Below are 56,546 nucleotides of genomic sequence, written 5' to 3'. Positions count from 1 at the left end.
CCCCGCAAGCCCCGGCAACGGCCACAAAAACCCCGGATGCAGCCCCAGCCCGAACGGCATCGTCTCGGTGCCGGTGTTCTCGACGCAGACCGTCAGGCTCAGCCGCGCCTCCTGCACGCGATGCTCGACACTGAGCCGGAAATCGCGCGGGTAAATCGCCCGCGTCGCCGCCGAGGCGCACAAGTCATGCCGACAAAAGGTGGCCCCCTGTGCCACGGGCACGAAATCGGCCGCCATGGCAAAGCCGTGGATCGTCATCCGCGCCGCGTGGCCCGCCACGGCGATCAGGTCATGCTCTGCCCGCCCCGCAATCGGAAACAGGAGCGGCGCCCGCCCGCTCCAGATCGCCGGATCGCCCTGCCAGAGAATTTCTGCGCCGCGATAACGGATCGAGCGCGTCTCGGCGCCCCGCGCCGCCACCTCGACCGTGAGTTGGTCAGTGCCGATCCGCATCGAGCCGCTCCAGAACCGCCGCCGCCGCCCGCTCCACGCCGGGCTCGGCCTGCATCCTCGCCGAAATCGCTGCCAGCCGCGCGCGCATTGCGTCATCTTCGAGCAGATCGAGGATGGTCTGGCGCAGCTCATCGGGCGTCCAGTCCGAGCGGTGCAGATGCGTGCCGACGCCGGTGTCGGCGGTGCGGCGGGCGTTGTCATGCCCGTCCCAGCAATAGGGCATCACGAGCGAGGGAACGCCGTGGAACAAGGCCTCGCAAAAGGAATTGTTGCCGCCGTGATGGATGAAGAGATCCGCGCGCGCCACCACCGAGGGCTGCGGAAACCAGCTCCCCAAGAACACATTGTCGGGCACGCGCCGATAGGCATCGAGATAGCCGCCGACATTGACAAAGAACCGCGCCGGCATGGTGTCAAACACCTCCAGCATGCGCTTGATCTGCGCGGTATCGACGGCGCCAAGGCTGCCGAAGCTGAGATAGACCAGCGGCCCGGCGTTGCGCGGCAGCACCGGCGGCTCAAACCGCCCCTCCTCCCGCACGCAGCCCTCCAGAAAGACGAAGCGCTCTTCCGGCAGCGGCGCCTCGCGCTTGTAGCGCACGGCAGAGGGCGCGAGCAGCAGGTTCAGGCAATCGGAGTTTTCCAAAAACTGCCCGGCGGGCAGCGGCTTGAGGCCACGGGCCTTGCGAAAGGCATTGTAGCGGTTGTGGGCGGGGCGCAGCAGCGGCGCACAAAGCCGCTCCCAGCGCGCCCGGCCCGCGCTGTCGGCGGGAGAGAGCCCGGACAGATAGGGCGGCACGCAGGGATCGGGGATCTCGGTCTCGGCGCAGGACACGACCCGCACCCAGGGCCGCCCCGAACGCAAGATCGCGGGAAACATGATGACATTGTCGAGCAAGATCGCCTCGGGCCGGATCTGCGCAATCAGCGCCTCAAGCGAGTCCTCGACCGCAATCACGGTGTCGACAATCGCCTCCCATGTGGGCGCGACATAGGTTTCAAGCTGCGCTTCGGGCGAGAGGTCGAAATGCGGCAGATGGGTGTTGACGAAATCCTGCCAGCGCCCCTGCCCCGTCTCCGGGCCGGTCTGCAAATGGTATTCCCGAAACCCGTATTCGGCAAAAACACCGGTAAAGCCCGGATGGCACAAAAACACCGGCTCGGCGCCGCGCGCCTGCAGCGCGCGCGCAATGCCCACGCAGTTGAGCGCGGCCCCAAAGCTCGCCTCGGGAAAAAGCGCTATCACGGGCGAAGGGCTCACCGGGCGGTTCCTTTGGACAACGGGCCGGAGGGCTGCCTCCCCTGCAGCAGGGACACCATTCCGCGCCCTGCCGTTTCAGGCCGCCGGATCCCCGAGCGCCGCAGATGCAACACCATCTGATCGGCGGCAAGTTCCAATTGATTGCGCTCAAGGCTGTCGAGGATGTCGAGATGCTCCTCCATCGCCTGACGCAACCGGAACGGCGGCGGCGCGGCCTCCTTTTGCGCGGCGGCCCGCAGCCGGTGATGCGCGAGCAGCGCCCCTTGCGCGAACCGGTTCGCACTCGCCTCGGCGATCATCACATGAAAGTCGATGTCGATGCGCCGAAACGCCGAAGCGCTCAGCCGCGCATCGGGCAGCGCCAGAAACTCCCGCATCCGGCTGCGCATCACCCCCGCACGCGGCGGATCGAGCGCAAAACCCGCCGCAAGGATCGCCTGCGGCTCCAGCGTCAGCCGAAAGGCGAAGCTCTCCGAAATCGCCCTTGGCGTATCAAGAAGCGGCTGAAACGCCCAGGCGCGGCCCGGAAGTTGGGATACGATCCCGTCGCGTGACAGTATTTTTAGCGCATTTAATACCGTGATGCGAGAAACAGCATACCGACGCGCCAAAGCGCTTACAGATTGCACATCCGGGATTCGTCGCGCCGCGCGATCTGCCAGAATTCGCTCGAACAGGCTTTGCTCCAGATCCGCCACAACAAGGGAGTCCTCCGAAAGACCATCGCGGGCGCTCAGCTTCACCTGATAGCCCTCCTCCTCTCGCCACGAAAGAATCCCATTTTCCTCCAATATTTTGAAGGCAGCGCGAATGGGTGTGCGCGAAACCCCGCACGCCTCGGCGATGGCCTGCTCCGGCAAATGCTCCGCGGCCCTCATGCCGCGCTCCAAAATCAGCGTAATTATGCGGCGCGCCAGCTCCAGATGATTGTGGCGCGAAGACCGACGCAGTTCAGCCATGAGCCCTCCCAAGCCGTTACGGCTAAGATGTAACGCAAAACCAACAATACCGTTTGACGTATTTTTCCAATCAAACGTACGCTCTGTTTCAGTGGTCAGCAAGAACCGCATTTTCCAACAGGCCACCGGCGACGGTGGATCATCAACAGGAGGTCGCAATGACAACCTTTTCGTGCCGGGCGGGGTCTCTCGCCGGCATAATGCTTGGGCTTGGAACGCTTTCCGCGGCGGCGGAACCGCTGGTGATCTCGAACTGGGATGGCTATCTCGCGCCCGATGCGATCGAGACGTTCAACGCCGCCACCGGCAACAGCGCCGAGCTGGTGCTGCATGCGACAAACGAAGAGATCATGGGCAAGCTGATCGCCGCGAAGGGCAAAGGCTATGACGTCGTCTTTGTCTCGTCGCCCTTTGCCGAGGTGCTGCACAATCTCGGCCTTGCGGAAGATCTCGACCACGCAAAGCTCCCCAACCTTGCAAACCTTTACCCCGAGGCGACGGAGCTCGCGCATGACAAGGGCAACGCCTTCTCGGTGCCCTATACCTGGGGCACCACGGGGCTGTGCTACCGCGCCGATCTGACGGCAGCGCCCGCCTCCTGGTCGGATCTGCTTGCGCCCAGCGCCGAGGTGAGCGGCAAGACAACGATGCTCGCCACCGAGCGCTGGCTGCTCGCCGCGGGTTTTCTGGCCGAGGGCTATTCGGTCAACGAAACCGATCTGGCCAAGCTTGAACAGACCCGCGATCGGCTGATTGCCGCCAAAAAGACCCTGCTCGCCTATGACGACACCACCTTCTATTCCAAGCTCGTCTCCGGCGAGGCAGTGCTGGTGCAGGCCTGGGACGGCTGGTGCAACTACGGCATCACCGAAAATAACCAGATTAAATACGTGATCCCGAAGGAAGGCTCGGATCTCTGGGTCGACACGATGGTGATCCTGAAAAGCTCCGAGCACAAGGATGCCGCCTACGCTTTCGTCAATGCCATGCTCGACGGCGCAACCCATCGCTGGGCGGCGGAAAACATCCTCTACAAGGTGCCCAACAAGGTGGCGATGGAAGGGCTCGATCCGAGCCTGATCGCGACCTATCCCAATATGGGAATGCCCCCGTCCGAACTGCTTGCCTTCGAGCAGTTGCGCGATGTCGGCCCGGCGCAGCGGCTCTATTCGCGCACCGTCTCGGAGATCATGGCCTCGAACTGACGGGCCACGCCTCTTTCTCTTTCCTGCCAAGCCGGCGGCCCTCGGGCGCCGCTGCCTTCCCGGATGGGGCCTCAGCGCCCCGTCTGCCTCCGCACGGGCCATGCGCCCGGACAGGATCGGACCCCGCCCATGCAAGACAACAGATCCCTTGCCCTGATTGCCCCGGCCTTCGTCTGGCTGACCGCCTTCATGGTGGTGCCCTGCCTTCTGATCCTTGCGCTCGCCTTTTTCCGGCGCGGCATCTATGGCGGCATCGACTACACGTTCACGCTGGAAAACTTCGCCCTCGTCTTCGATCCGCTCTATGCGCGGATCTTCCTGAAATCGGCCTGGATTGCGGGGCTTGCGGCGACCATTGCCGCGGTGCTCGGCTATGCCGCCGCCCATGCGATCGCGCAGATGCCGCGCCGCGATCAACCCCGGCTTCTGTTCTTCGCGATCCTGCCGTTCTGGTCCAACTATCTGGTGCGGACCTATGCCTGGATCGTGCTGCTCAACCGCGAGGGGCTGATCGTCAACCTTGCCCGCGCGCTCGGCTATCAGGGCGAGTTGCCGCAAATGCTCTACACAGAGGGCGCCGTGATCACCGGGCTCGTCTACAACTACCTGCCCTTCGTGATTTTGGCCGCCTATGCGCCGCTCTCACGCCTCAACCCCGAAATTGCCGAGGCCTCGCGCGATCTCGGCGCGAGCGGCTGGACCACGTTCCGACGGGTCACCCTGCCGATGACGCTGCCGGGCGTTGCCACCGGGTTCGTGTTTGTGTTCGTGCTCTCGATCGGCAATTTCGTCACCCCCGCGCTGCTGGGGGGCGGGCAGTTCCAGATGGTCGGCAACCTCGTCTATGCGCAATTCCTGACCTCGAACGACTGGCCCTTCGGCTCGGCGCTCTCGATGGTGCTGATTGCGGTGATGCTCGTGCTTTTGACGCTGCAGACCTTCGCCAATGAGCGCGCCTCCTCCGGGCGTCAAACCGAGGATCAGGCCCATGGATAGGCCTTCGAACACGCCCCTTATGGTGGCGATCCTGATCCTCGTTTTCGGTTTTCTCTATATCCCGATCTCGGTGTTGATCGGCTTGTCCTTCAACGCGGGCGGCATGCCGACAGCCTGGACCGGGTTTTCGCTCAAATGGTATGGGGCGCTGTTTGCCAATGGCGATATTCTGCGCGCCGCCGCCAATACGCTGATCGTCGGGCTGGTCTCGACCGTCTTTGCCACGCTGCTCGGCACGCTTCTGGCGCTTGGCGTGGAAATTCGCCGCCGCAAGGGGCGGCTCCTTGAGACGCTGATTTTCGCGCCGATGGTGATCCCCGATATCGTGCTTGCCATCGCGCTGCTGAGCATCTTTTCGCTGCTCGACGTGCGGCTTGGCCTGCACACGGTGATCATGTCTCACGTAGTCTTCAACCTGGCCTTCGTCTGTGCGGTGGTGCGCGCGCGGCTCAAGACCTTTGACTGGTCGATTGTCGAAGCCTCCGCCGATCTGGGCGCCTCGACCTTGACCACCCTGCGCCGCGTGGTGGTGCCGGTGCTTGCGCCCGCCATCATCGCGGGGGCGCTCCTCGCCTTCACCCTCTCGGTCGATGAATTCATCATCGCGTTTTTCACCGCCGGGGCCGAGCGCGCCTCGATCACCCTGCCAATGCAGATCTACGCGATGATCCGCTTTGGCGTGACCCCTGAAATCAATGTGCTTGCCACGCTCGTCATCGGCTTTTCGGTGCTGACGCTGACGCTTGCGCAACGGTTCAACCGCGGAGGCCTGCCGGGCCAATGAAACCCCTTCTGTCTCTCTGGAATGTCGAAAAACGCTTTGGCACGGTGCGCGCGGTGAATGGCGTCTCGCTCGATATCCGCGAAAACGAGTTTTTCGCGCTGCTGGGCGCGTCCGGCTCGGGCAAGACAACGCTGTTGCGCATGCTCGCCGGGTTCGAAACCCCCACCTCGGGAGCGATCCTGCTCGATGGCAAGGACATTTCCCACACCCCGCCAAACCTGCGCCCGCTGAACCTGATGTTTCAAAGCTATGCGCTCTTTCCGCATATGACGGTGGCGCAAAACATTGCCTATGGGCTCGAGATGGAGCGCCTGCCCAAGGCCGAGATCCGGGACCGGGTCGCGGAGATGCTCGCAACGATCCAGCTTGCCCCCCTTGCCGCGCGCAAGCCCGATCAGCTTTCGGGCGGGCAGCGCCAGCGCGTGGCTTTGGCGCGCGCACTGGTAAAGCGGCCACGGCTCTTGCTGCTCGACGAGCCGCTTGGTGCGCTCGACAAAAAGCTGCGCGGCGAGATGCAACTGGAGCTGAAGCGGATCCAGCATGATTTTGGCATCACCTTCATCATCGTCACCCATGATCAGGAAGAAGCGCTGGTGATGGCCGACCGCATCGCGATCTTGCAAAACGGGGCCCTGCTGCAATGCGCCCCCCCGCGTGAGGTGTATGAATACCCCGCCAGCCGGTTTGCCGCCGAGTTCATCGGCGTGATGAACATCATTCCCGTGCACCATGACGGGCAAAGCCTGCGCGCGGGCGACGGCAGCGTGATCCATGCCGAGCGCCCCGAGGGGCTGGGCCCGCAGGCCGTGGCTGCGATCCGCCCGGAACGGCTGCGCCTCGATGCGCAGCTGCATGAAAACCATCTGAGCGGGCGCATCACCGCGATGGCCTATCACGGGCTCGACCTGCAAATCCATGTCGATACGCCGATCTCGGCGCGCCCGCTGATGTGCCGGCTCACCGCCGATCAGGCGGAGGCGCGCCCGCTGAGCATCGGCGACACCGTCACTTTGGGCTGGGATGCCCGCGACACCCGCGTTTTCCCCGCCTGAGCCCCTCTCCCTCCCGCCTTCCGAGGCCGCATCAACGAGGTTCTCCATGACCAGCAAAACCTTCGCGTTCTTCCCCGAAGCCGCCTTTGGCCCCGCGCTGAACTCGGTTGGCATTGCGCAAGCGATCACCCGGCTCGGCCACAAGGCCGTGTTCCTCTCTGACCCCGGTTTCGTCTCGGTATACCAGGGCTACGGGTTCGAGGCGCATCCGGTGGCGCTTTCCGCACCGATGCCGCCCGAACAGATGGCGAAATTCTGGGAAGATTTCATCAATGGTCATATCCCGAACTTCGCGAAAAAGCCGATCGACCAGCTCGACAACTATGTGCGGGAATGCTGGGAGGCGATCGTGGACAGCGCAAAATGGGCGCAAAAGGATCTGCCCGCCGTGCTCGACCGCATCCGCCCCGATGTGATCGCCGTGGACAATGTGATCCTGTTCCCGGCGATCAAGCACCATGGCGTGCCGTGGGTGCGGGTGATCTCCTGTTCGGAAAACGAGATCGAGGACGAGGCGATCCCGCCGCATCTTTCGGGCCTGAGCGAGACCGATACCGAAGGGCATGCCGCCTTCCGCGCCAGGTTCCATGAGGTGATCACGCCGATCCACGACGATTTCAACGCCTTCCTCGCCGCCCAGGGCGAGGCCGCCTATCCGCTCGGGCAGTTTTTCGAGGCCTCGCCTTACCTCAACCTGCTGCTCTACCCCGAGCAGGCGAAATACCACCGCAAGGAGCCGCTCGATCCGGTGCGGTTCCAGTATCTTGAGGGCTGCGTGCGCAAGGAGGCCCCCTATACCGTCCCCACCTTCGGCAAGAACAACGATGGCCCGCTGCTCTATATCTCCTTCGGCTCGCTCGGGGCGGGCGATACCGAGCTCTTGAAACGGCTGATCGCGCTGATCGGCACGACCCGCTACCGCGCGCTCGTCAATGTCGGCGATTACAAGGACAGCTATCACGACATCCCCGAGAATGTGGTGATCGAGAGCTGGTTCCCGCAGCCCTCGGTGATCCCGCAGGTCGATGCGGTGATCCATCACGGCGGCAACAACTCTTTCACCGAATGCCTCTATTTCGCCAAGCCCGCGATCATCATGCCCTATGTCTGGGACGGCCATGACAATGCGATGCGGGTGCAGGAAACCGGGCACGGCTTCCGCTCGGAGCGCTACGACTGGACCGATGCGGAGCTGATCGCCAAGATCGAGACCTGTCTGACCGATCCGGCGATGCAGGCCCGGCTTGCCGCAACCGCAGCGCATATGCAGGCCTGTGAAGGCCCCGACAAGGCGGCCCGGCTTCTCGTGGCGCTGACGGAGGCGGGGCAATGACCGATCTGGCCAGTTCGGCCCCGCATATCCATGCGGCAAGCCACTATGAGGATCTGCGCGACTGGGGCGCGCAGCCCGAGCCGCTGGCGGGCGCCTCCCATTCCACGGGGCGGCTGCTGTTCAAGGGGCCGGGCAATGTGCCCGAAACCGGGATCTGGGTCTGCACCCCGGGGCGCTGGCGCATCTGCGTGCCACGCGACGAGTTTTGCCACTTTGTCGCCGGGCGTGCCCGCTACACCGCCACGACGGGAGAGGTGACCGAAGTGCGTGCCGGAACCTGTGTGCTGTTTCCGGCGGGCTACGCGGGCGAGGCCGAGGTGATCGAGACGATCCGCAACATCTACATGCTTGCCTGACAGGGAGAGACCATGAAAACGCCAGTGATGCAAAACCCGCTCGAAATCACCGATGTCGTCGATTGGGGCGTGATCCCGACGATGATCGAGGGCACATCGCATGTTTCGGGCCGGGTGCTTTACAAGGGGCCGAACGGCGACTCCGAATGCGGGCTCTGGATCTGCACCCCGGGAAAATGGGCCTGCCATGTCACCTCGGACGAGTTCTGCCACTTCCTCGAAGGGCGCTGCACCTATGTGCATGAAAGCGGCGAGGTGATCGAGATCACCCCGGATACCGCTGCCTTCTTTCCCAAGGACTGGAAGGGTATATGCACGGTTCATGACACCATCAAAAAGGTCTATATGATCCGATGACGCAGGTTCCGAGCCAGCCCCTTTCCCCCAAGTCTGCAAGCCTTGAGCCGCCTGCGGTGACCTTCATGGCCCGCCACGGGATCGTCGGCATCGCGCCGGTCGCCCTGCCGGGAGATGCCTCCGCGCGCCGCTACTGGCGGCTGCCGGGGGCGGGGCTGCTGCTGATGCACGACCCCTCCGATCCGGTCGGGTTTTCCTCCTATATCCGGGTGGCGCGGCATCTGAACGGGCTTGGCCTCTCGGCGCCGCGCGTGGAGGGGGCAGACCCGGCGATGTGCCTTGCGCTGATCGAGGATTGGGGCGAGGCCACCTATACAAACTGCCTGCAAGCGGGCGCCGACGAGGCGGAGCTTTATACACTCGCCATTGATGCGCTGCTCGCGCTCCATCATGCGCCTGCGGCCGCGCAGATTGCCCAGCCCGCCTATGATCGCGCCACATGGTTGCGCGAATTGCAGGTGTTTTGCGACTGGTTCGTGGCCGCGCTGGACCCGAGCTGCGACCGGGTGGCCTTTGACGCGGCCTTCCGCGCGCTTTGGGAGACCGCGCTTTCCGACCTCATGGACCGGCGCGAAACCCTTGTTTTGCGGGATTTTCACGTCGACAACCTGATGCTTCTCGCGGGCCGCGCGGGCGTTGCGCGCTGCGGCTTGCTGGATTTTCAGGACGCGGTTCTGGGCCCGTGCGAATACGATCTCGTCTCCTTGCTGCAAGATGCAAGGCGCGATCTGCCCGCCGGGCTGGAACCGGCGCTGCTCGCCCGGTATTGCGCCGCCGCCCCCGAGAGCCTCGGCGGGCCGGAGCAGATCCGCGCCCGCTATCACCTGATGGGGGCGCAGCGCCATGCCCGCATCTGCGGCGTCTTCGTGCGGCTCTGCCTGCGCGATGGCAAACCGCAGTATCTGCGCTGGCTGCCCCGCGTGCTGGGGCAGCTGGAAACGGCGCTCGCGGCAGCCGGTCTGGACCAGATCCGGGCCCTGCTCGACGATGCGCTCCCCGATTGGCGTGCCCGTGGCGTGGCACTGGCGCAAACCCTGCCCTCGGGCGCGGCGCCGCAACAAAGGACCAGACCATGACCGAGCCGTGCCCGCCGCGCTATTACATCAGCCCCGGCTTTCTTCCCTCTGCCGGCCCGAGCCATCCGGTGATCGACCCGGCAACGCTCGACATCGTCGGGCTGCGCGCCGAGGTGACCGAGGCGGAACGCACCGCGGTTCTCACCCGCGTCAATGCCGCGCAAGCGCTCTGGAAGCGCACCGATGCCAAGACCCGCGCGCTGCTTTTGCATGCGCTTGCCAACCGCATCGAGGCCGCCGATTTCACCGAAACCGCGATCCTGATGAGCCGGGAGATGGGCAAGCCCTACCCCGAAGCCATCGGCGAAATCGCCAATGTCGCGCCGATCTTTCGCTATTATGCCGAGATGGCGCGCGACGAGGCGGGCAAGATCGCGGGCACCACCCAGACCGGCTCGACGCAATATGCCCGTTATGAGGCGCTTGGCGTCTCGGTCCATATCATGCCCTTCAACTTCCCGATCCTGCTGATGTGCTGGACGGTGGCGGCCTCGCTCGCCGCGGGCAATGGCTGCATCATCAAGCCGGCAGAGGCGACAACGCTCTCAACGCTCGACTTCATGCGCGTCTTTGACGGGCTGCCCGCCGATCTGGTGGCCTGCCTGCCCGGCGGCGCCGCCACCGGCAAGGCGCTGGTCGAGAGCCCGATGACGCATGCGGTGGCCTTTACCGGCTCGGTCGCGGGCGGGCGGGCGGTGGCGGTGGCCGCTGCCGCGCAGATGAAACCCGCCGTGATCGAGGCGGGCGGATCGGACCCGATGATCATTGCCGCCTCTGCCCCGATTGATGTGGCCGCGGCGGGCGCGGTGACGGCGGCGTTCCATCTGTCGGGGCAGGTCTGCACCTCGACCGAGCGGATCTATGTGGTCGATGCCGTGCATGATGCCTTTGTCGCCGCCTTTGTCGCGCGCACCCGCGCCTTGCGCATCGGCAACGGGCTCGGGCCGCACGAGATCGGCCCGCTCGTCTCCAAGGCCGCGCGCGACAAGGTCGAACGCCTCGTGGCAGATGCGCTGGCGAAAGGGGCAACGCTCGAATGCGGCGGGCGCATTCCGCCCGGGCTCGACACCGGCTGGTTTTACGAGCCGACGATCCTGTCCAACTGCACCCCCGAGATGGAGATCCTGCACGAAGAGATCTTTGGCCCGGTGGTGGCGCTGTGCCGTGTTGCCGATTTCGAGACCGCGCTCGAGGCCGCCAATGACAGCCCCTTCGGCCTTGGCGCCTCGATCTTCACCACCGCGCTTGACGAGGCGATCGAAGCCTCGGAGCGGCTCGAGGCGGGCATGGTCTGGGTCAACAATCCGATGATCGACAATGACGCCCTGCCCTTTGGCGGCTGGAAAGCCTCCGGCATCGGGCGCGAACTGGGGCGGCAGGGGCTTGACGCGTTCCGACGCAGCAAAATGGTGGTGATCGACCACAAACCCCGGATTCACGACTGGTGGTATCCCTATCCGTCGGAGTGGTTTCTGGATCGCACCGGCGAGGGGGGGCGCAAACATGTCTGAGGCAGGAGCACCGCCGATGCACAAGACCCGGCTTTACATCGCAGGCGCCTTTGTCGCGCCACAAGAGGGCGGCTCTTTCCCCGCCATCGACCCCGCAACCGAGACCGCCTTTGCCGAGGTGGCCGCGGGCACGGCGGCCGATGTCGATCTGGCCGTGCGCGCCGCGCGACAGGCCTTTGACAGCGGGATCTGGTCAGAGCTGAGCGGCGCCACCCGTGCCGCAATGCTGCGCCTCGTGGCCAAGGGGCTGCGCGCCCGGCTGGCCGAGATTGCCGCCCTTGAGGTGCGCGACAATGGCAAACCCCTGCCCGAGGCGGAATGGGATGTGGGCGACGCGGCCTTCACCTTTGAGTATTACGCCGATCTGGCCGAGGCCCGCGACGGCGCCGCGGAGGAAGCGGTGGATGTGGGCGATGCGCGGTTCACGGCCTCGATCCGGCGTGAGCCGCTTGGCGTGGTCGCCGCGATCACGCCGTGGAACTTCCCGCTTCTGATGGCGGTCTGGAAAGTGGCGCCCGCGCTTGCCGCGGGCTGCACCATCGTGCTCAAACCCTCCGAACTCTGCGCCATGTCTTGCGAGATTCTGGCAGAGATCATCCATGCCGCGGGCATCCCGCCGGGCGTGTTCAACCTTGTGACCGGCACCGGCCCCGCGGCGGGCCAACCGCTTGCAGAGCATCCGGGCGTCGACAAGGTGGCCTTCACCGGCTCGGTCGCCACCGGGCGCAAGGTGATGACGGCGGCGGCGGCAGGGATCCGCACCGTCGCGCTGGAACTCGGCGGCAAATCTCCCTTCGTCATCTTTGCCGATTGCGACATCGACAAGGCGGTCGAATGGATCCTGTTCGGGATCTTCTGGAACAAGGGCGAGGTCTGCTCGGCCACCTCGCGGGTGCTGGTCGAACGCAGCCTCTATCCGGCCTTGCTCGCGCGCCTCACCGAGGCGACCGAGGCGATCCCCATCGGCCCGGGCAATGCCCCCGGCATCAAGCTCGGCCCGATCGTGTCGCAGGGGCAATATGACAAGATCCGTGCCGCCATCGCCGCAGGCAAGAAAACCGGCGCCCGGCTTGTCACCGGCGGTGACCGCCCCGAGGGCCTGCCGCGCGGCTATTTTTTGCGCCCGACGATCTTTGCCGAGGTGCCCACCGGCTCGGCACTCTGGCGCGAGGAGATCTTTGGCCCGGTGGTCTGCATCAACCCGTTTGACAGCGAGGCGGAGGCCATCGCTTTTGCCAATGACAGCGCCTTTGGCCTTGCGGGCGCGGTGATGTCGGATGATCTGGCGCGGTGCGAGCGCGTTGCGCGCAAGCTGCGCGCCGGGATCATCTGGGTGAACTGCTCGCAACCCACCTTCACCCAGCTGCCCTGGGGCGGCGTCAAGAGCTCCGGCATCGGGCGCGAATTGGGGCGCGCCGGGTTCGAGGCCTATTTCGAAACCAAGCAGATCACCCGCTTCGATCCCGCGCAGCATTGGGGATGGTATCTGGACACCGCCCCATGACCGCGGTTGCGTCGGGGGGGGCACGCAAACAAAAGGGGCGCGTGCTCTTTGAGCCACGGCATCGCCCTTGCCCGTGCCGAAGGCCGCCGCGGCGGCTGTGTCAAAACCAATCCACGCGCGGGGGCCGGCATCCCGGCGCGCACCGCGCTGGCCCGGCGCGAACAGCGCCTGTCCGAACAGGTCCGGGGGGAGCATGATCCAGTTCGATAACCGCCTCAACGGGGCCGCGCTGCGCCCTTACTGGTTCGAAACCGTGCCGGTGGGGCCGCCTTGCCCGCCCCCCGGCGCCGATCTGCGCGCCGATCTGGCGATTGTGGGGGGCGGGTTCACCGGGCTTTGGGCCGCCGTTCACGCCCGGCTCCGGGCGCCCGAGGCAAGGATCGTGCTGCTTGAGGCCGGGCGCTCGGGAGAGGCCGCCTCGGGGCGCAACGGCGGCTTTTGTGCTCCCTCGATCTCGCATGGCGTAGCCACGGCGCTGATGCGCTGGCCTGCCGAGGCCGAAACGCTGATCCGCCTCGGGCGCGAAAATCTGGATGGCTACGCCCGCGACGTCGACACGCTGGGGCTCGACATCGGGTTTCGCCGGGAGGGCAAGCTCACCATCGCGCGCACCCCGTGGCAGGAGGCTTCGGTCGCGGCAATGGCGCGCGACTATCGCCGGTTCGGGATCGACTGCACCGTGCTGACCGGCGCCGCCCTGCGCACCCGCCTGGACAGCCCGATCCATGCGATGGGCCTGTTTGAGCCCAATTATGCCCTCGTCAATCCGGCGCAAACCGTGGCGGAGTTGCGCCGTGTTGCGCTCAAGATGGGGGTGGAGATCCATGAAGAGACGCCCGTCACGGCGCTGCGCGAGGGCGCGCAGGAGATCACCCTTCGCACCCCCGGCGCCGTGGTGCAGGCGGATCGGGTGATCCTTGCCACCAATGCCGCGGTGCCGCTTTTGAAGCGGTTGCGGCCCGCGATCATCCCGATCTTCGACTACACGATCCTGACGCGCCCGTTGAGCGATAACGAGCTTGCCGCGATCGGCTGGACGGAGGGCCATTCCGTCGCCGATATGGGCAACCAGTTCCATTACCTGCGCAAAACAGACGACAACCGGATCCTCTGCGGCGGCTATGATGCGATCTATCATTTCGGCGCGCGGCGGGATGCGGAATTGCTCGACCGGGTCGAAACCTATGACCGGCTGGCGAAGAATTTTGCCCGCGCCCTGCCGCAACTGGCGCATGTGCCCTTTACCCATGCCTGGGGTGGCATCATCGACACATCGGCCCGCACCACTCTTTTTGCCGGTCAGGCCTGCAAGGGCCGCCTTGCCTATGCGATGGGCTTTACCGGGCAAGGGGTCTCGGCGAGCCGCTTTGCCGCGCTTGCCATGCTCGACATGCTCGAAGGCCGCGACACCGAGCGCACGCGCCTGCAGATGCTGCGGCGCCCCCCCTTCCCCTTCCCGCCCGAACCTCTGCGCTGGCTGGGGGTCCGCTGGGCACAGGCCGGTCTTGCCGCCGAAGACCGCACCGGGCGCCGCTCCGTGCTCAACCGCATGCTCGACAAGATGGGCATCGGCTTCAACTCCTGAGGCTGAGCCTGAGGCGGGCGCGCGGCGCCGCGCTGCCCGCGATCAGCGCCCCGTCAGCCAGTTGGCAAAGCGCGCATAGCCGGAGGTTTGCGCCCGCATGCTGTGCGCCTCATGCCGGTCTGCCATCGCGTAAAGCTGATACATCCCGTGGATGCCCAGCCAGCGCAGCGGCTCAGGCTCCCATTTGCGCGGCAACCGGTTTACCCAGGGCAGCGCGCTGCGCTCGGTGTCGTGCCCCAGCACCAGATCGGCGAGCGTCTGCCCCGCGAGATTCGAGGTAGAAACACCCAGCCCCACATAGCCCCCCGCCCAACCGATGCCGGTTTGCGGATCAAGCCCGACCGTCGCGCACCAGTCGCGCGGCACGCCCAGCACCCCGCACCAGGCATGATCAAGGCGCAGCCCCCGCGTTTGCGGCAGCATCCGGTAGAGAATGGCCTTGAGCGCGGCAATCGTCGCCGCCTGCGTCTTTCCGGTCTCATCAAGGCCCGAGCCAAAGCGATAGGGCACGCCGCGCCCGCCCATGGCGATGCGCCCCTCACGGGTGCGCTGCGCGTAACAATAGGCATGCGAGGCATCGCCCAAGAGTTCCGCCCCTTGCCAACCGATCTCGTCCCAAAGCGCCGCGGGCACGGGCTCGGTCACCACAAGCGCACTGTTGAGCGGGATCCAGTCGCGCGCATGCCCCGGAAGGCTGGGGGTAAACCCCTCGGTCGCGCGCAAGATCCGGTCCGCCGCAATGGTGCCGCGCGCGGTCGTCACCCGGTGCGGGGCGATGCCGATGACCTCTGTGTCTTCATAGATCGGCACGCCGAGGCGCTCCACCACGGCGGCGAGCCCGCGCACCAGCTTGGCAGGCTGCACCCGCGCCACACCATGCGTTACCAGCGCGCCCAGCGCCCCCGGCACCGTGATCCGCGCCGCCGCCGCCGCGCCCTCAAGCAGCTCCACCCGTTCCGGGCCAATTCCCCAATCGCGCTCCTCGGCGAGGCTCTCGCGCAGCCGCTGCATCTGCGCGGGGCTGCGGGCGTAGGTCAGGCAATCGGTTTGCAACAGATCCGCCTCGATCCCCTCGGCGGCACAGATGCGCGAGATCTCCGCCACCGTGCCGCGCAGATGCCGCTCAAAGGCGATCACCCCCGCGCGGCTGCCGGTCTGGAGGTATTTCTCGCGGCTCCAGCCGAACTCGCCCGAGCACCAGCCGCCGTTGCGCCCCGAGGCGCCAAAACCGGCAAAGTGCTTTTCCACCACCGCGATCGAGAGCGCGGGATCGGCCCGCTTGAGATAGTAAGCCGCCCAGAGCCCGGTAAAGCCCGCGCCGATGATGCAGACATCGACCGCGATGTCACCGGGCAAGGCCGGGCGGGGCTTCGGCAAGCCGCCCATATCGGCAAACCAGAACGACACCTGCCCATTCGTCATATCGGTCATCATGGCCCCTCCCCTTCAGCCCCTCCCCTTCGGCCCCAGCGTCTCGCCTGTCGGGGGCGGAGGCAAGCCCGATCTGCAGCGCATCGCAGCGCCACGGCCTTGCGGGCGTAACGACCGCGCCCCCGGTGCGGAAACAAGGCCAAAGGCGCGCCTTTGCGCATAATTTGATCATCTTTCGCACCCCGGAAAAACCGGGTATTCTTGGCGCTTCGATCAGCCCGAAAGGACGACGGTGGACAGCTTCGCCCCAAGAGAGCCCGCGCATCTGAGCGTCTATCGCGGCATCCGCGATCTGATCCTGTCGGGCGATCTGGCACCGGGGCATCCGGTCACGATTCAGGGGCTTGTGGCGCGGCTCGATGCCGGGGTCACGCCGGTGCGCGAGGCGATCCGGCGGCTGACATCAGAGGGCGCGCTGCAGTTTCACGACAACCGCCGCGTCACCGTGCCGATCCTCAGCGTGGCGCAGGTGGATGAGCTGATCTTTGCGCGCAACGCGCTCGAACCCGAGCTGGCGCGGCGTGGTGCCCTGCGGGCCGGGGCGCGCGAGATCGACCGGCTCGCCGGCATCGACGCGGCCCATACCGCCGCCATCGCAGAGGGCAACACGCGCCAATACATGGTGCAAAACCACCGCTTTCACATGACGCTTTATGCGCTGGCGGGAACGGAGGTCATTTTGCCGGTGGTCGAGGCCTTGTGGCTGCGTTCGGCCCCGGCGTTGCGGGTGATGTGCGGGCGGTTTGGCACCTCGAACCTGCCCGACATGCATCAAGCCGCGCTCAAGGCGATGCGGGCGGGCGACCCGGCGGGCGTGGCCGAGGCGATCCGGCTCGACATCCTGCAGGGGATGGAAAATGTCCGCGAGCTTCTTGCCGCGGCGCAGCCCGGCTGAGGCGCCGGGCTGCCGCCCTTGCCTCAGGCGCTTTTGTTCAGCCCTTCCGCGGTGATGCGCTCAAGCGTTTCATCAAGCGATTTCAACGCTCTCTCGATCAGAATGTCGATCTCGGCGGGGGTGATGACGAGCGGCGGCGAGATGATCATGCGGTCCCCCACATGGCGCATAACGAGGTTGTTGGCAAAGCAGCGCTCGCGGCAGATATAGCCCACCGTCCCCGCTTTGGAGGCAAATTTGGCGCGCGCCTCCTTGTTCGGCGTCAGCGCGATCGAGCCCATCATGCCGATGATCCTGGCCTCGCCCACCAGCGGATGCGCGGCAAGGCTTTCCCATTTCGCCTTGAGATACGGCGCGGTCTCGGCGCCGACGCGGGCGACAATGCCCTCCTCGTCGAGAAGCCGCAGGTTCTCGAGCGCGACAGCCGCCGCGACCGGATGGCCCGAATAGGTGTAGCCATGCGCGAATTCATCCGAGCCGTTGATGACGGCGGCGACCTTGTCCGAAACGATCGAGGCGCCCATCGGGATATAGCCCGAGGTCAGCCCCTTCGCGACGGTCATGATGTCGGGGGTGATGCCAAAGGTCTGGCAACCAAACCAGTTGCCGGTGCGCCCGAACCCGGTGATCACCTCATCGGCGATCAGCAAGATGTCATATTGGCGGCAGATGCGCTGGATTTCCGGCCAGTAGGTCGCGGGCGGAATGATCACGCCGCCCGCCCCCTGCACCGGCTCACCGATGAAGGCCGCGACATTCTCGGCGCCGATTTCGAGGATCTTTTCCTCCAAGAGACGCGCACGGGCGAGGCCGAACGCCTCCGGGCTCATCTCGCCGCCCTCGGACCACCAGTCGGGCTGCTCGATATGCACGATGCCCGGAATCGGCAGCCCGCCCTGTTCATGCATCCCCTTCATGCCGCCGAGGCTGGCCGCGCCCATGGTCGAGCCGTGATAGCCGTTCCACCGCGAAATGATCACATTTTTCTCGGGCTTTTCGAGCGCCTGCCAGTAGCGGCGCACCATGCGGATATTGGTATCGTTCGAATCCGAGCCCGACCCGTTGAAGAAGACATGGTTCAGATCGCCCGGCGCGAGTTCGGCCAGCCGCTGCGCCAGCTGGATCGCGGGGATATGCGAAGTCTGGAAGAAGGTGTTGTAAAACGGGAGCTGGCGCATTTGCTGGGCCGCCACCTCGGCCAGCTCGTCGCGCCCATAGCCCACGTTGACGCACCAAAGCCCGGCCATACCGTCGAGAATTTCCTCGCCCTCGCTGTCGGTGATCCAGACCCCTTTCGCCTTGGTGATGATCCGGGCGCCTTTTTTGGCCAGCCCGTTGCCATCGGTGAACGGGTGCATGTGATGGGCCGCGTCGAGGGCTTGAAGCTCGGCGGTGGGGAGGTGGTTTTCGAACATCGACTGTCCTTTCCGGTCTGGATGCCGCGGGGCGGCACATCGCGCCGGGAGCGGCGCTGCATGGGCAGCTTGGCCCTTTCCCAAGATATGATCAAATTACCGGGCGCCGTCAATCCGCCGCATCAGCGCCTCGCCCGGCGCCCCCGCGATTCGCGCCGCGCCACGGGTCACAACCTTAGGGCGAGCGTCGAATCCGCTCTCGAGGCAGGGCGATGAATTTCTGTGCGCTTGGCGAGTTACAGGGCGTCAAACGAAAGAAAGCCTTGCCAGCACGCCGGATCGCCACAAAACTCGCCTTAATATGATCAAATCCGAAAGGATCTGGCGTGGCTGCTCCCGTCATCTCGGCACGCAATCTGGTGAAAGCTTTCGGCACGGGCGAATTCGCGGTGCGGGCGCTCGACACCGTTTCCCTCGACATCCGCCCCGGCGAATTCTTCACGCTTCTTGGCCCCTCGGGCTGCGGCAAAACCACACTTTTGCGGCTGTTTGCGGGGTTTGAGATGCCCAGCGCGGGCACGATCTTGCTGGATGGCGAGGATGTCACCACCCTGCCGCCGAACCGCCGCCCGATCAACACGGTGTTCCAGAGCTATGCGCTGTTTCCGCATCTGAGCGTGGCCGAAAACGTCGGCTTTGCGCTCAAGATGCAGGGCAAGCCGCGCGCGGAGATCGAGGCGACAGTGGCGAAGATGCTCGCGCTCGTGCAGCTTGAGGCGATGGCCGGGCGCAAGATCACCCAGCTGTCGGGCGGGCAGCAACAGCGCGTGGCGCTGGCGCGCGCGCTTGCCCCCCACCCCAAGGTCTTGCTTCTTGACGAGCCCCTTTCCGCACTTGATCTCAAGCTGCGCAAGGAAATGCAGGTCGAGCTGAAGCGGCTGCAGAACGAGACCGGGATCACCTTCATCTTCGTCACCCACGATCAGGAAGAGGCGCTGACGATGTCGGACCGGATCGCGGTGATGAGCGCGGGCAAGCTGCAGCAGGTGGGCACGCCGAAAGAGATCTACACCCATCCGATCAATCGCTTCGTTGCGGCCTTCATCGGGGAGACGAACTTTATCGAGGCCGTGGGCGAGGCGGGCGGCGCACGGCTCAAGACCGGCGATCTGATCCCGGTCGAGGGCGTGCTGCACGGCCCCGTGACCGTCGCGATCCGGCCCGAGCAGTTGCGGCTGGTCGCGCCCGAGACCGCGCAGGCGATCCCGGCGACCGTGCGTGATCTGGTCTATTTCGGCACCGATACGCATTGCCACATCGCGCTGGCCGATGGCACCGCCCTTACCGCGCGGCTGCAAAGCCCGGCGAATGGCGAGGTCGGTCTGGGCATCGGCGACAGGGTTGGCGTTTTGCCCACCCCGGGCGCCGCACAGCTTTTGAGGGAGTGAGATGAGCGCGGCGGAAGAGGCGCAGCGCGCCCGCACCACCCGAAACGCCTGGGCGCTGGTTGCCCCCGCGCTGATCGTGCTCTTTGCCGCAGCGATCGGACCGCTCGTTCTGGTGCTGATCTACTCTTTCCTGACGCCGGGCGACTACGGCAACGTGGTCTGGCGCTTCTCGCTCGAAGGCTGGCAAAAGGTCGTGGTCGAGCGCGACATTTTTGATGAAACGCTGCATCTGGCACAGGCACATCTGACAATCTTCTGGCGCTCGGTCAGCCTGTCCTTCGTCACCACGGTGCTCTCGTTCTTTGCGGGCTTTCCGACCGCATGGTTCATCGCCACGCGCCCTGCAAGCCAGCGCGCCTTCTGGCTGTTCCTGATCACCCTGCCGTTCTGGACGAACCTGTTGATCCGCACCTTCGCGATCAACCAGATCATCCGCAACGAGGGGCTTTTGAACACGATCCTTCTGAAGCTCGGGATCATTTCGGCCCCGCTGCAGATGACCTATACCGAGGGGGCGCTCCTGATCGGCATGGTCTATGTCTACCTGCCGCTGATGGTGCTGCCGCTCTATGCCGCGCTCGAACGCTTCGACCGGCGGCTGCTTGAGGCGGCCTATGATCTTTACGCCTCGCGCTGGCAGGTGCTGCTTCGCGTCGTGCTGCCGATTGCGCGGCCGGGCATCGTCGCGGGCTCGATCCTTGTGTTCGTGCCCTGCCTTGGCGCCTATGTGACACCGCGCATTCTGGGCGGCGGCAAGCTGATGATGATCGGCAATTTCATCGAGCTGCAATTCGGTCAGGGGCGAAACTGGCCGCTCGGCGCCGCGCTCTCGATCGTGCTTCTGGTGATCGTGATGGCGGCGCTGCTGGTCTATGTGCGCGCGATCAACGGGGAGAAACGCGATGGCTGAGCCCCGCCCCTTCCGTGTTGTGGATCTGCCGGGCGTTGGCCCGACCGCGCTTTTGGTCTTTGCCGGGCTCTATGCGCCAATCGTGACGCTGGTGGTCTATTCCTTCAACGCCGCGCCCTCGGTCGCCACCTGGGATGGCTTCACCTTCGCGTGGTATCTGAAGGCCTGGCACAACGATGCGGTGATGAATGCGGCCGCCAATTCGCTGATCATCGCGAGCCTTGCCGCGCTCTTGTCTACCGTTCTGGCCACGCTGGCCGCGCTTGGCACCACCCGCCGCCCGGCGTTTTTTGGCATCACCGCGATCTATGCCGCAATCAATCAGCCCTTGATGGTGCCCGAGATCGTCACCGCGGTGGCGCTCTTGATCGTGATTGCCGCGATCAAGGCCGCCACCGGCTATTCCGGGCTGGGCTATCTGGTGGTCGCGCATACCGCCTTTTGCATCCCCTTTGCCTATCTGCCGATCCGCGCGCGCCTTGAGGGCATGGATCTGACGCTCGAAACCGCCGCCGCCGATCTTTACGCGAGCCCGTGGCAAAGCTTCCGCTTTGTCACCCTGCCCCAGCTCACGCCCGGCATTCTGGCGGGCTGGATGCTCGCCTTCGTCACCTCGCTCGATGATGTGGTGATCACCGAATTCATCAAATCCCCCGGGCAGGACACCCTGCCCACCTACATGCTCGGCCAGCTGCGCCGCGCCATGACCCCCGACATCAACGCGCTGTCCGCCGCCCTGCTGGGGCTGACGCTGGTGCTTCTGTCGGGGTTTTTCCTGCTCAGCCGCCGCAAGAGCTGAGAGATATGAACGCACCAACCGGGAGACGACCAATGAAAAAACTGCTTGCCGCCTCAGCGATGCTTTTGGGCAGCGCAACGCTTGCCGCAGCCGAGGGGGAGCTTTTCCTCTACAACTGGGGCAACTACACCAGCCCCGATCTGATCAAGAAGTTCGAAGAGACCTATGACGTCAAGGTCACGATCACCGATTTTGACAGCAATGACACGGCGCTGGCCAAGGTCGAGGCGGGCGCCTCCGGCTTTGATCTCGTGGTGCCCTCGGCGGGCTTTGTCGGGATCTATGCCGACAAGGGCCTGATCCAGAAGCTCGATCTGAGCCGCCTGCCCAACCACAAGAACATTGCCCCGCAATGGATGGATGTGGCCTGGGACAAGGGCCGGGAATGGTCGATCCCGTGGCAATGGGGCTCGACCGGGATGACCGTCAACACCAAGGTCTATACCGGCGACATCAACACCTCGGCGATCTTCATGGAGCCGCCGGCGGAGCTTGAGGGCAAGATCAACGTGATCCCCGAAATGGGCGACGTGATGGCGCTTGCCACGATGTATGCGGGCGGCAATGTCTGCTCGGACGATCCGGCGGTGATGAAAAAGGTGCGCGATCTGCTCGTGGCCGCCAAGCCGAAATGGCTGTCGATGGATTATTCGACCGTCGAAAAGATGACGAACAACGACTATGCCGCGACCGTGGACTGGAACGGCTCGGCGATGCGCGCGCGGCTGGGCAATGCCGACGTGGCCTATGGCTATCCGAAAGAGGGCTATGGCCTGTGGATGGACAATGTCGTGCTCTTGCAAGATGCCAAGAACGTCGACAACGCCTATCTGTTCATGGATTTCATCATGCAGCCGGAGAATGCGGCGATGCTTTCGGCCTTCGCGCGCTACGCCAACGGCATCGCGGGCTCGGAGGAATTCCTGCCCGATGACATGAAGGGCGCGCCCGAGCTGACGCCGCCGGCAGAATTTGCCGACAAGGGGCAGTTCGTGACGATCTGCACCGGCAAGGCGCTCGACTACCAGAACGCGATCTGGACCGAGCTGCAAAAGTAAGCCGCGCGCAAAACCTTTGTGACCACGCCCCGCGTCCCGGGGCGTGGCCGTTTCTCTTGCGAAAGCGCCCGCCATGCCGACCCCCGACCTGATTGTGACCAATGCCCGCATCCTGACGATGGACAGGGCCTGCCCCCGTGCCGAAGCGATTGCGCTGGCGGGCGGGCAGATCCTCGCTCTGGGACGCACGCCCGAAATTCTGGCGCTCGCCGGCCCCGCAACCCGCGTGATCGACGCGCAGGGCCGCAGCCTTTTGCCCGGCTTTTTCGAGGGGCATGTGCATCTGGGCCTGGGCGGGGCGGAGCTGTCGCATCTTCATCTCGACACGCTGCATGGCACCGCGGCGGTGAGCGCGGCCTTTCGCGCCTTTGGCGCGCGCCACCCCGAGCGGCCCTTGCTGATGGCGCAGGGCGCCGATTACGGCATGCTCGATGCGCCGATCACCCGCCATGCTCTCGATGCGATGATCGCCGACCGCCCGATTGCGATGATGTCCCACGACCACCACACGGTCTGGGCCAATACCGCAGCGCTTGAGGCGACCGGGCTCATGCGCGGCGCGCCAACCCCGCACGGGCATGAGGTGGTGCTGGACGAAACCGGCCTCGCCACCGGCGAATTGCGCGAGTTCGAGGCTTTCGGGCCGATCATCGCCATGATCGGCGAGGCGCGCATCAACCTTGGCATCGCCACCGGCGAAGAGCCCGCGCGCCCGCCCACGCCCGAAGAGCGCGCCACCGACAAGGCAATGCTGCTTGCGGGCATGATGCATTGCGCCAAACACGGTGTCACCAGCCTCGTCAACATGGATGGCAACCGCTACACGCTGGAGCTGCTTTCCGAAATGCAAGCCGAGGGCCAGCTGCCCCTGCGCGTCAAGGTGCCGTTCCACTTCAAGCCGCATATGGGGCTTGAGGCGCTTGAGCGCGCCACGGCGATGACGCGCGATTTTGACAGCGACTGGCTCAGCTCGGGCTTTGTGAAAATGTTCATGGATGGCGTGATCGACAGCCGCACCGCCTATATGCTCAACGATTACGTCGATGCGCCCGGGCACCGCTCGGAGCCGCTCTTTGCCCCCGAGACCTTCAAGGCGATCGCCACCGAGATCGACCGGCGCGGGCTGCAGATCGCGGTGCATGCGATTGGCGATGGGGCGGTGCGCACCACCATTGACGGGATCGAAGCGGCGCAAGAGGCCAACGGCCCCCGCGACGCGCGCCACCGCATCGAACATATCGAGCTGATCGACCGGAGCGACATTCCCCGCCTTGGCGCGCTTGGCCTCACCGCCAGCCTGCAGCCGCCCCACCCGCCCGGCGCGATGGAGTTTCCGCTGGAGCCGACGCTGAGCCGGATCGGCCGCGCGCGCTGGCCCGATGCCTATCTGTGGAAGACGCTCAAGGCCGAGGGCGGCGCCAAGATCGCCTATTCGAGCGACTGGCCGGTGACCGATGTCTCGGTCCTGCGCGGCATTCATGCCGGGGTGACGCGCGCGCCTTTCGAGGGCTGCACCGACGAGCGGCTGAACCTGATGGAAACACTCTATGCCTATACCGCGGGGGGCGCATGGGCCGCGCATCGCGACCATGTCACCGGCACGCTGCGGGCCGGGATGGCGGCCGATCTGGTGATGCTGGGCGGCAATATCGAAACCTGCGCGCCCGAGGCGATCCCCGATCTTGGCATTGCGCTGACGGTTTGCGGCGGGCGCATCCTGTGGGAGGCAGACACCGCCCCCACGGCGCCCTAACGCCACGCCCCAAGCGCAAGCTGCGGCCCCGCCCAAAGAGGCCGAGGCCGCGGGCCTTCAGCGTTAGGCCTGGAGCGCCTCGCGCTTGGCAAGGGCCGCGAGCACGATCGCGGCGCCATCATCAATCGCATGGTCGATGGCCACGCGCGCCTGCTCGGCATCGCCCGCCCGCAGCGCCGCCATCAGATCATTGTAATTGCCATGGGTGTCGATCGCCGCGCGCTCCTCGGGATAGAGATAGTTGAACCCCGGCCCGACCTTGAGCCAGAGCATCTCGATCACGCCCAAAAGCGTCGGCATGCCCGCCGCACGATAGAGCACGAAGCGGAAATCCTTGTTCAACGTCAGCGCCTGATGCGTGTCAGACCCGGCTTTTGCCGCGAGATAGCGTTTGAGCAGCTGCTCCATCTCGCCGAGTTCCTGCGCGGTGATGCGCGGCGCCGCGTTGAAGGCCGCCAGCCCCTCGACCGCCTTGCGGATCTGCGCAATCTCCGAATATTGCGCCACCGTCAGTTGCGGCACCCGGAATGATTGCGCGGGCTCTGCTGTCAGCACCCCCGAAGCGGCAAAGCGCACCAGCGCCTCGCGCACCGGGGTGATGCTCATCCCCAACGAGGCGGCGAGATCTTTTGTCACGAGTCGCGTGCCCGGCGCGAGCCGCCCCTCGATCAGCGCGGCCCGCAATTCATCTTCCACATGAGTCACAAGCGACTTGCGCGGGGCGGCCGTGAATAAGGTTGTGCTCACTTTATCCTCTTCATTCGTCGGATCTGCTCACTTTTTTGACACCCGGGAGGATGCAGTCGTGCCTTGATCGAAAAAATATATCATATATCGTGCAGCGTCTATAGGGCTTGAGACATCCGCGCCCCCGGAGAAAAGACCAACCCCCTAAGGAAGTGAAGGCGAAATGAACAGATTAGTGACAACGGCCCTCGCAACGGCCCTGATGCTGCCCTTCGGCCTTGCCGCCCAAGCGGCGGACCTGACGATTGGCCGCGCCGCCTCGACCACGGCTATGGACCCCGGCTTCCTGCGCGAAAGCGCCACCATCGTCGACAATATCTTCGACACGATGGTGATGCGCGACAAGGACATGAAGCTTGTCCCGGGCCTTGCGACCTCGTGGAAAGCGATTGATGACACGACCTGGGAATTCACCCTGCGCGAAGGTGTCAAGTTCCACAACGGCGAGGATTTCAACGCCGATGCGGTGAAATTCACGCTCGAGCGCGTGCTCGACCCGGCGGCAAATTCTCCGACCGCCTCCTATATCCGCACCGTTGATCATGTCGAAGTGGTCGATCCGACCACCGTGCGCATCATCACCAAGGGCCCCGATCCGCTTCTGCCGACGCGGATGAGCCGTTATCCGGCCTATATCGTGCCGCCGAAATACGTGCAGGAGGTGGGCAATGACGAATTCGCCCGTCATCCCGTGGGCACCGGGCCTTACAAATTCGTCGAATTCATCCCCGACCAGCATGTGATCCTGGAAGCGAACGCCGATTACTGGCGCGGCAAGCCCTCGATCGACAAGGTGACGTGGCGGGCGATCCCGGATGGCACCGCGCGGGTGACCTCGCTGCTGACAGGTGAGGTCGATCTGATCGAAAACGTGCCGGTTGACCTTGCGCCGATGATTCAGGCCGGGGGCGATGCCGAGCTTGTGCAGGTGAAAAACGGCGGGCTGACGATCTATCTGGGTCTCACCGGTGCCGAGGCCCCGCTTGACAATGTGAAGGTGCGCCAGGCCCTGAACATGGCCATCGACCGCAAGGGCATTGTCGACAATATCCTGCAAGGCCTCGCCTCGCCGCGCGGCACGCAGGTGGGCGCGGCCGATTTCGGCTATAAGGATATTCCGGTTCCGGCTTATGATCCGGCCAAAGCCAAGGCGCTTCTGGCCGAGGCGGGCTATCCTGACGGGTTCTCGATCACCATGCAATCGACGCATCGCTACATGAAAGACGGCGAGGTCGCGCAAGCGATCGCGCAGGAATTCGGCGATATCGGCGTGAAGGTGAACCAGGAAGTGCTCGACTGGTCCGTTTACATCCAGAAAGTGCCGATGACCGGGCCGATCTACATGCTCGGCTGGGGCTCGACCCAGACGCTCGACGCCGATGCCGCGATCTATGCGATCATGAAGAGCGGCGAGCCCTATTCGACCGTGAACATGCCCGAACTCGATGCGCTCCTTGATCAGAGCCGCAGCGTGATCGACCCGGCCAAACGCGCCGAAGTGCTGGGCCAAATTCAGGATTATGCGGCCCAGAACGTGCCGTTGATCCCGCTTTACCAAGAAGATGCGCTTTACGGGAAGGCCACCGACGTCACCTTCGAGGGGCGCCCGGATGCCCGTATTCCGGTCTTCGACATCGAGAAGCAGTGAGCTGATGAAGAGATACTGGGGTGTCAGGGAAAATGTGGACGCGATCTTCGCGTCCACACTCCTCTTGGCCGTTGTGGTGCTTTGCCTGACACCGCTCTTCTGGCCGCTCGATCCGATCCGTGGCGTGCTGACGGCAACGTTCAAGCCGCCGCTGAGCGAGATTGGCGGCCAGCTTCATCCGCTGGGCACCGACCAGCTCGGGCGCGACCTGCTTGCCCGGCTCGGGCTGGGCACGGCCATCTCGCTTTCCATCGTGATCTCGGCTTCGGTGATCTCGGTGTTGCTCGGCACGAGCCTTGGCATGATCGCGGGCTATTTCGGCGGCTGGTTTGACATCATCATCATGCGGGCGGTGGATATTCAGCTCGCCATCCCCTTCATCTTGCTCATTCTGCTCATCGTTGCCGTTGTCGGCCCGAGCATGCTCAACCTCGTGGCGGTGCTTGGCATCACCGGCTGGGCGATCTTTGCCCGTGTTGCCCGCGCAAAAACGCTCGAAATCCGCGAGCTGGAATATATCGACGCCTCGCGCGCGATCGGCCTTTCGAACATGCGGATCATCTTCCGCCATGTGCTGCCCAATATCGTCGGCCCGCAAACGGTGCTGATGACGCTCGACCTGCCACGGCTGATCATCCTGGAGGCCTCGGTGGGCTTTCTCGGCCTTGGCGTGCAGCCCCCCACGCCCACGCTTGGCAACCTGATCGGCGAGGGCAAATCCTTCATTCTGCTCGCAAACTGGCTCGTGCTCTATCCGGGGCTCGTGATCGGGGCGCTGGTGATCGGCTGCAACCTGCTGGGCGACTGGCTGGTGCGGCGCGCCGACAAGAGGAGCGCATAAGCCGATGAAAACCCTCAAATTCATTGCCGGACGCGCGCTGCAGGGCCTGCTTGTGATGTTCGGCGTCTCGATGATCGTGTTCTTTGCGCTCTTCCTCACCGGCGATCCCGCCGCGCTGATGATGCCGCCCGATGCCACCCGCGCCGAGCTTGAGGCCTTCCGCGCGGCGATGGGCTACAACGATCCGGTCTGGGTGCAATATGGCCGCTTTCTCGCCCATGCGCTGACGGGCGATCTGGGCAATTCGCTGCGCTTCCAGCGCCCGGCGCTTGATCTGCTCATCGAACGGCTGCCCGCGACCGCCCTTCTGGCCTGCGTGGCCTTGATGTGGAGCTCGCTTCTCGGCTTTTTCCTTGGCACCGTTGCCGCCGTGCGCAAGAACAGCGCGATCGACTTTGCCATTCGCGTGATCTCGCTCCTTGGTCAGGCGATCCCGGTGTTCTGGCTCGCGCTTTTGCTGATCATCTTCTTCTCGCTCAAGCTGCGCTGGCTGCCCTCAAGCGGCATCGGCGGCTGGGAACATCTGATCATGCCCTCGGTGGCGCTTGGGGCCTATTATCTCAGCGCCATCACCCGGCTTGTCCGCGCCAGCCTGATCGAGGTTCTGGGCGAGAATTACATCCGCACCGCCCGCGCCAAGGGTATCTCCTCCTGGCGCATCATTGTGCACCATGCCTTGCGCAATGCGCTGATCCCGGTGATCACGGTGCAGGGGATGTATTTCGCCTCGCTTCTGGGCGGTGCGCTGGTGACGGAAATCATCTTTGCCTGGCCCGGCATCGGGCGCCTTGCGGTCGATGCGATCCAGAACAAGGATTTTCCGGTGGTGCAGGCGGTGGTGCTGTTTGCCGCGGTGGTCTTTGTGGTCGTCAACTTCCTCGTCGATCTCGCCTATGTCTGGCTTAACCCGAGGATCCGGCTGTGACCTCCGAGACGGTGTTTGCGGAGGCGCTTGCGCTCACCCGCCTCTGGTGTGCGATCCCCTCGGTGCGGGGCAATGACGCGGCGATGCGCGCGCAGGCCGATGCGCTGGTGGGCTGGATGCAGTCCGACCTTGGCGCCAAGATCATCGCCCGCACGCCCGCCAGAGGCCGCGCCGAGGTGCTCCATGCCCGCATCGACATCGGCGCGCCGCGCACGGTGATCCTTTACAACATGTATGACGTGATGCCCGCGCAGCGGGAGGGCTGGTCCGTCGATCCCTGGGAAGGGGGCATCCGCGATCTGCCCGGCGTGGGCGAGAGCTACATTGCCCGCGGCGCCGAGAACAACAAGGGCCCGCTCGCGGGGATGCTGTGCGTGCTCAAGGCGCTCGTCACCTCGGGGCGGCTTGGCGTCAATGTCGAGATCCTGCTCGATGGCGAGGAAGAAAACGGCAGCGGCGGCATGCGCGCCTATCTGGAGGCACCCGATTGCCCGGTGCGGCCCAGCGCAGCCGCGATCTTCCCCTCGTTTTGCGAATATGGCGGCGGCCCGCCACGGGTTTACCTCGGCTTTTCGGGCATCGCGCGCGGGGCGGTTGTGGTCGAGGGCGGCGCCTGGGGCGGGCCGAAAACCGCGATCCATTCAAGCAATGCGCCCTGGATCGCCAATCCCGCCGCGCGGCTGGTGGAGGCGCTTGGCCGGATCGGCACCGCGCCCACCGGCACACTTGGCCAGATCACGCTTGATGACGCGGCCGCGGGCATCACCGCAAAGCTTGCGGAAACCTTTGACCCGGCCGCAGAGCTGCGCTTTCGCAATACCGAGTGCTTTGCGGTTGCGGGCGATGCGCTGGCGCTGCTCTCGCATGTGCTCACCACCGCCTCTTTCAACATCTCGCGGATCGAAACCCAGCCCGCAGCGGGAGAGGGCGTGATCCCGCAAGGCGCGCGCGCGGGCTTCGAGCTGCGCGCCCCGCCGGGGCTCGACCCGGCCGATTATCTGGCGCGCATCGCCGAGGATCTCACCCGGCTTCCCGGCGCGCGGCTGGAGCTGGACGACAGCTATCCCGGCACCCGCTTTGGCGCCGAAACGCCCGGCGTTGCGGCGCTGCTGGCGGCTTATGCCGAGAGCGCGGCGCAACCGCCGCAGATCTGGCCCTGGGCGATTGGCGCGGCACCGGGCTATGCTTTTGCCCGCCACGCGCGCTCCTTCCTGCTGGCGGGCGCGGGCCGGGGCGGCAACGCGCATGGGATCGACGAATTCATGACGCTTGAGGGCTACCGCCGCTTTCTCACCTCCGTTGAGCTGTGGCTTGTCGCAATGGCGGAGGGCGCGCGATGATGCCGATGCGCTATCTTTCCACCACCGATCTGTTGCAGCTTGGCCTGATGGACTGGCCCACGGCGCTGCGCGATGTCGCGGCAACGATCCGGCTTTTGCACAGCGGCGACGCCGGGATGGTGCCCGAAAGCGTGATGTCGCTCGGCCTTGACCCGCGCAGCAAGGCTTACGGCCTGCCCGCCTTTGTCGGCGGGGGGTATGATGCCGCGGGGCTGAAATGGACCCTGCACCGCCCGGCTGCGGCGGCTGACAGGCCCGCGATCACCTCGACCACGCTTTTGAACGCGCTTTCCGATGGCCGCCCGCTGGGCATGGCGGAAAGCGCGCTGATCACCCGGGTGCGCACCGCCGCCGTCTCCGCCACGGCAATCCGCGCGCTTCTTTCGCACCCGCCACGCCGGATTGCGATCCTGGGCGCCGGGGGGCAGGCCGAGACCCATCTTGACATGGTGCTCGCCCTCTTCCCCGCGCTTGAGGCGATTGATCTGTGGAACCGCACCCCTGCCCGCCTTGATGCGCTGATCGCGCGGCGCGCCGCGGTGCCGGGGCCGGAGCGGATTGCGCATGACCAGCTCTCCGAGGCGATCGCGCAGGCCGATGTAATCTTGTGCTGCACCTCCGCGCCCGACCCGTTTGTGACGGCAGAGGCGGTGCGACCGGGGCGGCTGATCGTTCAGGTCGGCTTTCACGAGGTGACGTTTGAGGCGATTGCTGCCAGTGACGCGGTGTGCGTTGATCTTTGGGGGGATTTTGCCGATAAAAGCGCAAAGAGCCTGTTTCAGATGTATCGCGCCGGGGCCTTTTGCGAGGCGCAGGTCAAGGCTGACCTGCCGCGGCTTTTGATCGAGGGCTGGCACCCGCCCCCCGGGGCCGCGCTCTATTTCTCGAGCTTCGGGCTCAACGTCTTCGATATCGCCTTTGCGGCGCGGCTGATGCGTCAGGCCGAGGCGCAAGGCATCGGAACCCTGCTTCCGAGCGCCTGACCCTGGCGCCGATCCGCGCCCCCCATTCCAGCAAGGAGCCCTCCATGATTGTCACTGCAGCCGCGCTGAAAGCGCTTCTGTCGAGCGGCGACTATATCCCCGTCGACACCCGCGCAGAGGAAGATTATCGCGCGGCGAGCCTGCCCGGGGCCGTCAATCTTGATGTTTACAGCTATTTCATCCCCGAAAGCAGCGAGGAGGGCGTGGCCCGGATGGCTGCGGGCGCGCAGGAAGCCTTTGCCCGTCTCGGGCTCGACGGCGCCCGAAAGCCGGTGTTCTTCGAGCAGAAAACCGGGATGGTCGCACCGCGGGGGCTGTGGTTTCATGAACTGGCCGGGTTCGAGGGCGGCATGATCCTTGATGGCGGGATCGAGGCCTGGCTCATCGCGGGCGGCGAAACCGCGCCGGGCACCGGCGCGCCCGAGGCCATCACCCATGGCGCGGCGCCCGCGGCACAGTTCCGCCGCGATCTGGTGGCAACCACCGAGGATGTGCTCCATCACACCGAGCGCGGCACCGAGATCTTCGATGTGCGCCGCCCGACGGAATATGACGGCAGCTTCGTGCATGCGTGCTGCGCGCGGCCCGGCCGCATCCCGGGGGCGCATTTTGCCTTTTATGAAGACATGCTGAGCGAGGGCTATTATCGCAGCGCCGAAGAGATTGCCGAAATCGCCCGCAACGCCGGTCTTGCCCCCGAAGACAGCATCATCACCTATTGCCACCGCGGCGCGCGCGCGGCGACCGCGCTTTACGGGCTGCGCCGGGCGGGCTTTGACAAGGTGCGCATCTACACCGGCTCGTGGCACGAATGGGCCGGCAGGGCCGATCTGCCAATCGAAATCGGCTGAACCGGCTTTGCCAGAAAAGCAAAAGGCCCCGGTGCGGATGCCCGGGGCCTTTCCTGTTGCCAAGACGCGGTCAAAGCCACTTCTGGATTTCGATCCGCCGCTCCGGCCCGACCAGCCGCGCGAGCGCGAAGGCTTTGGGGTCGAGCGTCGGTGTGACGCCCGATGCCATCTGCGCCAAAAGCTCGCCCGCCGCCGGGCCGACCCCGAAGCCATGGCCGGAAAAGCCCGTGCCGATCAGGCAGCCCGGAAGCTGCGCCACTTCGGAGATCACCGGGATCACATCGGGTGTGGTGTCGATCATGCCGCCCCAGCTTTGCGCCACCTGCGCCCCCGCAAAGGCCGGGATTGCCTTGCCAATCGTCTCCATCACCGATTTCAGCGCCGCGGCATCGGGCTCGGGGTCGAGAATGCGCACCGCCTCGTAGATGCTCGGCTGCTCAATCGGGCGGTGGCGATGCGCGATCAGTTCGGAAAAGAACGCCCGCCCGAAGCGCAGCTTGAGGGCGCGATATTCGAGCCGGAGCGCGGGCAGAAAATCGAACATGAAGCGGAAGCTGTCCGGCGAGATCTGCGAGACGCTGGTGGCGGAGGAGGCCAGCGAATAACCGCCGTCCTGCCGCTTGCGCAGCGCAAAATCGGAAAAGCTCATGCAGGGCTCGACGCCCGCATCAAAGGCGGTGGTGCGCAGCGCCGAGGAGAGCACCTTGAGTTGCGGCAGCCGCACCCCCGCCCGTGCGAGGAAATGCGACGACCACGCCCCCGCGGCAACAATCACCCTGCGCGCCCGGATCCGGCCCGCTTCGGTGATCACGCCCGCCACCCGGCCCGCCTCGATGTCGAGCGCGCGCACCGCGCAGCCCTGATGCACGAAGGCGCCAAGCTGGCGCGCGGCATTGGCAAAGGCCGGTGCGGCGGCCTGCGGTTCGGCTCGGCCATCCTCGGGCAGGTAGAGCGCGCCGTGGCAGCGCCAGTCGAGCCCCGGCACCATCTCGGCAACCTCTGCCGGCGACAGATGCACCGGCGCCGCGCCAAGGGGGCGGGCTTGCGCGATCCAGGTCAGATGCCGTGTGCGCGCCGCCTCGGTCTTTTCGACATAAACAATGCCGGTGCGCCGATAGCCGAGATCGGCGCCAAGCGCCGCGGCGAGACCGGGCCAGATCTCCTGCGCGCGCAGTGCGAGCGGGATCTCGCGCAGATCGCGGCCCGCGACCCGCACCCACCCCCAGTTCCGCCCCGATTGCTCGGCGCCGATCAGGCCCTTTTCAAGCAGCGCAACGCTCTGGCCCGATTGCGCCAGATAAAAGGCCGCCGCGGCGCCAACGATGCCGCCGCCGACAATGGCGACATCCACGGTTTGCGGCAGTGCGGGAGAGTTTTCGACGGGCACCATGGCAGGGCCACGGTGAGAAAGCTGGGCAGGCATGTCAGTAGCAGTCTTCGACGCTGTAATGGACGGGAATCTCGGAGATCGAGGCGGTTTTCGGGAGATCGAGCACCATGTGCACGATCTTGGCGATGTCTTCGGGCTGGGTGAGCGTGGCCGGATCGGGGCTCGTGAGCGCCAGCCCCATATCGGTCGCCACATAGCTCGGGCAGATCACGGTGGCGCGCACGCCAGACTCCTTGCCGCATTGGCGCAGCCCGTGCGAAAGCGCCAGCACGGCAAATTTCGACAGCGCATAAAGGCTGGAGCCGGGCGATTTCACCCGCTTGCCGGAGAGCGAAGAGAGGGTGACAACCCGGCCCGCGGGCGCCTTTTCCAGATGCGGCCAGGCCAGCTGGGCAAGCCGCATCGGCGATTTGACATTGACCGCGAAGGTGGTGTCAAAATCTTCCTCGCTGGCCTCAAGCACCGTTTTCGGGATCATGATGCCCGCGTTGAGCACCAGCCCGTCAAGCCGGCCAAAGCGCGCGATTGTCTCTTCCATCCAGCGTTTTTCGCTTGCCGCATCCATCGCGTCATAGCGGCACACGAGGCGGTCGCCGGCAGAGGGCGAAAGCCTCTCGGGGTTGCGCACGCCAAGGCTGACGCGCCAACCGGCCTCAAGGAGCCGCGCGGCAATGGCCGCACCGATCCCGCGCGAGGCCCCGCTGACCATCGCCACACGTTTCTCGCTCATCTTGCTCTCCTCATGTTCATCCGCTCAGGCGGCGCTCGCGGTCTCATCCCAGTCCGCGCCCCATTGCTGCACCATGTGCCCGGGCGAAACTTCGATATAGTGCCGGGTCGGGGGGATGTAGCTCGCGGGGCGCACCGGGCTCTTGATCTCGTCATTGCTCAGCCCGCGCCGCATGCCGCGCCGCGCCGGATCGGGGATCGGCACCGCGCCGAGCAGCTTGCGCGTATAGGGATGCTGCGGGTTTTCAAAAATGGCAGCCCGTGGCCCGATCTCGACGATCTCGCCCAGATACATCACCGCAACGCGGTGGCTCATGCGCTCCACCACGGCCATGTCATGCGAGATGAAGAGATAGGCGAGGCCCATGCTTTCCTGCAGATCGAGCATCAGGTTGATCACCTGCGCCTTGATCGTGACATCGAGGGCGGAGACCGCCTCGTCCGCCACGATCACCTGCGGCTCCATCGCGAGCGCGCGCGCAATGCAAATGCGCTGGCGCTGCCCGCCCGAAAACTCATGCGGGAACCGGCTTGCCATATCCGCCTGCAGCCCGACCTTGACCATCAGATCCGCCACGCGCGCGCGGGCATCCTCTTTGGACCGGGCGATCCCGTGCAGGAGAAGCGGCTCGGCAATGGCCTCGCCAATGCGGATGCGCGGGTTGAGGCTGGCAAACGGGTCTTGAAAGATCATCTGGATGTTGCGCCGCATATGGCGCAGCGCTTCACCTGAAAGACCAAGGATCTCGCGCCCCTCAAGTTGCACAGAGCCGGAGCGGGCCTCGGTCAGGCGCATGATCGTGCGCCCGGTGGTGGATTTTCCGCAGCCCGATTCGCCCACCAGCGCCAGCGTCTCCCCGGCATGAAGGTCAAAAGAGAGGTTTTCCACCGCATGCACGCGCCCGGCGGGGCCGCGCAGCAACCCGCCGTGAATATCAAACCGCGTCACGAGATTGCGCACCCGGAGCAGCGGGGTCGGGTTCTCGGCCACCGTGTTGGCGACCGGCGCCATCTCGACGGGCTGGCCGGTCTCGGCATCCACGAGCGGAAAGCGCGCGGGCGCGCGCGCCCCCTCCATCGAGCCAAGCCGCGGCACCGCCGAAAGCAGCGCGCGGGTATAGGCGCGGGCGGGATGGGCAAAGATTTCCTCGGTCGGGCCGTGCTCGATTGCCTCGCCCTTGTACATCACCAAGGTGCGGTCCGCGATTTCAGCCACCACCCCCATATCGTGGGTGATGAAGACCACGGCCATGTTCTCCTCTTCCTGCAAGAGCTTGATCAGTTCGAGGATCTGCGCCTGAATCGTGACATCAAGCGCCGTGGTCGGCTCATCGGCGATCAGCACCTTGGGGCGGCAGGCGAGCGCGATGGCGATCATGATGCGCTGGCGCATCCCCCCCGAAAGCTGGTGCGGATATTCATCAAGCCGCTTTTCGGCAGCGGGGATGCGCACCTTTTGCAGCAGCACAAGCGTTTCGCGCCGCGCTTCGGCGAGGCTCAGGTTCTGGTGCGCGATCAGCACTTCGGAGATCTGGTCGCCGATCGTCAGCGCCGGGTTGAGGCTTGTCATCGGCTCCTGAAAGATCATCGCGATCTTGTTGCCGCGCAGCCCGCGCATCTCGCGCTCTGAAAGGTCGAGCAGCTCCGCGCCCTCCAGCTTGACCGAGCCCTCGATCCGCGTTGTCTCCGCCGCATGGAGCCGCATCAGCGAGAGCGCGCTCACGCTCTTGCCCGAGCCCGACTCACCGACGATGGCCAGCGTCTCGCCCGCATGCACCTCAAAAGAGACGTCTTTCACGACGGGGATCCACTCTTTGCCGCGGCGAAACGAGGTCCGCAGGTTGGACACGGTCATGACGGGCGTTGGCATCTCGATTTCCTTCACCTCTTCGCGGCGCATGGCGGGCCGGATGATTGTGGCCTTGGGCCTTCAGGCGCCCAGAGTGCCACAGCTCATTCCGTCTTGCCAGACTGAATATAGGATATATTATATATCCATCACCTTGGCGCCCGCGCCACCGCCCTCCCAAAGGACCGATTGCCCATGAAACTCGAAGATATCCCGCGCCTTTCCCTCGGCTTCCTGCCCACGCCGATCGAAAAGATGGAGCGGCTGAGCGCCGAACTCGGCATTTCTCTGAGCATGAAGCGCGATGATTTCACGGGCTTTGGCGGCGGCGGCAACAAGGTGCGCAAGCTTGAGTTCCTGATGGCCGATGCCGTGGCGCAGGGCGTGAAAGTGCTGATCACCACCGGCGGGCATCAATCGAACCACGCCCGGATGACGGCGGCGGCGGCCCGCAAGTTCGGCATGAAGCCGATTCTCGTGCTGCGCGGCAATCGCCCGGCCAGCTATCAAGGCAACCTGCTCCTCGATCATCTCTTTGGCGCCGAGATCGACTTTCTCGACCCGGATGCCTACTTCGAGCAGATCAATCCGCGCATGGAGCATCATGCGGCACAGGCCGAGGCGCGGGGCGAAAAAGCCTATATCATCCCGCTTGGCGGCGCGAGTGCGCTTGGCGCGATGGGCTATGTGAACGCGGCGAAAGAGCTTTCCGAGCAATATGCCGCCCGCGCCACCCCGGCCCCCGATTACATCGTCGCCCCGGTCGGCTCGGGCGGCACCTTGGCCGGGCTTCATATCGGGTGCGCACAATATCTGCCCAACACCAAGGTGATCGGCGTTGCCGTGACGGGCTCTGCGGTGCCCTTCTCCGAGCGGATCGCGAAAATGGCCAATGACGGCGCAGCCCTCCTTGGCTTCGAGAAGACCTTCACCCCCGACGATATTCGCATCGAGACCGATTACATCGGCCCGGGCTATTCGATCCCCTCAGAGGCGGGCAATGCCGCGATCAAGCTTGCGGGCGACCGTGAGGGCGTGCTGCTCGACCCGGTCTATACCGGCAAGGCGGTTTCGGGCATCATCGGCTGCGTGCAGAACGGGACGATCCCGAAGGGCAGTTCCGTGCTCTTTGTCCATTGCGGCGGCTCGCCCGCACTCTTCCCCTTCGCAGACCTGCTCACTGCGGATCGCGAGGCCTGAGCGCCATGGCCTATCGTATCGGATGTGATGTCGGCGGCACCTTCACCGACTTGTGCCTCTTTGAGGACCAGACCGGCGAGACCTTCTTTGTGAAGACGCCAACGACGACGGGGCATCAGGCCACGGCGGTGGTTGAGGCCGCGCGCACGGCGCTGCAAATGGCGGGCCTGCCGGCAGGGGAGCTTGCGGGCTTTGCCCATGGCACGACCGTAGCGACAAACGCGATCCTTGAGCGCGGCGGTGCGCGCACCGCGCTGCTCGTCACCAAGGGCTTTCGCGACCTTCTCGCGATCGGGCGGCAGACCCGCCCGCATCTTTATGATCAATACGCCCGCAAGCCCGCGCCGCTTGTGCCGCGCGAGCGGGTGTTCGAGATCGCCGAGCGGCTCGACGCCAAGGGCAATGTGATCGAAGCGATCAACGAAGAGAACGTGCGGGAAGCCGTGGCGGCAATGCAGGCCGAAGGCGTGGAAACGCTCGCGATTGCCTTCCTTCATTCCTACGCCAATGCCGCCCATGAACGCCGCGCGGCGCAGATTGTGCGTGACATCGCGCCGGAGTTGCGGATCTCGATCTCGTCCGATGTTCTGGCAGAGCCGGGCGAATACGAGCGCACTTCGACCACGGTGATGAACGCCTATCTGATGCCGCCGCTCAAGGACTACCTTGAAAAGATCGCCCGCACGCTGGTGGGCGATGGCGTCACGGTGGCGCCCGCGATCATGCAATCGGGCGGCGGTGTGATGCCGATCGAGACCGCAAGCGGGGTCAAGGCGGTGCACACCTGCCTTTCGGGCCCGGCGGCAGGCATGATCGGCGCGCGCCGCTTTGCCGAGGCGGCAGGCTATCTCAACGTTGTCACCATCGACATGGGCGGCACCAGCTTTGACGTTGGCCTGATCGAGAATGGCGAGATCCTGACCCGCTATGAAAGCGAGATCGAGGGCTTTCCGCTGCGGGTGCCGATGTTTGACATCATCACCCTTGGCGCGGGCGGCGGCTCGATTGCCCATCTTGATGCCGGGGGCCTTTTGAAGGTCGGCCCCGAGAGCGCGGGCGCCCGCCCCGGCCCCGCCGCTTACGGCAAGGGCGGCACCCGCCCGACCGTCACCGATGCCAATGTCGTGCTTGGGCGGTTGCGTCCGGGGCGCGCGCTCGGCGGCGGCATTGTGATCGACCGGGACCGCGCGGCCCGTGCGATTGACGAACATATCGCCACCCCGCTCGGCCTGACGGTTGAGGCGGCGGCGGTGGGCATCTTGCAAGTCGTCAACGCGGCGATGGTGCGCGGCATGCGCCGCATCACCGTGGAACGCGGGCTGGAGCCGCGCGATTTTGCGGTGATGGCCTTTGGCGGTGCCGGGCCGCTTCATGCGGTTGACCTCTGCGCCGAGATGGATGTGGAAACGGTGATCGTGCCGCCCTCGCCCGGGCTTTTGTGCGGCATCGGGCTTTTGCTCGCGCCGTGGAAGCATGACGAGACGGCAACACTCGCCCGCCTTGCCGCCGAGATGGACAATGGCAAGATTGCCGAGGCCATCGCGGCTTTGGCCGAAAAGGCCCATGCGCAGGCCGATCTCGATGGCATCGCGCGCGCCGTGGTGCGCCTCGCCCCGGTGCTCGAGATGCGCTATCGCGGCCAGGGCCACCCGCTGCCGGTTGCCTGGGACGGCGATCTTGATCAGGCGATCGAGGCCTTCCACAAGGCGCATCACCGCGCCTTTGGCTATGACCGGCGCAGCGAAGAGATCGAGATCACGCTTTTGCGGCTGAGCGCCAGCGCCCCGCCGCCCTCCGACAAGCTGCCGGTGCCGAAGATCATCACGGGGGAAGACCCGCTGATCACCCGCGCGCCGCTCTGGTTTGAGGGCGCGATGGTCGAGGTGCCGGTCTATGACCGCGCCCGCCTTGCCATCGGCACCACGCTCACCGGGCCGATGATCATCGAGCAACAGGACACCACCCTCATCGTCGGCGCGCAAACGCTCACCGTCGACGGCAATGGCAGCCTCATCATCAGGATGCAGAAATGACGACAGACAGCATTCTCGCCGAAGTGGTGCGCCACGGCCTGCAGGCCGTTGCCGAGGAGATGGGCGCGGCCCTGATCCGCACCGCCTATTCGATCAACATCCGGGACCGGAAAGATTTTTCCTGCGGGGTGTTTGACGCCAAGGGGCAGCTGATTGCGCAGGCCGAACATATTCCGGTGCATCTCGGGCTGCTTGCGGGCGTGGTCGAGCGCGTGCTGGAAGAACTGGGCCACGAGATCGCGCCGGGCACGATGGTGGTCACCAACAACCCATGGCTCACCGGCTCGCACCTGCCCGATGTGGTGGTGATCGCGCCGGTGCATGCGGGCGCACGCCACCTTGGCTATGTCGCCAACATGGCGCACCAGGTGGATCTGGGCGGCCTCGCGCCGGGCAGCCTTGCGCTTGGCACGGTCGACATCACGCAAGAAGGGCTGCGCGTGCCGCCGATGCTTTTGGTGCGCGCGGGCGAGATCGAGCGCGCAACGCTGGAGCTTTTCAAGCTCGCCAGCCGCACCCCCGACATGGTGGCCGGCGATCTGCTCGCGCAGGCTGCCGCCAATACCACCGGCGCGCGCCGCTTGGCCGCGCTGATCGAGCGGACCGGGCAAGAGCGCTTCGAGGCGGCGGTGGAGACCCTGCTGGCCACCACCGAAAAGCGCCTTGAAACCGCCTTCCGTGCGCTGGAGGGGCGCAAGGGCTGCTTTACCGACACGCTGGAATGGCAAGACGAGGCAGGCCCGGTGGATCTGCCGGTCTCGGTTGCGCTCTCCATCGCCGAGGGCCGCCTCACCGCCGATTTCACCGGCACGGCGGCGCAGGTTGCCGGGCCGATCAACGCGCCGGTGTTTCTCACCGCGAGCTGCGTGATCTATGTCATCAAGACCCTGCTCGACCCGGAGATCCCTTCCAATGCCGGGCTCTTCCGCCGCATCACGCTCAATGCGCCCGAGCGCTCGCTCGTCAACGCCAAGCCCCCGGTGCCGGTGGCGCTGTGCACCTCGATCATGTCGATGCGCATCACCGATGCGCTGATCGGCGCCTTCAACGTTCTGCGTCCCGAGGCGCCGGTCGCCGCTTCCACCGGCAGCATGAACGCGCTGATCCTTGGCGGCTTCAACCCGGCAACCGGTCGCGCCTATTCCTATGTGGAGACCTATGCGGGCGGTCAGGGCGGGCTCAAGGGCATGGCGGGGGCGAGCGGCGTGCATTGCCACATGACCAACACCGCCAATTCGCCCGTTGAGCTGATCGAGCGGGAATACCCCCTCACCGTCCTTGATTACGCGCTCGTCGATGGCAGCGGCGGTGCCGGGCAATTTCCCGGCGGGCTCGGGTTGCGCCGCACGATTGCGGTGAACGCAGACAGCGTGCTCACCGTCCACCTCGACCGCACGCGCAATCACCCCTGGGGGGTCGAAGGCGGCGCGCCGGGCGGCAATTCGCGAATCTTGCTGTGCGACGGGGCGGGCGAACATGCGCTGGCGGGCAAGAGCACAACTGCGGTGAAGGCGGGCAGCATCATCAGCATGGAAACCGCCGGTGGCGGCGGATGGGGCAGGCCGTAACCGGGCGGGTGTGAACGCGCCCCTGGCCTCGCCGGGGAAGACCGCGCCGCCCGGCAAGGATCGGGCGGCCGGGCGCGCGCAAGGCCCCCGGATGCGGAGCGCGGCTGGCTCCCGGCGGTCTTGCCCGTCGTTATGTCGCGCAAGTTCCCGAGCGCGGCGCCATGTGCGCATTCACCGAACCGGTGGCCGGATGCCCGGCATCTTTCGGCCTGCGAACCCGCTTTGGGTCGGCGCACCGCAACGGACCTATTCTTTGCGGGCGCCCTCTTTGCCGGGGTGCCCGTTGCGGCGCGTTTCGCTCGGGCTTCGGTCAAAGTGCTTGCGAAACTTTCGGCTAAAGAGCGCCTGGTCGGAGAACCCGCAGGCATAGGCAACTTCTGCGATGCTCATGTAGTTCTGATGCGGATCTTGCAGCAAATGCTGCGCCATGCTCAGCCTTCGGTCCTCGATCACCCGCGTCACCGACAGCCCCTCACGGGCAAAGATCCGGTTCAGATGGCGCGGCGTGATATGCAGGGCAGAGGCAATCTGCGCCACGTTCAAATTCGGGTCCGACAGACGATCCGCGATCCAGCTTTGCGCTGCGAGAAAATGCGGCGCCTGGCGCAGGCTGCGGGCACTCGCCCTGGGGCCGAACACCGCCGCCACCAGGCCCGCCCCATGATCATGCAAGGTCTGATGGGACAACTCTCCCGCCTGATCGAGCCATGCCGTGCCATGTTCGATCAACCAGCGCACCGTCCGCGCCCCCAGCTGCGCAAACACCGCCCGTTCCGGCCCGGTGATCTCGCGGCCACAATGGGCGGTGAAATCCGCAACCGGCAGCGTCATCACCATCTGGCGCACCGGATGGGGATAGCTGCCCAGAAACGGGATATCCGAACGCAGAGCGATGATATCGCCCGCGCGCAGCGTCAGCCATTTTCCGGCTTGGCCATAGATCGCCTCGCCTTCGAGCAGCAAGATCAAGACCATCAGATCGCGTGGGTCTTCGGCCACATCACGCGCGGTCCGTTCCACCACATGCGGGCTGACGCGCATATCCGCAAAGCGGATCTGACCACTGGCGCAATTGCGCTGCGACGCATGCAGCGTATCGACATTGATCGCGCTGCAATGCACGCGAAACAGATGCTCGTGTTGATGATCTTCCCAGACGCGGATCTGGCGATCGGGCGCCAGGGCCAAAGTATCGCATTTGTTTTTCGATGCGTTTGGCGCAAAAGCACCATGAGATCTGTGCGCGACCGTCATCTTCAAGTTCACTCGTCACTCTGGGCCCGTGCCAGCAGTGGCATAGATGCACTGCGCCGCGCGGCTGTTCAAGCTGCAACACTCTGTCGCACAGGAACTGTGCGGCTGCTCTCGGGAATGTCCTGCCGGTCCAAGGTTTCCGTCCTCCTCAAACAAGACAGTGTGCAAAACGCTCCCTACTTAGCTCTGCACCAAAACGTTGAATGATCAGGCCGACATACGCGCCCAGAGTGCTGCGACCGGCCGGAGCGAGAGCCAATGACATCACCAAAGTCCTCTTCCTTGCGCCGCACGCTGATGATCGGTGGCGCGATCGGCGTGCTCGCCGCCATTGCGGCGGGCGGGTATTTTCTCAGCCCGGTCGCGCGCAAGGCGGCGCAAACGCCGATGCCGGCTTTGGGCCAGCATCTCGATGACCAGATCGCGCGGGGGGAATATGTCGCCCGGGCCGCAGATTGTGCGCCCTGTCACACTGCGGAGGGCGGCGTGCCCTACGCGGGCGGCCTCGTGATCCATACGCCCTTTGGCGATATGGCCAGCGCCAATATCACCCCCGATCCGGTCACGGGCATCGGCGGCTGGAGCCGGGATGCGTTTGCCGATGCTGTGCGCGAAGGCGTGACCAGCCATCCGGGCAATCTTTATCCCACGATGATCTTTACCTCTTATGCCAAGATGTCGGATGCCGATATCGACGCGCTCTATGCCTATTTCATGTCGCTCGCTCCGGTGCGTCAGGCGGTCCCCGATCTTGAGCGGAACTTCCCGTTCAACTATCGGCTCCTGCTCTCTGGATGGCGCAAATTGTTCTTTGACAACAGAGAGTTCGAGCCCGATCCGGCAAAAAGCGATGCGGTCAACCTGGGCGCCTATCTGGTCGAAGGCCCGGCCCATTGCGCCGAATGCCATACGCCGCGCAATGCCTTTGGCGCGATGAAGCCGGATCAAAGCCTCACCGGCGCACAGATCGACGGGTTCTATGCACCGAACCTGACGCCAGATCCCGAAACCGGCCTGGGCGATTGGTCCGAGGCCGATCTTTATGCCTATCTCGCCGGGCATGGCTCGCGCCATGGCGGCCCTTTCGGCCCGATGCATGATGTGGTCGCCGAAGGCACCTCGCATCTGACGGAAACCGATCTGCGCGCAATCGCCGCCTATCTGCATCAGCTGCCCCCGGTCCGCACCGTCACGGGCGCAGCCCTCGATCATGCGCAGGCGCAGGCCTCGATCACGCGCGGGCAAACGACCTATCGGGCCAATTGCGCCGCATGCCATCAGCTCAACGGCGAGGGCCTTCCCGATTTTGCCCCCGCGCTTGCCGATTTACATGCCGTGGGGGCTGCCTCGGCCAACCTGATCATGCCTGTCCTGACCGGCCTCTCGGACAAGGACGGCACGGTCACCATGCCCGCTTTCCTGCTCGATGATGCCGCCATCGCCGATATCGCGAACTACGTCCGCAATGCGATGAACGACACCCAGCACGCCACAGCAACCCCTGAGCAGGTCGCCGCTGCCCGCGCGTCCCTGCACTAAGCCCGCGGAGAGTTCGATGCGATTTTCCTTTAAACTGATGCCACTCTCCTTGGCGCTGCTCGCAAGTCTCGGCACCGGAGCGGCGCTCGCCGATGGGGTCGATCCGGCTGCGGCGGCGCAGATGCGCGGCGACCGCTCCGGCGCGCGACTGGCGCAAAACACCTGTCTGCAATGTCACGGAATGGGGGTCGCCCCCGATCTGCGGCTGCAAAAGCTGGACTTCAAGACCCTGCATCACATCACCCGCAACGGGCTGAACGCCATGCCGGCCTTCCGCGAGGGCGAGATTTCCGATCAGGAACTGCATGAGGTCTTCGCCTATATCACCTCGTTGCAGGTCCAGCCCGGAACCAAGCCCGGCATCGTGCCCGGCACTTATCTTGAACGGGAGGGCCATTGATGCACCGCACCGCCCCCCTCTCCCGGCGCGGATTTCTGGCGGCCGGGCTGGCGGGTCTGGCCCTGCCCGCCCTGCCCCGGCCCAGCCTTGCCATGCCGTCTCGGGATCTGGCCTCCCCGGCAAACGTCCTTCTGACGATGCCCAATGCCCAAGCGCTGGCACAGTCTCTGACGCGGTCTCTGGCACGGGCGGGCGGGCCTGTGCCGCTGCGCCTCGAAACCGCGCAGGCGGCGGATTTTGTCACCGATCCTGCCCGTCTTGCCGCCCTGCGCGGATCGCGTGTGGTCTTGATCGGGACCGATGCAGACAGCGTGCTGTTTGACATCGCTCTCGGCCAGCACGGGGCGCGCGTGATGCATCGCGCGACCCACCGCGAGGACCCTGCGACCCGTCTCCCGATTCATGGCTTCGAAACGCTGGCGGATGCCTGCACCTATGATCTCGCCCGCGACCATGTCCGCGCCGGGTCCAGTTGCACGATCCGAACGCCCGACGCAGCGGGTCCGACACCGCTGCCCGCACCGGCCAAGGATCACTGGCAGGCGCGCACCCTCGCGCGGGTGCTCGCCCATGCGACCGGTCGCTCCGACGCCCTCCCCGTCATCTGGCAGAGCGCGCCGCGCGCCTTTGCCACGCTGATTGCCGATCTCTGAGGATTTCCCCGATGGCTAATGAAGACCTGACTTTCCTGCCTCCGGGCGTCTCGCGCGAGGATTTCGCTTCCGCGCTGCGCGCGTTTCGCGCCATCGTCGGCGAGGACTTTGCCTTTGCCGACATCGACCGTCTGGCCCCCTATTCCAAGGTCATGCTGCCCGAACCCTCGGCCCGTCACCGCCCCGCAGGGGCCGTGGCCCCCGAAAATGTCGAGCAGGTGCAAGCGGTGGTCAAGGTCGCCGAGCGCTATGGCATCCCGCTCTGGACGATCTCCACCGGCAAGAACCTTGGCTATGGCGATGCGGCCCCCGCCACCCCCGGCCAGGTGGTGCTGGATCTCAAGCGGATGAACCGCATCGTCGAAGTCGACGAAACCCTGGGCTATGCGCTGGTCGAACCGGGCGTGACCTACATGCAGCTCAAGCAATATCTCGAGGCCAACAATATCCCCCTGTGGATCTCGTTCCCCTCCTCAGGGCCGCTCGCCGGACCGATGGGCAACACGCTCGATCGCGGCGTGGGCTATAACCGCTACGGCCAGCATTTCGAGAATTTCTGCGGGCTGGAAGTGGTTTTGGCGGATGGCTCCTTGCTGCGCACCGGGATGGGCGGGGTGGAAAACAGCCGCGAATGGAACGTCTACCGCTGGGGCTACGGCCCATGGCTCGACGGCATCTTCAGCCAGTCGAACTACGGCGTTGTCACCAAGATCGGCATCTGGCTGATGCGCAAACCGCAGAAAAGCTTTGGCTTCCTGTGCGGCTGGGATGATGACGAGGGCATGGGCCGCGGCATCGACGCGGTGCGCGAGCTGCACCTCAACAAGGTCGTCGAGAACGGCGTTCTGGGTCATACGATGTATGCCGTCGCCCAGACCTATCGCCGCGACGAGATCTACACCGGCCCCGGCGCAATGCCGCGTGCACGGGTGAAAGAGGTCTGCAACAATATGGGCCTCGGGATCTGGGGCTATATCTCGACGCTTTACGGCACCGAGGAACAGATCGAGGTCAACCTCAATATCGCCCGCAAGGCGATGCTCGCCACCGGCGGGCAGTTCATGGATGAAAGCCAGCCCGAGATCTTCAAGACCCCGTTCCATCACTGGAACCTCAACATGACCAACGAACCGACGCTGACCGAGTTCACGATCTATAACTACAAGGGCGGCGGTGGCTCGTCGTGGCTCGCGCCCGTCGTGCGGTGCGAAGGTTCCGAGGCGATCAAGCAATTCAACCTGATGCATGGCGTGCTTGATGAATATGGCTTTGATTACATTGGTGGTTTCCTGATCGGCGGGCGGCATGCCGAGCAGTTGACCGACATCCTCTACGACCGCAACGATGCAGAAGAAACCGAGCGCGCGCGGCAATGCTATCTGGCGATGATCGCCGCACTGCATGGTGCGGGCTATGGCATCTATCGCACCTCGACGAGCTTCATGGCCGAAGTCGCCGACACCTACGGTCCGGCACAACGCAGAATCAACCACCGGCTGAAACAGGCGCTGGACCCGAAAGGCATTCTGGCGCCGGGCAAATCCGGCATCACGATCTGACCCCGCACGAAGGAACATCAAAATGAACGACGAATACATGGATTTCGACGGCAAGGTGGTGCTGATCACCGGCGCCACGGCCGGTATCGGGCGCGCCACGGCGCTCGCCTTTGCCAAACGCGGCGCGCGTCTGGTGATCGGTGACATGGCCGAGGCCGCCGAAGAAACCGCCGCCGCGTGCCGCGATCTGGGCACCGAGGCGGTCTATCTGAAAACCAACGTCTCCGAGACGGCAGATGTGCAGGCTCTGGTCAATCTGGCCGACAGCCGGTTCAACGGTCTCGATGTGGCGTTCAACAACGCCGGCATCCTGCCCGCGACGAAGCCTCTGGCCGATGTGACCGAGGCTGAGTTTGATCGTATCCTCGCCGTCGACCTGCGCGGCGTGTTCCTGTCGATGAAATACGAAATCCCCCTGATGCTGCGTTCGGGTGGCGGGGCGATCATCAATACCTCGTCGGTCGCAGGCGTGGTGGCCGATCCCGGCATGGCCCCCTATGCGGCCGCCAAACACGGGGTCGCGGGGCTGACGCGCGCCGCGGCGCTCGATTATGCGACGCAGAACATCCGCATCAACGCGCTGGCTCCGGGCCTGATTGAAACGCCGATGACGCAGCGATGGCTGGCAGACCCCGAGATTTCCGCGTCATTGATGGCCAACAGCCCGATGAAGCGCGCCGCCAAGCCGGAAGAAATCGCCGCGACCGTGCTGCTGCTGGCCTCGCCGGGGGCGACTTTCGTCAATGGCGCGGTGTTCGTGGCCGACGGCGGGCAAACCGCGCATTGATCGGCCACAAGGCGCCGCCAGCAAAGGGGGCAAGGACCTCATCACGGTAGGTGGTTTGCGCGCGCACTCCGGGTGGAGCGCGCAAGCCACCTGCGGGTCTTCGAGCTCTGCCCCTTCGAAGCCGCCAGAAGCCCATCGCGCCGCGGCAGGGCCGAAAAGTCCTTTCTGGACGGGCCTGCCGCATTCCGGGCGCGGACCGGGCGCGGACCGGGCGCTCAGGAAGGCGCGCCGCGCGCGGCTGATCTGCGCGGGCTTGAGAGGCACTGCGCGGTTGCTGCCCGCCGCGCCCTCGCGGAGGTCGCAGAGGATCGCCGCGAGCGGGTTTGCCCCGGGACGGAGGACGAAGCGCCAGAGCCGAAAGCCGGTTATCGCGGGGCGTCCGTCGTCAGCAAGATCACCCACCATCGCGCGCGCTTCTGGCCGGGGACAGAGAGTGTCGGAAGGATCTGAAGCCGTAACGTTGCGCGCCGCCCGCCCGCCGAACTGAGTTGAACCAGAACTGCACACGGAACCGTTTGCAATGGCGCGCCCGCCCCTGCCCGGCCCCTCTGGTCCAGTTGCGTATCAAGGGCGGCCATCACCGCGGTGCGATCCTGCCGCTCGAGGCCGCGTCGCAAGATCCCCGCCCGGTCGCCGTTCCGTGCCGTGCCGGACATCGCCTCCAGAAGAGCTTCGGCCTGCAGGTTCCAGGCGACAATCTGCAAATCGTGCTTGACCTGAACCACGGGCAAGGGCAGCCGCAGCATCAGATCGTCAAACGCCAAAGGGGCTTTCGCGGCAGAGGTGCTGACGATCATTTCTTCCAGCGCAACAGCCTGCCCGGCACAGGCCTCCTGCAGGCGCGCAAGCGCATGGCGCAACAGATCGGGCGCAGGCATCTGCGCCAGAGCCGCTTCGATCTGCTCAAAGTGCTCGGCAATCTCGGCCCGCGGGTCGTTTGGCCGGGAAGGCGTGCGCGGGCCGGGCATGGAGGTGATCCTGTCAAAAAGCCAAAGGGTCGATGCGGCGAACGGGACATCCTTCGCGCAAGCCTGTGCCGCGTCTTTTGCACGACACCATCCCGGCCGGGTTCGATTGCGATCCCAGTGGCTCGCGGCAGTTTCGAGACTCTCGCCCCGAGCCGCAAGACCAATCGTCCACTCTGCGTCAGAAAGGCCTTTGGTCGCATGCCGCGCGCAACACTTTTCAGATTTCGCGTATTTGTCTTGCAAAGGCCGCAAATTCGCGTATAGGTGGCGTTGCAAAGTTTTATCGACCGCACCCTGTCTCCTTCATCGGCTTCAGTCTGTTTTCGTTCTGACCAAGCCGAGCTGCCGCATGCTGCGGGCATCATTCTATCGAAGGAGTTCTCACGATGGCCACTGGCACCGTGAAGTTTTTCAACACCACCAAAGGTTTCGGCTTTATCGCCCCGGAAGGTGGTTCGCGCGACGTGTTCGTTCACATCTCGGCGGTCGAGCGCGCTGGCATGCGCAGCCTCAACGAAGGCGAGAAGGTCAGCTTTGACGTCGAGACCGGCCGCGACGGTCGCGAGTCCGCTTGCGCTCTGGCGCGCGCTTGACCAAAGCAAAGCCTCCCGGTGCCACGGCGCCGGGCTCCCGCTCTTGGGGCGGTGACGCAGTGAGGCGCAGCACGGAGTCTTCCGGTTTGTTCCGGGAGACCCCATCAGGGCCGCTGACAGCATATGACAAAACGGCCGCGGCGGCGCGCCTCATTCTTGAGACAGAGGCCGGGGTGCGCGCGGAGCGCACAGCCGCGCTGCGGGCGGCAAGGCTTGCCCGCGAGACCGGGGCGGAAGACCTGCCCCGAGATCAAAACACGTTTTCCAAGTGATATCCGGTCGCCACGTTTGACGGGGCGACGAAAGGACAAAATGAGCAGACGACAAACAACGCTTCATGGCACCAGACCGGCGCCGCGCAGCGATGAGAGCCCCTCCGGGCTCGGCTGGCGCGAATTCTTCGAGCGACTGGGCAACGGAACGCTTCCCGCCGTGCCGAAGCGTCGGGACCACATGGCGCGCAAGCCGGTGCAATCCTTTGTCGGTTACACGACAGTTTCCGATTCCCGGTGATGGCGTTGACGCGATGCCGCTTCATGCGAAGCGTTCCGCGTCCGTGACTGTGTCACCGGGAGGAGAAGCGGCGGGGCTCGTCTCCGCCGCTTCTGCCATCAAGGCCAAGCCCTTATGGGCATCATTCCTGCAAGGATATATGAAATGGGATATTCGACCCCGAAAAAGCAACTGAACCTCAAGGATTTCCTTGCCCAGCCCGTGACGCAAAAACCGTTTCGCAACGGCATGGCGTTTCGTCGTCCCGGTGCCGCGGCATCTGGCAGCATGGTCGCAAAGCCGGCGCCCGCCGCGTGCGCGACCCGCGCCGAGGACACAAAGCGCAATCCCACAGAATGACCCCTGCGCGCTGCGGTTGAGGGGCGGCGCCGCGCGGGGCGCATCCGGCGCAGGAGCACAGAGCGGCGGCCTGCCCGCGCCTGTTGCCATGTTGCGTGATGCTGTCGTAAGGGTGAGGAAACAATTCAGGACCGACCATGCGACCCCATTTTGCTGCCCTCCTCGCCCTCACGATCGCGGCCGGATGCTCGGCCAGTTCCGGCGCAGTGGTCAAAGGCGCCGGACCGGATGATCTTTTGAAGCTGCGCGAAGGCCCGGGGCTGGAGCACAAGATCATCATTGGCCTGCCGGATGGAACGCGCCTGACCCGTCAGAGCTGCGTGACAACGCATGGCAAGCTCTGGTGCAGGGTCTTTCTCACAGACAAGCCCGGCGTGTCGGGGTACGTCTCGGCGGACTATCTGGCGCTGCGCTGAGCGCGCGCCCCAAGGCGTGGCGAGAGCACTGAACGCCGAAATCGCAGATCAATCCGTCGCTGCCGCAAACCGGGCCCGTCTCGATGGGCGGCAGACCGATTTTTCGCTTCCGGCGATGCCGGGGCAACGCAGCATCGGGGGCAGAAGCGTGCGCACAGGCCGAAAGGCGGGCCACGAAGCGAACCGAAAAAAGCAGTGCGCATTATAACGATTTTAATTCTTGCCTGTTATTCCCGCATATTGGATCGGGCTAGGAAGACAGGGGTTACGATGGCGTTCTGGAATAAGTCGAGCCAAACGGCAACGGCAGTGGAGCAGCTCGCCCAAGCGGTGCAACAGACCGCAGCGGTGATCTGGTTTTCCCCCGAAGGCGAGATCCTCGATGCCAATGAGAATTTCTGCACGACAATGGGCTATGCGCGCAGCGAGATCATCGGGCGCAAACATGCCCTGTTCATCGCGCCCGATTTTGCCAAAAGCGCGGATTACGCGACTTTCTGGAAAGACCTGCGCGCCGGGCAAAGCTTCAGCCGCACCTTCCGGCGCATCGCCAAAGGCGGGCGCGAAGTCTGGATCGAGGCCTCCTATGTGCCGGTGAAGGACAGCGCAGGCCAGGTGATCAAGGTGGTGAAATTCGCCAGCGATGTGACCACGCGCATCGAGGAAGCGACCGACGCCAAGAGCCGCCTTTCCGCGCTCGACCGCTCGCAAGCGACGATCGAATTTGACCTCGATGGAACGATCATCAACGCCAACGAGAATTTTCTCGCCTGTGTCGGCTATACGCTCGAAGAGATCCAGGGCCGGCATCACAGCCTTTTTGTCGACCCGGCGCTGAAAGCGAGCGCGGAGTATCGCAGCTTCTGGGAGGATCTGGCACAGGGCAAACCGCGCACCGGCGAGTTCCGCCGTTTTGGCAAGAACGGGCGCGAGGTCTGGTTGCAGGCGACGTACAACCCGATCCTCAATGCCGCGGGCGAACCGGTGAAAGTGGTGAAATTCGCCTCAGACATCACCACGGAAAAGCATCTCATGCTCGACCTGCAAAGCCAGATCGCCGCGCTTGGCCGCTCGCAAGCGGTGATCGAGTTCACCCCCGACGGCACGATCCTGACCGCGAACGAGAATTTCCTTGGCGCATTGGGCTATACGCTCGACGAGATCCGGGGCCAGCATCACCGCATGTTTGTGGCCCGCGACGAGGTATCCTCTCCGGCTTATGCCGAGTTCTGGGCGGGCCTGCGGGCCGGCACCTTCCAGCAGGCGGAATATCTGCGCCTTGGCAAGGGCGGGCGCGAGGTCTGGATTCAGGCGACTTACAACCCGATTCGCGACATCGATGGCAAGGTTTACAAGGTGGTGAAATTCGCCACCGACATCACCCCGACGAAACAGGCCATCAACGGCTTTGGCGCGGCAATGGCGCGGCTCGCAGAAAATGATCTGACCGTGCGCATGGAGCGGGCCGTGCCGCGGGAATTCGAGAGCCTGAAAACCGCGTTCAACAGTTCGGTGCAGGCGCTTGGTGAAGTGGTGGGGGGCATTTCTGTGCGGGCCGAGCGGATGATGTCTGGCGTGGCGCAGATTTCGGGCGCGGCGGATGACCTGAGCAGCCGCACCGAAAAGCAAGCCGCGGCGCTGGAGGAATCTGCGGCGGCGTTGCACGAGATGACCTCAGCCATCGCCTCGGCGGCGAAAGCGGCGGCGGAGGCCGAAGAGGCCTCTGGCGCGGCGCAAGACCGCACCGTGGCCGGGTTGGATACCGTGCAGCAGGCGATTCAGGCGATGACCGGGATCGAGGCAAGTTCTGACAAAATATCCCGTATCATCAACGTGATGGAAGACATCGCCTTCCAGACCAACCTGCTCGCGCTGAACGCGGGGGTCGAGGCGGCCCGGGCCGGAGAGAGCGGGCGCGGCTTTGCCGTTGTCGCCTCCGAAGTGCGCCAGCTTGCGCAGCGTTCGGCCGAAGCGGCAAAGGAAATCTCCGATCTCATCACCCAGACCGTGCGCCAGATCCAGGGCGGGGTGAAGCTCGTGAGCGCCTCGGGCACCGCGCTTGAAGAGATCGCGCAGCATGCCCAGGGGATCCGGGCGCAGGTGAGCGGGCTCGCCAGTTCGGCGCGCGAGCAAGCGACCGGGCTTGACGAGATCAACCTCGCGATGACCCAGCTCGATCAGGTGACACAGCAAAACGCGGCGATGTTCGAGGAGACCTCGGCGGCCACGCAATCGCTGCGCCAGGAAGCCGATGAACTGGCGGCAAGCACAGCGCAGTTTGCGGTGCGGCGCGAGGGCGCGCATGACGCCGAACCCTATGAACAGGTTTTCGCCCACTCCGCCTGAGGCGCTCTGGCCAGATGGCAACTGGCGCCCGAACGGCCTTGTTGCGCCGATCCGGCACCAGAGTGCTCTGCCCCTTCCCTGCCGGTTTCAGTCGCGGGCCTTGATCTCGGCCCGCCCAAGGGCCGAGCCGCGGTTCATGATGGCGATACGGATCTGGCTTGCCGCGGTCTGGCGCTCGGGACATGAGGCGCGCACCGAAAAGCGTCGGACGGTTCATCCGGGTGTCGACGCGACGTCGCGCCTGAGGTCACATGCGACAAGTGGAACCGATCCCGACGACCAACGCTCTCCCGTGCGGGTTTCCATCGCGCGAGATCGCTGCGAAAACCTGCGCGGTGTGAGGGACTGACCTCTCGACCGCATGGGGGCTGATGAACGGATCGCCCCGCCGGGCCCTAGCGGGTCAGATGCCGCACGGCCGCGAGCAGTTCCTCGACCGCCTGCTCCGCCGCCGCGAGTTTGATCGCCACCATCAGATCCTCGCGCCCCGCCATGGCCAAGAACGTGGATAGCACCTCTTCGGAGTGGCGCACCAGCGCGATCAGGTGCGCACCGCTCGGACCGTAAGTTCCCGAGAACCAGTTCTTCACCGTTTTCTCGTTGGCCCCCGTCCAGGCCGCCACGGTCTTTACGCCCGCCCGACTATCTCCAAGCGACCGTTTCAAAGCCGCCGCGATTTCTTCAACGAAGCCGCCATTCGCGGGCTGCTCCTCTTTTCCGCTCCACCCGTTTTCCCCGGGAAAGACCTTGCCCTTTTTCGGAAACGACATTCCCCCCTCCTTCGCTTTACATGGACGCGAAAAATTCCGCCGAAAAATTCCGCCGTTGAGTCCGACGAGAGCGATGGATTTGCCCTAAATAATGAGGAGATACGCATGTGAACGGTCGTTGGGCGCGCCATTGCGACAAGCACGACGCACCCCCTGAAAAGGATGTGCCGGCCGTCGCCTATGTGCGGATGTCGACCGATCACCAAAAGTACTCCACCGAGAACCAGCTTGATGTCATTCGCCGCTATGCCGAGGCTCGTGGCCTGACCATTCAGCGCATGTTTGAGGACTCTGGCCGATCGGGATTGCGGCTTGACGGCCGCGAGGCGCTGCAGAAGCTGATGGCCGAGGTTCAATCCGGCAAGGCCGACTTCAAGGCGATCCTCGTCTATGACGTCAGCCGATGGGGTCGATTTCAGGACGCCGATGAGGGCGCATACCATGAGCACGTCTGTTCCCGCGCCGGGATCAGGGTCCACTATTGCGGCGAGCCGTTCGAGAACGACGGCAGCATCGGCTCCAACCTTCTGAAGACCGTCAAGCGCGTCATGGCCGGCGAATACAGCCGTGAGTTGTCGGTGAAGGTGTTTGCTGGGCAATGCCGCCTGGTGGAGATTGGATATCGCCAAGGCGGCGCGGCCGGATACGGGCTGCGGCGCGTGTTGATCGACGAGCACGGCAACCCGAAAGGTGAGCTGTCGCGCGGCGAGCAGAAGAGCCTGCAGACCGACCGCGTGATCCTGGTCCCCGGCCCCGAGGAGGAACAGCGGGTCGTCCAGCGCATCTACGAGATGTTCGTGAATGAGGGGCGGCCCGAGCGCGAGATCGCGGCGGTTTTGAACGGCGAAGGGCACCGCACCGATCTTGATCGACCCTGGACCCGGGCGACGGTCCATCAGGTTTTGACCAACGAAAAATACATCGGCAACAACGTCTTCAACAAGGTGTCGTTCAAGCTGAAGCAGCGCCGTATCGTGAACCCGCGGGATAGGTGGGTCCGGGCCGAAGGCGCCTATCCAGCCATCGTCGAAAAGGCGCTATTCTTGCGCGCCCGGGCGATTGTGGATGCGCGCAGTCGCAATTTCTCGGACGAGGAGTTGCTCGATGCCCTGCGGACAATCCTGAAACGGCAGGGCATGCTATCGGGCCTGATCATCGACGAAGAGAACGATCTGCCCTCGTCCAGCGCCTATCGCAGTCGGTTTGGCAGCCTGCTGCGGGCCTATCGTCTCATCGGCTATGAGCCGGAGCGGGACTACCGCTACATCGAGATCAATCAGGCGCTGCGCGCGGCCCACCCGCAGGTCGTCAAGGAGATCGTCGCCGGCGTGGCCGCCCAGGGGGGGCGCGTGCTGCAGGACCCCGACACGCAGATGCTGCGCGTGAATGACGAATTCACGGTGTCGGTCGTTCTGGCCCGCTGCCAGGCGACGGCAGCAGGCTCCTTGCGCTGGCACATCCGGCTCGACACCGGCCTCGTTCCAGACATCACGATTGCGGTGCGGATGACCGAGACCAACGATGCGCCGCGCGATTTCTACCTGCTGCCCAGCATCGACAGGACAAGCGCGCGGCTGAAGATGGCCGAACAGAACGGCCTGTGGCTCGATGCCTATCGGACTGAAACACTTGACGATTTCTTTGCCCTCGCCGGGCGGGCGAAGGTGACGGAGGTGGCATGATGGCCAAAACCGCTGAAGAAACGCACCAAACCGAAGTCAGCTTGGTTCCGACCGACAGCATTCGGGTTCGCAATCCACGGGTCCGAAATCCCAGGTCGTTTGCGGACATGGTGAAAAACATCGCCAAGATCGGCTTGAAGCGCCCGATCACCGTCACCCGCCGCACCGACACAAGCCCACAGGAGTATGATCTCGTCTGCGGCCAGGGGCGGCTCGAGGCCTTCATCGCGCTGAAGCAGAAAGCCATACCGGCCATAGTCATCGATGCCGATGAGTCCGACTGTCTGGTGATGAGTCTCGTCGAGAATTGCGCACGTCGCCAGCATCGGCCGATCGATCTGATGCGGGAGATCGGCACGCTCCGCGAACGCGGCTACAACGACCGGCAAATCGGCGACAAGATCGGCGTCTCGCCGGACTATGTGGGCATGATCGCGGGCCTCCTGGAGCGCGGCGAAGAGCGGCTGATCACTGCCGTCGAAACCGGCCTTCTCCCGCTGAACCTCGCCATCGACATATCGAAGACCGATGCGGAAGGCGCGCAGCGTGCCCTGATGGACGCCTACACCCAGAAGAAACTGCGCGGGAAGAAGCTCGCGGCGGCCCGGCGTCTGATCGAGCAGCGTGAGGCACGCGGGAAAAAGATGCACCCGAATGCCTACGGGCGCGACAACCGAAACCGGCGACCGCTGACGAGCGAGGCGTTGGTGCGCGCCTATCAGAAGGAAGCGGACCGCCAGAAGCTTCTGATCAAGAAAGCAGAATTGACGCAGGGGCGGCTGCTGTTCATCTGTCAGGCATTCCGATCCCTCCTCGAGGACGATCATTTCGTGACGCTGCTGCGCGCAGAAGGTCTGGAAACCATGCCCAGCTACCTGCAGCACACTCTCGCCGCGGGGGCAGCGACATGACCAAGAAGGTTCATCTCGGCTTCGAGACCGATTGCGTCACGATCCCGGTCGCAGACATTCTGCCGGTCAGGGTTCTGAGCACGTCGATCAAGTCCAGCCGGAAATACACTCAGATCACTGCTTCGATCCGCGAAATCGGCTTGGTCGAGCCACCGGTTGTTGCGCGACACGGGGATGCCAGCGGCAGCTGGCTGCTGCTCGACGGACATGTCCGGATCGAAGTTCTCAAGGATCTGGGTCAGAAACAGGTCGAATGCCTTGTGTCGACCGACGACGAGGCCTTCACCTACAACAAGCGCATCAGCCGCATCGCGCCCATTCAGGAGCACCGGATGATCCTGAAAGCGATCGAGCGCGGTGTCTCAGAGGAAAAGATCGCGGCCGCACTGGACCTCAACCCGCGCAGCATCCAGCGCAAGGTCAAGCTGCTCGACGGTATTTGCCCAGAAGCTGTGGCGATCCTGAAAGACAAGGCCTGCACCGCAGCCGTTTTCACCACACTGCGCAAGATGATCCCTTTGCGCCAGATCGAAGCGGCCGAGCTCATGGTGAACGCCAACAACTACTCCGTGGCCTACATCTCGGCGATCCTTGCCGGCACGCCGCAGGCGCAACTGGTCGAGGCGAACAAGCCCAAACGCATCAACGGCGTCACACCGCAGGCGGTCGCCCGGATGGAAAAGGAGCTTGCCCGGCTGCAGGAGGGGATCACACAGATCCAGGACAGCTACGGCCAGGACCACCTTCAGCTGACCGTGCTGCGCGGCTACGTCGGCAAGCTCCTCGGAAACGCGCGCGTGGTGCGGTATCTGATGCAGACACATCCGGAGTTCCTGTCCGAATTTCAGACCATCGCCGAGATGGAGTCGGTCGTGCCGGCCGAGGCGGAATAGCTGACCTGCCGCCGGTCTTTCAGCCCGCCGTGACTGGAGCCTGGTTGGTGTTTACGCCAATTGGCGCAGGTTGAGCAATCGCCCGACGCGCGGAGCGATCCTCTCGCGCAACGGGGCTGGGCAATTGCGGTGGTCAGAGCCCGCGCATAATCAGCCGGTGTCTGGCAGCCCGGGGCTGAGTGCGGGCGTTCGGTATTGTCGTCGGCAGCCCGGGCTGGCGCCGATCACGATCTGCGCATGGGCCGGGTTGCGGAACATGGTCTCGTTGAGCAGCGCGTCCCGCATCCGAGCGTTGAAGCTCTCCACCAAGCCATTCTGCATCGGTTTGCCCGGCGCGATGCCGTGCATTCGACCCGCGCTCTTCGTCGATTGCGCCCCGAGATCGCGCGCAGCACCGGTCAGCCCGTGAACATCGCCCTTTGTGCCCGCGAGTTCCCGCCGCGCCTGTTCGGCGACGACGCGGAGCATGATTTCGAGCTGGGTCTGTGCCGCAGACATGTGCTATTCTCGGCTGAGTTCCTCTGTCGCCCCCCGCCTCGATCATGCGGAAATCGGCCCATTCAGAGGGGGTCAGCGCGATCCCGGCGAGCTCGAAGCCGCGCCCGACCGCGCCGCAATCAAGGCCGAGGGATCTGACGCCAGCCAGACCCATCGGCGCCACCCGCCATTGGGCGAGGCGCCGGATATCACCGAGCCAGCTCGCCGCGCGCATGAAGGGGGTCATCTTGCCCTTGAGCC

Annotated in this window: 51 protein-coding genes and 2 pseudogenes (1 of these 53 running past the window's edge); 39 read left to right on the top strand and 14 right to left on the bottom strand. The window is 64.9% G+C overall.

Features of this window, described 5'->3' with window-relative positions:
• The 3 genes in view from ACFSM0_RS07995 to ACFSM0_RS07985 are tightly spaced (each overlapping or abutting the next) and all read right to left on the bottom strand, a layout consistent with a single transcriptional unit that may run on beyond the window.
• Positions 1-453 carry the 5' portion of an aldose epimerase family protein gene (locus ACFSM0_RS07995; protein WP_377389058.1) on the bottom strand. It extends 411 nt beyond the left edge of the window, so only the first 453 of its 864 coding nucleotides appear in the window; its start codon is at positions 451-453; its stop codon lies beyond the left edge, outside the window.
• Positions 437-1,714, bottom strand: a complete 1,278-nt coding sequence (locus ACFSM0_RS07990) for a nucleotide disphospho-sugar-binding domain-containing protein (protein ID WP_377389056.1) — start codon at positions 1,712-1,714, stop codon at positions 437-439. Before ACFSM0_RS07990 ends, ACFSM0_RS07995 begins: the two co-directional genes overlap by 17 nt.
• Positions 1,711-2,775 (bottom strand): GntR family transcriptional regulator, encoded by a 1,065-nt coding sequence (locus ACFSM0_RS07985; protein ID WP_377389054.1) that lies wholly within the window; start codon positions 2,773-2,775, stop codon positions 1,711-1,713. The genes ACFSM0_RS07990 and ACFSM0_RS07985 overlap by 4 nt, the downstream gene beginning before the upstream one ends.
• 56 nt (positions 2,776-2,831) lie before the next feature.
• On the opposite strand from ACFSM0_RS07985, the gene ACFSM0_RS07980 reads away from it, so the two are divergent.
• The 11 genes from ACFSM0_RS07980 to ACFSM0_RS07930 all read left to right on the top strand — a co-directional run bounded on the left by ACFSM0_RS07980 (position 2,832) and on the right by ACFSM0_RS07930 (position 14,432).
• Entirely contained in the window at positions 2,832-3,878 is a 1,047-nt protein-coding gene (locus ACFSM0_RS07980) for a polyamine ABC transporter substrate-binding protein (RefSeq protein WP_377389052.1), read from the top strand.
• Between the two features lie 129 nt (positions 3,879-4,007).
• Positions 4,008-4,874 (top strand): ABC transporter permease, encoded by an 867-nt coding sequence (locus ACFSM0_RS07975; RefSeq protein ID WP_377389050.1) that lies wholly within the window; start codon positions 4,008-4,010, stop codon positions 4,872-4,874.
• Positions 4,867-5,658, top strand: a complete 792-nt coding sequence (locus ACFSM0_RS07970; RefSeq protein WP_377389048.1) for an ABC transporter permease — start codon at positions 4,867-4,869, stop codon at positions 5,656-5,658. The genes ACFSM0_RS07975 and ACFSM0_RS07970 overlap by 8 nt, the downstream gene beginning before the upstream one ends.
• A complete protein-coding gene (locus ACFSM0_RS07965; protein ID WP_377389046.1) occupies positions 5,655-6,710 on the top strand; it encodes an ABC transporter ATP-binding protein in 1,056 nt (351 codons plus the stop codon). Before ACFSM0_RS07970 ends, ACFSM0_RS07965 begins: the two co-directional genes overlap by 4 nt.
• Positions 6,711-6,756: 46 nt before the next feature.
• Positions 6,757-8,043 carry a glycosyltransferase gene (locus ACFSM0_RS07960; RefSeq protein ID WP_377389044.1) on the top strand — a complete coding sequence of 429 codons (1,287 nt, stop codon included), beginning with the start codon at positions 6,757-6,759 and terminating at the stop codon, positions 8,041-8,043.
• Positions 8,040-8,399 (top strand): cupin domain-containing protein, encoded by a 360-nt coding sequence (locus ACFSM0_RS07955; RefSeq protein WP_377389042.1) that lies wholly within the window; start codon positions 8,040-8,042, stop codon positions 8,397-8,399. Before ACFSM0_RS07960 ends, ACFSM0_RS07955 begins: the two co-directional genes overlap by 4 nt.
• Positions 8,400-8,411: 12 nt before the next feature.
• Positions 8,412-8,756 (top strand): cupin domain-containing protein, encoded by a 345-nt coding sequence (locus tag ACFSM0_RS07950; RefSeq protein ID WP_377389040.1) that lies wholly within the window; start codon positions 8,412-8,414, stop codon positions 8,754-8,756.
• Positions 8,753-9,832: an aminoglycoside phosphotransferase family protein gene (locus ACFSM0_RS07945; protein ID WP_377389038.1), complete on the top strand. Its 1,080-nt coding sequence runs from the start codon at positions 8,753-8,755 to the stop codon at positions 9,830-9,832. The genes ACFSM0_RS07950 and ACFSM0_RS07945 overlap by 4 nt, the downstream gene beginning before the upstream one ends.
• Positions 9,829-11,343: an aldehyde dehydrogenase family protein gene (locus ACFSM0_RS07940; RefSeq protein ID WP_377389036.1), complete on the top strand. Its 1,515-nt coding sequence runs from the start codon at positions 9,829-9,831 to the stop codon at positions 11,341-11,343. Before ACFSM0_RS07945 ends, ACFSM0_RS07940 begins: the two co-directional genes overlap by 4 nt.
• Positions 11,336-12,847, top strand: coding sequence for an aldehyde dehydrogenase family protein (locus ACFSM0_RS07935; protein ID WP_377389034.1), 1,512 nt, complete (start codon positions 11,336-11,338; stop codon positions 12,845-12,847). The genes ACFSM0_RS07940 and ACFSM0_RS07935 overlap by 8 nt, the downstream gene beginning before the upstream one ends.
• A 193-nt stretch (positions 12,848-13,040) precedes the next feature.
• The gene (locus tag ACFSM0_RS07930) at positions 13,041-14,432 is read left to right on the top strand and encodes an NAD(P)/FAD-dependent oxidoreductase (RefSeq protein ID WP_377389032.1); all 1,392 of its coding nucleotides are present in this window, start codon (positions 13,041-13,043) and stop codon (positions 14,430-14,432) included.
• Between the two features lie 42 nt (positions 14,433-14,474).
• Here ACFSM0_RS07930 and ACFSM0_RS07925 read toward each other — a convergent pair whose 3' ends face one another.
• Positions 14,475-15,863 carry an NAD(P)/FAD-dependent oxidoreductase gene (locus ACFSM0_RS07925; RefSeq protein ID WP_377389699.1) on the bottom strand — a complete coding sequence of 463 codons (1,389 nt, stop codon included), beginning with the start codon at positions 15,861-15,863 and terminating at the stop codon, positions 14,475-14,477.
• Between the two features lie 232 nt (positions 15,864-16,095).
• Here ACFSM0_RS07925 and ACFSM0_RS07920 point away from each other — a divergent pair, with 232 nt between their 5' ends.
• The gene (locus ACFSM0_RS07920) at positions 16,096-16,758 is read left to right on the top strand and encodes a GntR family transcriptional regulator (RefSeq protein WP_377389030.1); all 663 of its coding nucleotides are present in this window, start codon (positions 16,096-16,098) and stop codon (positions 16,756-16,758) included.
• A 23-nt stretch (positions 16,759-16,781) separates the two neighbouring features.
• Here ACFSM0_RS07920 and ACFSM0_RS07915 read toward each other — a convergent pair whose 3' ends face one another.
• Positions 16,782-18,173 carry an aspartate aminotransferase family protein gene (locus ACFSM0_RS07915; protein WP_377389028.1) on the bottom strand — a complete coding sequence of 464 codons (1,392 nt, stop codon included), beginning with the start codon at positions 18,171-18,173 and terminating at the stop codon, positions 16,782-16,784.
• Between the two features lie 326 nt (positions 18,174-18,499).
• Here ACFSM0_RS07915 and ACFSM0_RS07910 point away from each other — a divergent pair, with 326 nt between their 5' ends.
• From ACFSM0_RS07910 to ACFSM0_RS07890, 5 genes are all read left to right on the top strand, one after another.
• Positions 18,500-19,561 (top strand): ABC transporter ATP-binding protein, encoded by a 1,062-nt coding sequence (locus tag ACFSM0_RS07910; RefSeq protein ID WP_377389026.1) that lies wholly within the window; start codon positions 18,500-18,502, stop codon positions 19,559-19,561.
• A 1-nt stretch (position 19,562) separates the two neighbouring features.
• Complete coding sequence (locus ACFSM0_RS07905) at positions 19,563-20,471, top strand: ABC transporter permease (RefSeq protein WP_377389024.1); 909 nt, start codon at positions 19,563-19,565, stop codon at positions 20,469-20,471.
• Complete coding sequence (locus ACFSM0_RS07900; protein ID WP_377389022.1) at positions 20,464-21,270, top strand: ABC transporter permease; 807 nt, start codon at positions 20,464-20,466, stop codon at positions 21,268-21,270. The genes ACFSM0_RS07905 and ACFSM0_RS07900 overlap by 8 nt, the downstream gene beginning before the upstream one ends.
• Before the next feature lie 32 nt (positions 21,271-21,302).
• Positions 21,303-22,328 carry an extracellular solute-binding protein gene (locus ACFSM0_RS07895; protein WP_377389020.1) on the top strand — a complete coding sequence of 342 codons (1,026 nt, stop codon included), beginning with the start codon at positions 21,303-21,305 and terminating at the stop codon, positions 22,326-22,328.
• Between the two features lie 73 nt (positions 22,329-22,401).
• A complete protein-coding gene (locus tag ACFSM0_RS07890; protein WP_377389018.1) occupies positions 22,402-24,081 on the top strand; it encodes an amidohydrolase in 1,680 nt (559 codons plus the stop codon).
• 63 nt (positions 24,082-24,144) lie between these two features.
• Here ACFSM0_RS07890 and ACFSM0_RS07885 read toward each other — a convergent pair whose 3' ends face one another.
• A complete protein-coding gene (locus tag ACFSM0_RS07885) occupies positions 24,145-24,828 on the bottom strand; it encodes an FCD domain-containing protein (protein WP_377389016.1) in 684 nt (227 codons plus the stop codon).
• A 163-nt stretch (positions 24,829-24,991) separates the two neighbouring features.
• Here ACFSM0_RS07885 and ACFSM0_RS07880 point away from each other — a divergent pair, with 163 nt between their 5' ends.
• Genes ACFSM0_RS07880 through ACFSM0_RS07855 form a run of 6 tightly spaced genes read left to right on the top strand, consistent with a single transcriptional unit; the run spans position 24,992 to position 31,416 of the window.
• Positions 24,992-26,476 (top strand): ABC transporter substrate-binding protein, encoded by a 1,485-nt coding sequence (locus tag ACFSM0_RS07880; protein ID WP_377389014.1) that lies wholly within the window; start codon positions 24,992-24,994, stop codon positions 26,474-26,476.
• A 4-nt stretch (positions 26,477-26,480) separates the two neighbouring features.
• Positions 26,481-27,317 (top strand): ABC transporter permease, encoded by an 837-nt coding sequence (locus tag ACFSM0_RS07875; protein WP_377389012.1) that lies wholly within the window; start codon positions 26,481-26,483, stop codon positions 27,315-27,317.
• 4 nt (positions 27,318-27,321) lie between these two features.
• The gene (locus tag ACFSM0_RS07870) at positions 27,322-28,242 is read left to right on the top strand and encodes an ABC transporter permease (RefSeq protein WP_377389010.1); all 921 of its coding nucleotides are present in this window, start codon (positions 27,322-27,324) and stop codon (positions 28,240-28,242) included.
• Positions 28,239-29,582, top strand: a complete 1,344-nt coding sequence (locus tag ACFSM0_RS07865) for a M20 family metallopeptidase (RefSeq protein ID WP_377389008.1) — start codon at positions 28,239-28,241, stop codon at positions 29,580-29,582. Before ACFSM0_RS07870 ends, ACFSM0_RS07865 begins: the two co-directional genes overlap by 4 nt.
• Positions 29,579-30,565, top strand: coding sequence for a hypothetical protein (locus ACFSM0_RS07860; RefSeq protein WP_377389006.1), 987 nt, complete (start codon positions 29,579-29,581; stop codon positions 30,563-30,565). Before ACFSM0_RS07865 ends, ACFSM0_RS07860 begins: the two co-directional genes overlap by 4 nt.
• Positions 30,566-30,609: 44 nt before the next feature.
• Positions 30,610-31,416, top strand: a complete 807-nt coding sequence (locus ACFSM0_RS07855) for a sulfurtransferase (protein ID WP_377389004.1) — start codon at positions 30,610-30,612, stop codon at positions 31,414-31,416.
• 70 nt (positions 31,417-31,486) lie between these two features.
• Here ACFSM0_RS07855 and ACFSM0_RS07850 read toward each other — a convergent pair whose 3' ends face one another.
• Genes ACFSM0_RS07850 through ACFSM0_RS07840 form a run of 3 tightly spaced genes read right to left on the bottom strand, consistent with a single transcriptional unit; the run spans position 31,487 to position 35,405 of the window.
• On the bottom strand, positions 31,487-32,806 hold the full coding sequence (locus ACFSM0_RS07850; protein ID WP_377389002.1) for an NAD(P)/FAD-dependent oxidoreductase: 1,320 nt from the start codon (positions 32,804-32,806) through the stop codon (positions 31,487-31,489).
• Between the two features lie 34 nt (positions 32,807-32,840).
• Positions 32,841-33,536 carry an SDR family NAD(P)-dependent oxidoreductase gene (locus ACFSM0_RS07845; protein ID WP_377389000.1) on the bottom strand — a complete coding sequence of 232 codons (696 nt, stop codon included), beginning with the start codon at positions 33,534-33,536 and terminating at the stop codon, positions 32,841-32,843.
• Between the two features lie 24 nt (positions 33,537-33,560).
• Positions 33,561-35,405 (bottom strand): ABC transporter ATP-binding protein, encoded by a 1,845-nt coding sequence (locus tag ACFSM0_RS07840; RefSeq protein WP_377388998.1) that lies wholly within the window; start codon positions 35,403-35,405, stop codon positions 33,561-33,563.
• Between the two features lie 174 nt (positions 35,406-35,579).
• On the opposite strand from ACFSM0_RS07840, the gene ACFSM0_RS07835 reads away from it, so the two are divergent.
• From ACFSM0_RS07835 to ACFSM0_RS07825, 3 genes are read left to right on the top strand one after another with little or no spacing between them, the layout of a single operon-like run.
• Complete coding sequence (locus ACFSM0_RS07835; RefSeq protein WP_377388996.1) at positions 35,580-36,584, top strand: 1-aminocyclopropane-1-carboxylate deaminase/D-cysteine desulfhydrase; 1,005 nt, start codon at positions 35,580-35,582, stop codon at positions 36,582-36,584.
• Between the two features lie 5 nt (positions 36,585-36,589).
• A complete protein-coding gene (locus tag ACFSM0_RS07830) occupies positions 36,590-38,617 on the top strand; it encodes a hydantoinase/oxoprolinase family protein (RefSeq protein ID WP_377388994.1) in 2,028 nt (675 codons plus the stop codon).
• Positions 38,614-40,185: a hydantoinase B/oxoprolinase family protein gene (locus ACFSM0_RS07825; RefSeq protein WP_377388992.1), complete on the top strand. Its 1,572-nt coding sequence runs from the start codon at positions 38,614-38,616 to the stop codon at positions 40,183-40,185. Before ACFSM0_RS07830 ends, ACFSM0_RS07825 begins: the two co-directional genes overlap by 4 nt.
• 246 nt (positions 40,186-40,431) lie before the next feature.
• On the opposite strand, the gene ACFSM0_RS07820 is transcribed toward ACFSM0_RS07825, so the two are convergent.
• Positions 40,432-41,373, bottom strand: coding sequence for a helix-turn-helix domain-containing protein (locus ACFSM0_RS07820; RefSeq protein ID WP_377388990.1), 942 nt, complete (start codon positions 41,371-41,373; stop codon positions 40,432-40,434).
• Positions 41,374-41,697: 324 nt separating this feature from the next.
• Here ACFSM0_RS07820 and ACFSM0_RS07815 point away from each other — a divergent pair, with 324 nt between their 5' ends.
• The 5 genes from ACFSM0_RS07815 to ACFSM0_RS07795 are packed head-to-tail and all read left to right on the top strand — an operon-like array spanning position 41,698 to position 46,377.
• Positions 41,698-42,978: a c-type cytochrome gene (locus ACFSM0_RS07815; protein ID WP_377388988.1), complete on the top strand. Its 1,281-nt coding sequence runs from the start codon at positions 41,698-41,700 to the stop codon at positions 42,976-42,978.
• A 16-nt stretch (positions 42,979-42,994) separates the two neighbouring features.
• Positions 42,995-43,378, top strand: a complete 384-nt coding sequence (locus tag ACFSM0_RS07810; RefSeq protein WP_377388986.1) for a c-type cytochrome — start codon at positions 42,995-42,997, stop codon at positions 43,376-43,378.
• On the top strand, positions 43,378-44,031 hold the full coding sequence (locus tag ACFSM0_RS07805) for a hypothetical protein (protein WP_377388984.1): 654 nt from the start codon (positions 43,378-43,380) through the stop codon (positions 44,029-44,031). The genes ACFSM0_RS07810 and ACFSM0_RS07805 overlap by 1 nt, the downstream gene beginning before the upstream one ends.
• 11 nt (positions 44,032-44,042) lie before the next feature.
• Complete coding sequence (locus tag ACFSM0_RS07800) at positions 44,043-45,590, top strand: FAD-binding oxidoreductase (RefSeq protein WP_377388982.1); 1,548 nt, start codon at positions 44,043-44,045, stop codon at positions 45,588-45,590.
• 22 nt (positions 45,591-45,612) lie between these two features.
• Entirely contained in the window at positions 45,613-46,377 is a 765-nt protein-coding gene (locus ACFSM0_RS07795; protein WP_377388980.1) for a glucose 1-dehydrogenase, read from the top strand.
• A 365-nt stretch (positions 46,378-46,742) separates the two neighbouring features.
• Here ACFSM0_RS07795 and ACFSM0_RS07790 read toward each other — a convergent pair whose 3' ends face one another.
• Positions 46,743-47,345 (bottom strand): hypothetical protein, encoded by a 603-nt coding sequence (locus tag ACFSM0_RS07790; RefSeq protein ID WP_377388978.1) that lies wholly within the window; start codon positions 47,343-47,345, stop codon positions 46,743-46,745.
• 386 nt (positions 47,346-47,731) lie between these two features.
• Here ACFSM0_RS07790 and ACFSM0_RS07785 point away from each other — a divergent pair, with 386 nt between their 5' ends.
• The 5 genes from ACFSM0_RS07785 to ACFSM0_RS07765 all read left to right on the top strand — a co-directional run bounded on the left by ACFSM0_RS07785 (position 47,732) and on the right by ACFSM0_RS07765 (position 51,552).
• A complete protein-coding gene (locus tag ACFSM0_RS07785) occupies positions 47,732-47,938 on the top strand; it encodes a cold-shock protein (RefSeq protein ID WP_377388976.1) in 207 nt (68 codons plus the stop codon).
• Positions 47,939-48,250: 312 nt separating this feature from the next.
• Positions 48,251-48,451: a hypothetical protein gene (locus tag ACFSM0_RS07780; RefSeq protein ID WP_377388974.1), complete on the top strand. Its 201-nt coding sequence runs from the start codon at positions 48,251-48,253 to the stop codon at positions 48,449-48,451.
• A gap of 114 nt (positions 48,452-48,565) precedes the next feature.
• Entirely contained in the window at positions 48,566-48,790 is a 225-nt protein-coding gene (locus ACFSM0_RS07775) for a hypothetical protein (RefSeq protein WP_377388972.1), read from the top strand.
• Between the two features lie 137 nt (positions 48,791-48,927).
• Complete coding sequence (locus ACFSM0_RS07770) at positions 48,928-49,206, top strand: SH3 domain-containing protein (RefSeq protein ID WP_377388970.1); 279 nt, start codon at positions 48,928-48,930, stop codon at positions 49,204-49,206.
• Between the two features lie 270 nt (positions 49,207-49,476).
• The gene (locus tag ACFSM0_RS07765) at positions 49,477-51,552 is read left to right on the top strand and encodes a methyl-accepting chemotaxis protein (protein ID WP_377388968.1); all 2,076 of its coding nucleotides are present in this window, start codon (positions 49,477-49,479) and stop codon (positions 51,550-51,552) included.
• Between the two features lie 87 nt (positions 51,553-51,639).
• On the opposite strand, the pseudogene ACFSM0_RS07760 reads toward ACFSM0_RS07765, so the two are convergent.
• Positions 51,640-51,790, bottom strand: a pseudogene (locus ACFSM0_RS07760) (IS5/IS1182 family transposase); the annotation flags it as partial.
• Positions 51,791-51,947: 157 nt separating this feature from the next.
• Entirely contained in the window at positions 51,948-52,322 is a 375-nt protein-coding gene (locus tag ACFSM0_RS07755) for a hypothetical protein (protein WP_377388966.1), read from the bottom strand.
• A gap of 107 nt (positions 52,323-52,429) precedes the next feature.
• Between ACFSM0_RS07755 and ACFSM0_RS07750 the strand changes: the two genes are divergently transcribed.
• From ACFSM0_RS07750 to ACFSM0_RS07740, 3 genes are read left to right on the top strand one after another with little or no spacing between them, the layout of a single operon-like run.
• Positions 52,430-54,004 (top strand): recombinase family protein, encoded by a 1,575-nt coding sequence (locus tag ACFSM0_RS07750; protein ID WP_377388964.1) that lies wholly within the window; start codon positions 52,430-52,432, stop codon positions 54,002-54,004.
• Positions 54,001-54,915, top strand: a complete 915-nt coding sequence (locus tag ACFSM0_RS07745) for a plasmid partitioning protein RepB C-terminal domain-containing protein (protein WP_377388962.1) — start codon at positions 54,001-54,003, stop codon at positions 54,913-54,915. Before ACFSM0_RS07750 ends, ACFSM0_RS07745 begins: the two co-directional genes overlap by 4 nt.
• The gene (locus ACFSM0_RS07740; RefSeq protein ID WP_377388960.1) at positions 54,912-55,808 is read left to right on the top strand and encodes a plasmid partitioning protein RepB C-terminal domain-containing protein; all 897 of its coding nucleotides are present in this window, start codon (positions 54,912-54,914) and stop codon (positions 55,806-55,808) included. Before ACFSM0_RS07745 ends, ACFSM0_RS07740 begins: the two co-directional genes overlap by 4 nt.
• A gap of 19 nt (positions 55,809-55,827) precedes the next feature.
• On the opposite strand, the pseudogene ACFSM0_RS07735 reads toward ACFSM0_RS07740, so the two are convergent.
• A pseudogene (locus tag ACFSM0_RS07735) lies at positions 55,828-56,153 on the bottom strand (integrase core domain-containing protein); the annotation flags it as partial.
• Between the last annotated feature and the right edge of the window lie 393 nt (positions 56,154-56,546).

Source organism: Rhodobacter lacus, from assembly GCF_042683065.1.
Taxonomy (GTDB): domain Bacteria; phylum Pseudomonadota; class Alphaproteobacteria; order Rhodobacterales; family Rhodobacteraceae; genus Rhodobacter; species Rhodobacter lacus.
This window is presented reverse-complemented; position numbering and strand designations above follow the sequence as displayed.

Bases quoted from the DNA above. Each gene is read 5' to 3' on its own strand.
- ACFSM0_RS07930 (WP_377389032.1), top strand. From the start codon at position 13,041: ATGATCCAGTTCGATAACCGCCTCAACGGGGCCGCGCTGCGCCCTTAC.
- ACFSM0_RS07780 (WP_377388974.1), top strand. From the start codon at position 48,251: ATGAGCAGACGACAAACAACGCTTCATGGCACCAGACCGGCGCCGCGC.
- ACFSM0_RS07870 (WP_377389010.1), top strand. From the start codon at position 27,322: ATGAAAACCCTCAAATTCATTGCCGGACGCGCGCTGCAGGGCCTGCTT.
- ACFSM0_RS07850 (WP_377389002.1), bottom strand. From the start codon at position 32,806: ATGGTGCCCGTCGAAAACTCTCCCGCACTGCCGCAAACCGTGGATGTC.
- ACFSM0_RS07955 (WP_377389042.1), top strand. From the start codon at position 8,040: ATGACCGATCTGGCCAGTTCGGCCCCGCATATCCATGCGGCAAGCCAC.
- ACFSM0_RS07805 (WP_377388984.1), top strand. From the start codon at position 43,378: ATGCACCGCACCGCCCCCCTCTCCCGGCGCGGATTTCTGGCGGCCGGG.
- ACFSM0_RS07945 (WP_377389038.1), top strand. From the start codon at position 8,753: ATGACGCAGGTTCCGAGCCAGCCCCTTTCCCCCAAGTCTGCAAGCCTT.
- ACFSM0_RS07915 (WP_377389028.1), bottom strand. From the start codon at position 18,173: ATGTTCGAAAACCACCTCCCCACCGCCGAGCTTCAAGCCCTCGACGCG.
- ACFSM0_RS07845 (WP_377389000.1), bottom strand. From the start codon at position 33,536: ATGAGCGAGAAACGTGTGGCGATGGTCAGCGGGGCCTCGCGCGGGATC.
- ACFSM0_RS07785 (WP_377388976.1), top strand. From the start codon at position 47,732: ATGGCCACTGGCACCGTGAAGTTTTTCAACACCACCAAAGGTTTCGGC.
- ACFSM0_RS07860 (WP_377389006.1), top strand. From the start codon at position 29,579: ATGATGCCGATGCGCTATCTTTCCACCACCGATCTGTTGCAGCTTGGC.
- ACFSM0_RS07975 (WP_377389050.1), top strand. From the start codon at position 4,008: ATGCAAGACAACAGATCCCTTGCCCTGATTGCCCCGGCCTTCGTCTGG.
- ACFSM0_RS07740 (WP_377388960.1), top strand. From the start codon at position 54,912: ATGACCAAGAAGGTTCATCTCGGCTTCGAGACCGATTGCGTCACGATC.
- ACFSM0_RS07925 (WP_377389699.1), bottom strand. From the start codon at position 15,863: ATGACCGATATGACGAATGGGCAGGTGTCGTTCTGGTTTGCCGATATG.
- ACFSM0_RS07890 (WP_377389018.1), top strand. From the start codon at position 22,402: ATGCCGACCCCCGACCTGATTGTGACCAATGCCCGCATCCTGACGATG.
- ACFSM0_RS07825 (WP_377388992.1), top strand. From the start codon at position 38,614: ATGACGACAGACAGCATTCTCGCCGAAGTGGTGCGCCACGGCCTGCAG.
- ACFSM0_RS07950 (WP_377389040.1), top strand. From the start codon at position 8,412: ATGAAAACGCCAGTGATGCAAAACCCGCTCGAAATCACCGATGTCGTC.
- ACFSM0_RS07940 (WP_377389036.1), top strand. From the start codon at position 9,829: ATGACCGAGCCGTGCCCGCCGCGCTATTACATCAGCCCCGGCTTTCTT.
- ACFSM0_RS07875 (WP_377389012.1), top strand. From the start codon at position 26,481: ATGAAGAGATACTGGGGTGTCAGGGAAAATGTGGACGCGATCTTCGCG.
- ACFSM0_RS07900 (WP_377389022.1), top strand. From the start codon at position 20,464: ATGGCTGAGCCCCGCCCCTTCCGTGTTGTGGATCTGCCGGGCGTTGGC.
- ACFSM0_RS07790 (WP_377388978.1), bottom strand. From the start codon at position 47,345: ATGCCCGGCCCGCGCACGCCTTCCCGGCCAAACGACCCGCGGGCCGAG.
- ACFSM0_RS07755 (WP_377388966.1), bottom strand. From the start codon at position 52,322: ATGTCGTTTCCGAAAAAGGGCAAGGTCTTTCCCGGGGAAAACGGGTGG.
- ACFSM0_RS07980 (WP_377389052.1), top strand. From the start codon at position 2,832: ATGACAACCTTTTCGTGCCGGGCGGGGTCTCTCGCCGGCATAATGCTT.
- ACFSM0_RS07840 (WP_377388998.1), bottom strand. From the start codon at position 35,405: ATGCCAACGCCCGTCATGACCGTGTCCAACCTGCGGACCTCGTTTCGC.
- ACFSM0_RS07935 (WP_377389034.1), top strand. From the start codon at position 11,336: ATGTCTGAGGCAGGAGCACCGCCGATGCACAAGACCCGGCTTTACATC.
- ACFSM0_RS07880 (WP_377389014.1), top strand. From the start codon at position 24,992: ATGAACAGATTAGTGACAACGGCCCTCGCAACGGCCCTGATGCTGCCC.
- ACFSM0_RS07745 (WP_377388962.1), top strand. From the start codon at position 54,001: ATGATGGCCAAAACCGCTGAAGAAACGCACCAAACCGAAGTCAGCTTG.
- ACFSM0_RS07775 (WP_377388972.1), top strand. From the start codon at position 48,566: ATGGGCATCATTCCTGCAAGGATATATGAAATGGGATATTCGACCCCG.
- ACFSM0_RS07970 (WP_377389048.1), top strand. From the start codon at position 4,867: ATGGATAGGCCTTCGAACACGCCCCTTATGGTGGCGATCCTGATCCTC.
- ACFSM0_RS07810 (WP_377388986.1), top strand. From the start codon at position 42,995: ATGCGATTTTCCTTTAAACTGATGCCACTCTCCTTGGCGCTGCTCGCA.
- ACFSM0_RS07815 (WP_377388988.1), top strand. From the start codon at position 41,698: ATGACATCACCAAAGTCCTCTTCCTTGCGCCGCACGCTGATGATCGGT.
- ACFSM0_RS07835 (WP_377388996.1), top strand. From the start codon at position 35,580: ATGAAACTCGAAGATATCCCGCGCCTTTCCCTCGGCTTCCTGCCCACG.
- ACFSM0_RS07770 (WP_377388970.1), top strand. From the start codon at position 48,928: ATGCGACCCCATTTTGCTGCCCTCCTCGCCCTCACGATCGCGGCCGGA.
- ACFSM0_RS07965 (WP_377389046.1), top strand. From the start codon at position 5,655: ATGAAACCCCTTCTGTCTCTCTGGAATGTCGAAAAACGCTTTGGCACG.
- ACFSM0_RS07895 (WP_377389020.1), top strand. From the start codon at position 21,303: ATGAAAAAACTGCTTGCCGCCTCAGCGATGCTTTTGGGCAGCGCAACG.
- ACFSM0_RS07795 (WP_377388980.1), top strand. From the start codon at position 45,613: ATGAACGACGAATACATGGATTTCGACGGCAAGGTGGTGCTGATCACC.
- ACFSM0_RS07830 (WP_377388994.1), top strand. From the start codon at position 36,590: ATGGCCTATCGTATCGGATGTGATGTCGGCGGCACCTTCACCGACTTG.
- ACFSM0_RS07905 (WP_377389024.1), top strand. From the start codon at position 19,563: ATGAGCGCGGCGGAAGAGGCGCAGCGCGCCCGCACCACCCGAAACGCC.
- ACFSM0_RS07960 (WP_377389044.1), top strand. From the start codon at position 6,757: ATGACCAGCAAAACCTTCGCGTTCTTCCCCGAAGCCGCCTTTGGCCCC.
- ACFSM0_RS07765 (WP_377388968.1), top strand. From the start codon at position 49,477: ATGGCGTTCTGGAATAAGTCGAGCCAAACGGCAACGGCAGTGGAGCAG.
- ACFSM0_RS07800 (WP_377388982.1), top strand. From the start codon at position 44,043: ATGGCTAATGAAGACCTGACTTTCCTGCCTCCGGGCGTCTCGCGCGAG.
- ACFSM0_RS07855 (WP_377389004.1), top strand. From the start codon at position 30,610: ATGATTGTCACTGCAGCCGCGCTGAAAGCGCTTCTGTCGAGCGGCGAC.